At 34.9% G+C, this 57,671-nt stretch carries 47 protein-coding genes (1 of these 47 running past the window's edge); 31 read left to right on the top strand and 16 right to left on the bottom strand.

Annotated elements, in window-relative coordinates:
• Window positions 1-501, bottom strand: partial view of a histidine ammonia-lyase gene (gene hutH / locus EKM02_RS10025; RefSeq protein ID WP_126454748.1) — the 5' end (the start) only. Its footprint begins 1,014 nt before the window's first position; the window shows 501 of its 1,515 coding nt (coding positions 1-501); it begins with the start codon at window positions 499-501; its stop codon lies off the left edge, out of view.
• Between the two features lie 909 nt (window positions 502-1,410).
• On the opposite strand from hutH, the gene thrA reads away from it, so the two are divergent.
• The 4 genes from thrA (at window position 1,411) to EKM02_RS10005 (ending at window position 8,394) form a co-directional block, all read left to right on the top strand.
• Window positions 1,411-3,858 (top strand): bifunctional aspartate kinase/homoserine dehydrogenase I, encoded by a 2,448-nt coding sequence (gene thrA, locus EKM02_RS10020; RefSeq protein WP_126454746.1) that lies wholly within the window; start codon window positions 1,411-1,413, stop codon window positions 3,856-3,858.
• A 107-nt stretch (window positions 3,859-3,965) separates the two neighbouring features.
• A complete protein-coding gene (locus EKM02_RS10015; protein WP_126454744.1) occupies window positions 3,966-4,892 on the top strand; it encodes a homoserine kinase in 927 nt (308 codons plus the stop codon).
• A 126-nt stretch (window positions 4,893-5,018) separates the two neighbouring features.
• A complete protein-coding gene (thrC, locus tag EKM02_RS10010; RefSeq protein ID WP_126454742.1) occupies window positions 5,019-6,308 on the top strand; it encodes a threonine synthase in 1,290 nt (429 codons plus the stop codon).
• Between the two features lie 658 nt (window positions 6,309-6,966).
• The gene (locus tag EKM02_RS10005; protein ID WP_126454740.1) at window positions 6,967-8,394 is read left to right on the top strand and encodes a hypothetical protein; all 1,428 of its coding nucleotides are present in this window, start codon (window positions 6,967-6,969) and stop codon (window positions 8,392-8,394) included.
• Between the two features lie 84 nt (window positions 8,395-8,478).
• On the opposite strand, the gene EKM02_RS10000 is transcribed toward EKM02_RS10005, so the two are convergent.
• On the bottom strand, window positions 8,479-9,387 hold the full coding sequence (locus EKM02_RS10000) for an SH3 domain-containing protein (RefSeq protein WP_158614739.1): 909 nt from the start codon (window positions 9,385-9,387) through the stop codon (window positions 8,479-8,481).
• Between the two features lie 1,305 nt (window positions 9,388-10,692).
• Between EKM02_RS10000 and EKM02_RS09995 the strand changes: the two genes are divergently transcribed.
• From EKM02_RS09995 to EKM02_RS09975, 5 genes are all read left to right on the top strand, one after another.
• Window positions 10,693-12,093 carry an MBL fold metallo-hydrolase gene (locus EKM02_RS09995; RefSeq protein WP_126454736.1) on the top strand — a complete coding sequence of 467 codons (1,401 nt, stop codon included), beginning with the start codon at window positions 10,693-10,695 and terminating at the stop codon, window positions 12,091-12,093.
• 11 nt (window positions 12,094-12,104) lie between these two features.
• Window positions 12,105-12,422 (top strand): rhodanese-like domain-containing protein, encoded by a 318-nt coding sequence (locus EKM02_RS09990; RefSeq protein ID WP_126454734.1) that lies wholly within the window; start codon window positions 12,105-12,107, stop codon window positions 12,420-12,422.
• A 272-nt stretch (window positions 12,423-12,694) separates the two neighbouring features.
• Complete coding sequence (locus tag EKM02_RS09985; protein ID WP_126454732.1) at window positions 12,695-13,003, top strand: DUF202 domain-containing protein; 309 nt, start codon at window positions 12,695-12,697, stop codon at window positions 13,001-13,003.
• 67 nt (window positions 13,004-13,070) lie between these two features.
• Window positions 13,071-14,285, top strand: coding sequence for an MFS transporter (locus EKM02_RS09980; RefSeq protein WP_126454730.1), 1,215 nt, complete (start codon window positions 13,071-13,073; stop codon window positions 14,283-14,285).
• Between the two features lie 60 nt (window positions 14,286-14,345).
• On the top strand, window positions 14,346-14,915 hold the full coding sequence (locus EKM02_RS09975; RefSeq protein ID WP_126454728.1) for a TlpA family protein disulfide reductase: 570 nt from the start codon (window positions 14,346-14,348) through the stop codon (window positions 14,913-14,915).
• A 490-nt stretch (window positions 14,916-15,405) separates the two neighbouring features.
• Here the strand turns inward: EKM02_RS09975 and EKM02_RS09970 are convergent, their stop codons facing one another.
• Window positions 15,406-15,852: a tellurite resistance TerB family protein gene (locus tag EKM02_RS09970; RefSeq protein ID WP_158614738.1), complete on the bottom strand. Its 447-nt coding sequence runs from the start codon at window positions 15,850-15,852 to the stop codon at window positions 15,406-15,408.
• Between the two features lie 401 nt (window positions 15,853-16,253).
• Here EKM02_RS09970 and katG point away from each other — a divergent pair, with 401 nt between their 5' ends.
• Window positions 16,254-18,506, top strand: coding sequence for a catalase/peroxidase HPI (gene katG / locus EKM02_RS09965; RefSeq protein ID WP_126454723.1), 2,253 nt, complete (start codon window positions 16,254-16,256; stop codon window positions 18,504-18,506).
• A 306-nt stretch (window positions 18,507-18,812) separates the two neighbouring features.
• Here the strand turns inward: katG and chrA are convergent, their stop codons facing one another.
• The 4 genes from chrA to EKM02_RS09945 form a co-directional block, all read right to left on the bottom strand.
• Window positions 18,813-19,943 carry a chromate efflux transporter gene (gene chrA, locus EKM02_RS09960; protein WP_126454721.1) on the bottom strand — a complete coding sequence of 377 codons (1,131 nt, stop codon included), beginning with the start codon at window positions 19,941-19,943 and terminating at the stop codon, window positions 18,813-18,815.
• On the bottom strand, window positions 19,933-20,364 hold the full coding sequence (locus tag EKM02_RS09955) for a DoxX family protein (RefSeq protein WP_126454719.1): 432 nt from the start codon (window positions 20,362-20,364) through the stop codon (window positions 19,933-19,935). Before EKM02_RS09955 ends, chrA begins: the two co-directional genes overlap by 11 nt.
• 1 nt (window position 20,365) lies before the next feature.
• Complete coding sequence (locus EKM02_RS09950) at window positions 20,366-20,845, bottom strand: hypothetical protein (RefSeq protein ID WP_126454717.1); 480 nt, start codon at window positions 20,843-20,845, stop codon at window positions 20,366-20,368.
• A 295-nt stretch (window positions 20,846-21,140) separates the two neighbouring features.
• Entirely contained in the window at window positions 21,141-21,551 is a 411-nt protein-coding gene (locus tag EKM02_RS09945) for an OsmC family protein (protein ID WP_126454715.1), read from the bottom strand.
• 243 nt (window positions 21,552-21,794) lie between these two features.
• Between EKM02_RS09945 and EKM02_RS09940 the strand changes: the two genes are divergently transcribed.
• Genes EKM02_RS09940 through EKM02_RS09930 form a run of 3 tightly spaced genes read left to right on the top strand, consistent with a single transcriptional unit; the run spans window position 21,795 to window position 23,321 of the window.
• Window positions 21,795-22,415: a hypothetical protein gene (locus EKM02_RS09940; RefSeq protein ID WP_126454713.1), complete on the top strand. Its 621-nt coding sequence runs from the start codon at window positions 21,795-21,797 to the stop codon at window positions 22,413-22,415.
• Window positions 22,416-22,455: 40 nt separating this feature from the next.
• On the top strand, window positions 22,456-22,839 hold the full coding sequence (locus EKM02_RS09935) for a hypothetical protein (RefSeq protein ID WP_126454711.1): 384 nt from the start codon (window positions 22,456-22,458) through the stop codon (window positions 22,837-22,839).
• Window positions 22,840-22,853: 14 nt separating this feature from the next.
• The gene (locus EKM02_RS09930; RefSeq protein WP_126454709.1) at window positions 22,854-23,321 is read left to right on the top strand and encodes a PEGA domain-containing protein; all 468 of its coding nucleotides are present in this window, start codon (window positions 22,854-22,856) and stop codon (window positions 23,319-23,321) included.
• A 249-nt stretch (window positions 23,322-23,570) separates the two neighbouring features.
• Here EKM02_RS09930 and EKM02_RS09925 read toward each other — a convergent pair whose 3' ends face one another.
• On the bottom strand, window positions 23,571-24,629 hold the full coding sequence (locus tag EKM02_RS09925; RefSeq protein WP_126454707.1) for a sensor histidine kinase: 1,059 nt from the start codon (window positions 24,627-24,629) through the stop codon (window positions 23,571-23,573).
• A 658-nt stretch (window positions 24,630-25,287) separates the two neighbouring features.
• Here EKM02_RS09925 and panB point away from each other — a divergent pair.
• From panB to EKM02_RS09890, 7 genes are all read left to right on the top strand, one after another.
• A complete protein-coding gene (gene panB, locus EKM02_RS09920; protein WP_126454705.1) occupies window positions 25,288-26,106 on the top strand; it encodes a 3-methyl-2-oxobutanoate hydroxymethyltransferase in 819 nt (272 codons plus the stop codon).
• 31 nt (window positions 26,107-26,137) lie between these two features.
• A complete protein-coding gene (locus EKM02_RS09915; RefSeq protein ID WP_126454703.1) occupies window positions 26,138-26,827 on the top strand; it encodes an RluA family pseudouridine synthase in 690 nt (229 codons plus the stop codon).
• Between the two features lie 71 nt (window positions 26,828-26,898).
• On the top strand, window positions 26,899-28,239 hold the full coding sequence (locus EKM02_RS09910; protein ID WP_234423176.1) for a hypothetical protein: 1,341 nt from the start codon (window positions 26,899-26,901) through the stop codon (window positions 28,237-28,239).
• Window positions 28,240-28,264: 25 nt separating this feature from the next.
• The gene (locus EKM02_RS09905; RefSeq protein ID WP_126454701.1) at window positions 28,265-29,593 is read left to right on the top strand and encodes an aldehyde dehydrogenase; all 1,329 of its coding nucleotides are present in this window, start codon (window positions 28,265-28,267) and stop codon (window positions 29,591-29,593) included.
• 290 nt (window positions 29,594-29,883) lie between these two features.
• The gene (locus EKM02_RS15025; RefSeq protein ID WP_234423175.1) at window positions 29,884-30,114 is read left to right on the top strand and encodes a nitroreductase family protein; all 231 of its coding nucleotides are present in this window, start codon (window positions 29,884-29,886) and stop codon (window positions 30,112-30,114) included.
• Window positions 30,115-30,147: 33 nt separating this feature from the next.
• Complete coding sequence (locus tag EKM02_RS09895; RefSeq protein WP_126454699.1) at window positions 30,148-30,930, top strand: hypothetical protein; 783 nt, start codon at window positions 30,148-30,150, stop codon at window positions 30,928-30,930.
• Between the two features lie 409 nt (window positions 30,931-31,339).
• Entirely contained in the window at window positions 31,340-32,629 is a 1,290-nt protein-coding gene (locus EKM02_RS09890; RefSeq protein ID WP_126454697.1) for a DEAD/DEAH box helicase, read from the top strand.
• 468 nt (window positions 32,630-33,097) lie between these two features.
• Here the strand turns inward: EKM02_RS09890 and EKM02_RS09885 are convergent, their stop codons facing one another.
• Together EKM02_RS09885 and EKM02_RS09880 are read right to left on the bottom strand one after the other, a co-directional pair.
• Complete coding sequence (locus tag EKM02_RS09885) at window positions 33,098-33,883, bottom strand: pseudouridine synthase (RefSeq protein WP_126454695.1); 786 nt, start codon at window positions 33,881-33,883, stop codon at window positions 33,098-33,100.
• Window positions 33,884-34,012: 129 nt separating this feature from the next.
• Window positions 34,013-35,548, bottom strand: a complete 1,536-nt coding sequence (locus EKM02_RS09880) for a YifB family Mg chelatase-like AAA ATPase (RefSeq protein ID WP_126454693.1) — start codon at window positions 35,546-35,548, stop codon at window positions 34,013-34,015.
• A 232-nt stretch (window positions 35,549-35,780) separates the two neighbouring features.
• Here EKM02_RS09880 and EKM02_RS09875 point away from each other — a divergent pair, with 232 nt between their 5' ends.
• From EKM02_RS09875 to EKM02_RS09860, 4 genes are all read left to right on the top strand, one after another.
• Window positions 35,781-38,777, top strand: coding sequence for an amidohydrolase family protein (locus tag EKM02_RS09875; RefSeq protein WP_126454691.1), 2,997 nt, complete (start codon window positions 35,781-35,783; stop codon window positions 38,775-38,777).
• A 44-nt stretch (window positions 38,778-38,821) separates the two neighbouring features.
• The gene (locus EKM02_RS09870; RefSeq protein ID WP_126454689.1) at window positions 38,822-40,126 is read left to right on the top strand and encodes an amidohydrolase family protein; all 1,305 of its coding nucleotides are present in this window, start codon (window positions 38,822-38,824) and stop codon (window positions 40,124-40,126) included.
• Window positions 40,127-40,134: 8 nt separating this feature from the next.
• Window positions 40,135-40,512: a PH domain-containing protein gene (locus EKM02_RS09865; RefSeq protein ID WP_126454687.1), complete on the top strand. Its 378-nt coding sequence runs from the start codon at window positions 40,135-40,137 to the stop codon at window positions 40,510-40,512.
• A gap of 331 nt (window positions 40,513-40,843) precedes the next feature.
• Window positions 40,844-42,160, top strand: coding sequence for an ammonium transporter (locus EKM02_RS09860; protein ID WP_126454685.1), 1,317 nt, complete (start codon window positions 40,844-40,846; stop codon window positions 42,158-42,160).
• A gap of 252 nt (window positions 42,161-42,412) precedes the next feature.
• Here EKM02_RS09860 and EKM02_RS09855 read toward each other — a convergent pair whose 3' ends face one another.
• Window positions 42,413-44,260: a CocE/NonD family hydrolase gene (locus tag EKM02_RS09855; RefSeq protein WP_126454683.1), complete on the bottom strand. Its 1,848-nt coding sequence runs from the start codon at window positions 44,258-44,260 to the stop codon at window positions 42,413-42,415.
• Between the two features lie 494 nt (window positions 44,261-44,754).
• Here EKM02_RS09855 and EKM02_RS09850 point away from each other — a divergent pair, with 494 nt between their 5' ends.
• The 5 genes from EKM02_RS09850 to EKM02_RS09830 are packed head-to-tail and all read left to right on the top strand — an operon-like array spanning window position 44,755 to window position 50,017.
• Window positions 44,755-46,227, top strand: a complete 1,473-nt coding sequence (locus tag EKM02_RS09850; RefSeq protein WP_126454681.1) for a sodium:solute symporter — start codon at window positions 44,755-44,757, stop codon at window positions 46,225-46,227.
• Window positions 46,208-46,642, top strand: a complete 435-nt coding sequence (locus tag EKM02_RS09845; RefSeq protein ID WP_126454679.1) for a GNAT family N-acetyltransferase — start codon at window positions 46,208-46,210, stop codon at window positions 46,640-46,642. The genes EKM02_RS09850 and EKM02_RS09845 overlap by 20 nt, the downstream gene beginning before the upstream one ends.
• Window positions 46,643-46,648: 6 nt before the next feature.
• Window positions 46,649-47,803, top strand: coding sequence for an amidohydrolase (locus tag EKM02_RS09840; protein WP_126454677.1), 1,155 nt, complete (start codon window positions 46,649-46,651; stop codon window positions 47,801-47,803).
• Window positions 47,793-48,944 (top strand): alanine racemase, encoded by a 1,152-nt coding sequence (gene alr / locus EKM02_RS09835; RefSeq protein WP_126454675.1) that lies wholly within the window; start codon window positions 47,793-47,795, stop codon window positions 48,942-48,944. The genes EKM02_RS09840 and alr overlap by 11 nt, the downstream gene beginning before the upstream one ends.
• Window positions 48,944-50,017, top strand: coding sequence for an alanine/ornithine racemase family PLP-dependent enzyme (locus EKM02_RS09830; protein ID WP_126454673.1), 1,074 nt, complete (start codon window positions 48,944-48,946; stop codon window positions 50,015-50,017). Before alr ends, EKM02_RS09830 begins: the two co-directional genes overlap by 1 nt.
• 171 nt (window positions 50,018-50,188) lie before the next feature.
• On the opposite strand, the gene EKM02_RS09825 is transcribed toward EKM02_RS09830, so the two are convergent.
• Genes EKM02_RS09825 through EKM02_RS09815 form a run of 3 tightly spaced genes read right to left on the bottom strand, consistent with a single transcriptional unit; the run spans window position 50,189 to window position 54,846 of the window.
• Entirely contained in the window at window positions 50,189-52,222 is a 2,034-nt protein-coding gene (locus tag EKM02_RS09825; protein WP_126454671.1) for a protein-disulfide reductase DsbD family protein, read from the bottom strand.
• Entirely contained in the window at window positions 52,222-53,532 is a 1,311-nt protein-coding gene (tilS, locus tag EKM02_RS09820; protein WP_126454669.1) for a tRNA lysidine(34) synthetase TilS, read from the bottom strand. Before tilS ends, EKM02_RS09825 begins: the two co-directional genes overlap by 1 nt.
• A gap of 27 nt (window positions 53,533-53,559) precedes the next feature.
• The gene (locus EKM02_RS09815) at window positions 53,560-54,846 is read right to left on the bottom strand and encodes an anthranilate synthase component I family protein (protein WP_126454667.1); all 1,287 of its coding nucleotides are present in this window, start codon (window positions 54,844-54,846) and stop codon (window positions 53,560-53,562) included.
• A gap of 142 nt (window positions 54,847-54,988) precedes the next feature.
• Here EKM02_RS09815 and EKM02_RS09810 point away from each other — a divergent pair, with 142 nt between their 5' ends.
• On the top strand, window positions 54,989-55,393 hold the full coding sequence (locus EKM02_RS09810) for a VOC family protein (RefSeq protein ID WP_126454665.1): 405 nt from the start codon (window positions 54,989-54,991) through the stop codon (window positions 55,391-55,393).
• Window positions 55,394-55,429: 36 nt separating this feature from the next.
• Window positions 55,430-55,810, top strand: coding sequence for a DoxX family membrane protein (locus EKM02_RS09805; protein ID WP_126454663.1), 381 nt, complete (start codon window positions 55,430-55,432; stop codon window positions 55,808-55,810).
• A gap of 76 nt (window positions 55,811-55,886) precedes the next feature.
• Here the strand turns inward: EKM02_RS09805 and lpdA are convergent, their stop codons facing one another.
• Window positions 55,887-57,290, bottom strand: coding sequence for a dihydrolipoyl dehydrogenase (gene lpdA, locus EKM02_RS09800; RefSeq protein WP_126454661.1), 1,404 nt, complete (start codon window positions 57,288-57,290; stop codon window positions 55,887-55,889).
• 127 nt (window positions 57,291-57,417) lie between these two features.
• Window positions 57,418-57,573, bottom strand: coding sequence for a hypothetical protein (locus EKM02_RS14800; RefSeq protein WP_158614737.1), 156 nt, complete (start codon window positions 57,571-57,573; stop codon window positions 57,418-57,420).
• Between the last annotated feature and the right edge of the window lie 98 nt (window positions 57,574-57,671).

Genomic DNA, 57,671 nt, shown 5'->3' with positions numbered 1-57,671 from the left:
AAAATACACATCGCCAGCACCTAATAAAGGCAGTGATAAATGCGCCAAAGGAGCCAAATCTCCCGAAGCGCCCAGCGATCCTTGCGCATAAATTACCGGAAGAATATCATTGTTATAAAAGGCAATCAATCGTTCCACCGTTTGCAATTGAATGCCAGAATAACCATAACTCAACGATTGAATTTTTAGCAACAACATCAGTTTCACAATCTGAGTTGGCACTTCCTCTCCCGTTCCGCAGGAATGCGATTTGACTAAATTTTCCTGAAGTTTTGATAAATTTTCATTCGAAATCTTAACATTACAAAGCGATCCAAAACCTGTATTTATGCCATAAATGGGATCCGAATGTGAAGCCATTTTTTTGTCCAGATAATCGCGACATTTTTGAATATTTATTTTTGCTTCATCAGACAAAGACAATGATTTATGATGTGTGACAATTTCCTCCAGTGTTTCCAAGCTAAGCAACTCAGTACTAATGTAATGCGTATTATCCATTTTGATTGTGTTTAAAAGGTAAAATTGAATAAATCTTTATAAATACACAACATTTATTGCTAATAATTTACATTTCATAACCCGTTGGGTTCAATTAATTTTTGATGATAATTTTCGTCAGTTCGAGTGATCCCGCTTTTGGGCGGGATTATATCGAGAACTAGAAAATTAGTATTAAAAACGGTTCTCGATACATTTTTTGTTGCGTATTACTACACAAAAAACACTCGAACTAACGTTTTGAATAATTACACCCAACGGGTATTTCATAGTTAAACAAAAACCAAATAATAGCTTTCAGATATGGATAACTATATGACTTTAACAGATCAAATTTTGATTATTCCTTTCCTTTTCCTCAGAACACTAAAGCACTAATTCGTAAAAATATAAACCCATTAACCTGCTTGGAATGCAAATTAAGTAGAATTAAATCCATTAAGCACTGCAAAAAATAGAACTTCGGCTGCATACATTTTTATAAACTTTAGAGATTTATACGAATAGCTTTATCTGAGACTGAATATATCATACAATATTTCATAATCCGCAAATAGCCTCTCCTATTTTAAAATATTCGCAAAAAGACTGTCAAACGCTTTGTTTTTTATAAAAAACTGTACTTTTGGAAGATCAAAATGGAAAACAACAAAGCTACATATCATGCTTCGATAACAACTCAAATCTGGGTTAGCATTGTTGTTACGTTTACTACAACAACTACCCCTTTGGGGTAAAATTTCAACATATAATCCTATTTATCATATTTTTTTCACAAGAAAGATAGACCTTGAGTGTATAACAAACATTATATTTTTCAAAAAAAACAACACACACCATTAGATCGCCTGCTGACAATTAATCCTGAAAATGGCGATTCCCCATTACATTAAAAATAAATAACTTGCTATGAAAGTATTAAAATTTGGCGGAACTTCGGTTGCCAATGCACAAAATATAAAACTGGTTTTAGCTATCGTTAGCGATAAAGCAAAAGAAGAAAAATTAATCGTTGTGGTTTCTGCTTTCAGTAAAGTTACTGATTTGCTTCAAATTGCCTCCCAAAAAGCGGCTGCTGGAGACGAAAAATTCAAAGTTATCCTAGCCGATATAGAAAAAAAACACTTAGATGCCTTAAAAGAACTTATACCAGTAAGCGAACAAAGCAGTCTTTTGAGCCATATCAAAAGAATCATTAATCATCTGGAAACCTTATTGGATGGATGTTACCTTTTAGGCGAATTATCTCCCAGAACTTCAGATACTATTTTGAGTTTTGGTGAATTACTGTCCTCGTATATCATTGCTGAAGCATTAAAACAAAACCTAATAAACAGCTGTTATAAAGACAGCCGAGAATTAATAAAAACCAATAACCATTTTGGAAAAGCAATTGTTAATTTTGATGCTTCCAATGAATTAATTGTTGCTTTTTTTGCTTCGAATGAGAGTCAGGTAGTGGTTATGCCCGGATTTATTGCTGCCTCTTTAGACGGAATCAATACTACTTTAGGGCGCGGTGGATCTGATTATACAGGCGCTATTCTTGCAGGCGCTCTTGATGCAACTGACTTGGAAATTTGGACTGACGTCAACGGAATGTATACTGCCAATCCAAAAATTGTAAAACAAGCACAACCTATAGCTTACATTTCGTACCAAGAAGCCATGGAGTTGTCACATTTTGGTGCCAAAGTCTTATATCCGCCAACAATTCAACCGGTATTAAGAAAGAATATCCCCATTCTGATCAAAAACACTTTTGAACCTAAGGCTGAAGGAACCTATATTTCAAATCAGGTTTTTGCGCAATCAAATCCTGTAAAAGGAATCACTCATATTGATGCTATTTCCTTAATTACGCTTGAAGGCTCCGGAATGATTGGCGTTTCCGGTTCATCCAAAAGACTTTTTGAAGTATTATCCAATAAAAACATCAACGTAATTTTCATCACTCAAGCCTCCTCAGAGCACTCGATTTGTATTGGAATTCTAAATTCGGATGCCGATGTGGCGCAAGAGGCCATCAACAAAGCTTTTGAAGTGGAAATTTTACAAAATAAAATAGATCCATGCATTGTTGAAAATAACCTTTGCATCATTGCTTTGGTAGGCGAAAATATGAAAAACCACCAAGGATTGAGCGGTCGAATGTTCAGTACTTTGGGTAAAAACAACGTCAACATCCGAGCGATTGCTCAAGGTGCTTCCGAAAGAAATATTTCGGCAGTAATCAACGAAAGAGATGTGAAAAAAGCATTGAATTCATTGCACGAAAACTTTTTTGAAGAAAATACCAAACAGTTAAACCTATTTGTAATGGGCGTTGGAAATGTGGGGGAGAAATTCATCGAACAAATTCACCAACAAAAGAAATTCCTAAAAGAGAAGCTCAAGATAAACCTGCGCGTCATTGCGTTGTCAAATTCCCGAAAAATGCATTTTGATGAAGACGGAATCTCCTTAAAAGAATGGAAATTTGCTTTAGAAACTGGAGAACCTGCGGATAAAGAACAGTTTATTGCAAATGTAAAAGAGCTCAATTTACGCAATAGTATTTTTGTGGATATCACGGCAAATGAAAGTGTGTCTAAAACCTACGAACAGTATTTAAAAAGAAATATTGCCGTAGTAACCTGCAACAAAATTGCCTGCGCCTCCGAGTACGACAATTATAAAAAACTAAAAAAATTATCCAGACAGTTCAATGCGCCTTTCCTATTTGAAACCAATGTGGGAGCTGGATTACCAATCATTGATACGGTAAAAAATCTCGTTGCCTCCGGCGATAAAGTCAATAAAATCCAAGCCGTTTTATCTGGAAGTTTGAACTTTATCTTTAATAATTTTGATGAAAATAACACTTTTCATGACGTTGTTAAAGAAGCTGGTGCACAAGGATTTACAGAACCTGACCCGAAAATTGATTTGAGCGGAATTGACGTTGCCAGAAAGATATTGATTCTGATACGAGAAAGCGGTTACAAAATGGAAATCAATGAAATCACAAACGAATCGTTCCTGCCGGCAGAATGTTTGGACACCACTAATAATGAAGCTTTCTTTGAATCTTTGACAGAACATGCCGCTCATTTTGAGACGATATATAAAGAAGCGTTGCACAAAGAATCACGGTTGAAATACGTAGCGCAATTTGAAAACGGAAAAGCAAATGTTGGTTTAAGATTCATTCCCAAAGACCACCCCTTTTACAATTTGGAAGGAAAGGACAACATCGTATTATTCTTCACAGATCGTTACGTAGACCAACCTTTATTAATAAAAGGTGCTGGTGCCGGAGCTGCAGTTACCGCATCAGGAATATTTGCAGATGTAATTAGAATAGGAAACGTATAAATTAGTCGTAAGGTCAAATGTCGTAAAGTCTGAAAGTTAGCCATTTGATTTTATGTTCATTCCTAAGACTTTACCACTTTATGACTTTAGACTTCAAGACTACTATTATGAATGAAATAAAAATATTTTGCCCTGCCACAATCGCCAATCTTTCTTGCGGGTTTGATGTCCTTGGTCTGTGTTTAGAAACTGCTGGTGACGAAATGATTATTCGGAAATCAGACATAAAAGGGATTCGCATCACTAAAATTGTGGGTGCCGACTTGCCTTTGGAAACCGAAAAAAATGTGGCTGGAGTATCCGCTTTGGCTATGCTGGAAGCTGTTGAAACGGAATTTGGATTCGAAATCGAAATCTACAAACACATCAAATCCGGTAGTGGAATTGGTAGCAGTGCCGCCAGTTCAGCGGGAGCAGTTTTTGGAATCAATGAATTATTAGGGCGTCCATTTACACGCAAAGAGTTGGTTTTATTTGCCATGCAGGGCGAAAAACTAGCCAGTGGAAACGCTCATGCGGATAACGTTGCTCCTGCCCTTTTGGGTGGATTCACGCTAGTAAGAAGTTCCAATCCATTGGATATTATCAAAATAGAAAGTCCCTCTGAATTGTATGCCACCGTGGTTCATCCTCAAATTGAGTTGAAGACTTCGGATGCGCGATCGGTGTTGAAGCAAACAGTTTCCTTGAAAAGTGCGATTATGCAATGGGGAAATGTAGGCGGATTAATCGCTGGATTGTACACCAAAGATTATGACTTAATTGGTCGATCATTGCATGATGAAATCGTAGAACCATTGCGTAGCGTTTTGATTCCAGGATTTGATTTAATCAAGCAAACTGCTTTAGAAAACGGAGCTTTAGGTTCCGGAATATCAGGTTCTGGTCCTTCTATTTTTGCTTTAAGTAAAGGAAAGGAAACTGCCGATAAAATTGCCAAAGCCATGAGTGTTATTTACGACGAAATGAATTTACCATATGAAATTCACGTTTCAAAAGTGAATGACGAAGGGATTAAAATAATAGCCCCATAACCCCTAAAGAGGAATAAAAAAAAACATAGCGATTTTAAAATTACAATAAATACATTCTAAATCCAGTTTCGTCTCCCTTCCCTTTGGGGGAGGGTTGGGGTGGGGATTCTATAAATACTATACACAATGAAATATTACAGTTTAAACCATAACGCGCCCAACGTTTCTTTCAGAGAAGCTGTAGTACAAGGATTAGCCACAGATAAAGGATTGTATTTTCCGGAAACAATTACCCCATTAGCACCTGCTTTTTTTGATACCATCGAAAATTTAAGCCATGAGGAAATTGCTTTTGAGGCGATTAAACAATTTATAGGTGACGAAATTCCCACAGACACTTTAAAACAAATCATTGCCGAAACCCTGTGTTTTGACTTCCCCGTGGTCGAAGTCGAAAAAGATATTTATTCTCTTGAATTATTTCATGGACCAACAATGGCTTTCAAGGACGTAGGCGCGCGATTCATGTCGCGTTGTTTGGGGTATTTCAATAAAGATAACGCCGACAGTAAAAACACGGTTCTTGTTGCCACTTCCGGTGATACGGGAGGTGCTGTCGCCAGTGGTTTCCTTGATGTAAAAGGTGTGGAAGTGATTATCCTTTATCCATCAGGAAAAGTGAGCGATATTCAGGAACGACAATTGACTACTTTAGGACAGAATATCAAAGCGCTTGAAGTGGACGGCGTTTTTGATGATTGTCAGGATATGGTAAAGAAAGCGTTCTTGGACGAAAGTCTAAAACATAAAAACTTAACATCTGCGAATTCAATAAATATTGCGCGCTGGCTGCCACAGATGTTTTATTTTTTCTTTGCGTACAAAGCATTAAAAAAAAGAAACAAACTATTGCTTTTCTCTTGTCCAAGTGGAAATTTTGGGAATATCTGCGCGGGGATCATTGCTAAGAAAATGGGCTTGCCTGTTCAACATTTTGTAGCGGCTACGAATGTAAATGATACGGTTCCACGGTTTTTAGAAAACGGAATTTACGCCCCAAAACCATCTATAGCTACAATTTCGAATGCGATGGATGTGGGGAATCCAAGTAATTTTATCCGAATTCAGGAAATGTATCACAATGACTTAGAGCAATTCAAAAAAGATTTCTCTTCGTTTACTTTTTCTGATAACGAGACTTTAGAAGCCATGACTACCATCTATAATATATCCGGCTATATTGCTGAACCTCATGGAGCAGTGGGTTATTTAGGATTGAAAAAAGAATTACAAAATTACCCAAATGCTATTGGTATTTTCCTAGAAACCGCCCACCCTATTAAATTTTTGGATACGGTTGAACCAACATTAAACGTAAAACTGCCTATTCCTACCCAAATTGAAAGCGTTTTAGGAAAGGACAAAGTAAGCGTGAAAATTAAAACCTACAAAGAATTGAAAGCATTTTTGGAATAAAATTTTCTCAAAACAATTAAACTACTATGGCTTAAATATCCACAAATTTGGTTTGCCAGACTAAAGTCTGCAAGATTAAAATGGGAACAAAAAAATTAAACCGCAGATTCGCAAATTAAACCCACTTACGCTGAATAAATAATTTGCAAATTCATACTAAAGTTTTTAGAAATGAAATGCACTAAAATTCATCGTTTTAATTATATTCTGTACGCAACAAAAAAACGACTAAGAATTCAATTTTAGTCGTTTTTTTGTACCCAACTAAATCTGGTCATAAGGTGATTTTAAATTTTTTTTTAGAACACAAAGAAAATAATTCTACCAATTTTATACATCCTTTTTAAATATATAATTTTGAGTAATTTACAAGAAAACAAGGCGATAAATTCTGTCACAAAAAAATAAAATTCAAGATCTAAAAATATAGCTTGAATATGACTTATATTATACATACTTTTGCAAAAAAATTGAGGTGTCTTATTCAGGTCTTGTATGAATATAAAAAACAAACTCAACCCATTAAAAAAACGAAGTATTTAAGAATCTGTTTCAATACAACAACAGAAACAACAGATAAAAAATACTCCAAAAAAACTACCTGATAAAGTAGCTTCCCATATCAACATAATTTATTAAAAAAAGGAGAAAAAATTGTATGACGGATCATAGCATGAATGCTGTTAGTTTTGAGATTGAATTATTGGACAAACACAAAGACTATAGAAATCACTACAGATCAAATGATTTGTATTGGGGTGTAGGAATTGAAAATGAATGTTATTTAGAGTTTGAAAATCCTCGCTTGGTAGACAAAGATTTTTTGCTAACCAAAGGACTTCATGAAAAGTATAGTGTCAATCATTTTAAGAATTATAAAGAAAACATATACCAAAATTCATTGCAAAAAATATTATCCGATAAAGAATATTATTTACCGGTATTAATGAATTCCCATTCGTTTACAAAAACAGATATAAACAACCAGCACAAGACTTTTGATCCCATAGATAATGAACCAAATCCTGACTATTTAGGGGAAAGTATCTTTGAAATACTACAAAAAAATAATTCTTATTTTATAAACGAGCTTCAAAAAGAGTTCATTTTTGACGGTGACACAGTTGAATTTGTTACGCAAAAATTTTACAAAACAGATGTTGACTCGGTTATTGCTGAATTAGCTACAATAAAACAAGGTTTCATACACCATTTACAAAACGCTTTTGATAAAGACAAAATCTTTACGGAATACGGCCCTGTAAAAATATGTGCTGTAAACCATCCCTTTGCTATATTTATATCAAACGACACGAATTATTCTGTTTTTAATAATATGACCTATCACTTCAATTTAACTATTCCAACTGAATTAAATAGTGATGGAGAAATTAAGGATAAATTAGGTTTTATAAAAAAACACCAGAGAGCAATTCGATTATTCCAATGGCTGAGCCCCTTGTTTATGATAAAATTTGGTTCTTCTGATTATTTATCGCACAATGACAGCAGCGTCAATTTGACAAAAGCATCACAACGATGTGCTATGTCAAGGTACATTGGTGTGGGCACTTATGACACCAATGTGATGAAAACCGGGAAGATTGTCCAGATGAATTTTGACGAACATCCCATGCATGAAAATCCAATGTGGTGGGTGAGCCGTTATTCTGAAATATCAGATTACGAAAAGATTGATAAAATTGGCCTAGACATCAATTTTCACAAGCACAAAAATCATGGTATTGAGTTTCGAATATTTGATTATTTCGACGAAAAATACCTACAGGAGGTTTTGAATTTTCTTGTTTTTATTATGGATCATGCCTTATTAAACGAAATAGAAAATCCTATTTGCGATTTGGAATGGAATAACTTTGTTTATGAATCTATTATACACGGCAAAGAAACGGACGTACCAGCAAACCTTATCGTACTTTTAGAAAACATACTGTCTGTTAAGATAGAATCTACTGATCCTTTATTAATTTACGAACAAATATACAGCAGTTTACACGCTCGTTATTACGAAAATGGCTTTTGCAGTTCTTTACTAATTAAAAAGCAAGTACTTCAAATGCACTAGTATCTTTTTAGAAAAACCTGAAAGTATGTATACTTCTTAGTGACTTAACCCCACAAGAAGTATACTATTTACAAGAGGTTTTAATTAATCATGATAATAAAAAATAGCAGAAGCATACCCACTTTCAGGATCATTATTACTCCACCAATCTGCTCTAATTTCTGAAAAATAATTATAATTATCAGCTCCTGCCTGAGACTGCAGCGGATAAATTACTTTGCCCTCTTTCCTGTAGGCTTTATCGGTATCTGTTTCTGGCACCACTACTACTATATGCCCGGATTTATTCAAAATAATTCTTTTGGCACAGATGATTCCTACACCACCATTGGCATTTACTTTCTCTTGAAGTTCAGCAACATCCGCGATTCTTTCCCATCCAAATTTATTTCCTGATTGTAAAAACCAATCATAGATATAATTTGAATAAAAAGGCCTTACCGTTTCATCAAAAACAACAGCCACTTCGTTCCCTTTCTCCAGTTGTTCGATGGCCTTATCCGTCCATCTCAATCTGGGAATATAGACCTTGGCAAAAAAGCAATAATCAAAAGTATAAATATTACAATAGGTATCCGATGCGTCTTTCTGATAGCGAAAACTTTTTGAAACATCCAGTGCAGTGATGATGTTGCGAATTGACGTCAGTTTAGACTCAAGACTAGTTAAATCCCTAAAAGGAATTGAAGGATCACCAATAGGTTTGTACGTTTCCTCTTTACTGTCAAGACTTGCTCGTGCACCAAGTTCAAAATTAGGCACCTCAATATCCGTACTTTTTTCAGTGGCTTCATCTACGAGCTCGATATCTCTTGAAAATACAAAACCCTCTGTTTCAGTATTAAAAAGCTTTACTTTCCACCAATCTGATGCTGTTTTTTCAATTAATTTAACAGTATGTCTAAACGGTATTTTTATTAAAATTTTGGAATTATCATGCGTTGCCGGAAAATCTCTTAGATTTAATAACGGGGTAGCGACTCTATATTTCATACTAATCAGTTTCTTATAAATCATTCTACCGCCAAAATACTAAAAACAACTAACAAAGCACCACCAGAAGTCGTTATTTTAAGATTTTTTTTAGAAACTAATAATGCCTGATAACAATAAATAACGTTATTTAGTCAGTAAAAAAGGGAGAGTGCACATTCCGACTTAGAAGAAATTAAAAATGTTTTAGACATTGCATTTAAAGGTATACTCTAAAAACATAAACCAATTGAAAAGTGATTATTACTAGGTTTTTTATTAAAATATTTTGATTCAGTGTCAAATAGAGCGCAGTCGAGATTCTTTTATTACTCACCGCACTTACGATTATTAGTAAATATGAGCGATCTTAAATATATATATTCAAAAATAAATTTAATCCGAAAAGAAAAAGAAATAATCAATATCAACTATTCAATTCTTCTTCTACAAGAATTAAAATTGTCTCTAAAATCGCATTTCAAAACACCTACTAAAAATCAAAACGGCGAAGAAAATTTTTCCACAGTTTTAGTTGTATCACAATATATTAAACTTAAATCACTTTCCACCAGTAGACGCATAGCACATGAGCCCGCCTTTTTGCATAGTAAACACAATCAATTCATTAGACTATTTACCTCTATTATGGGATAATGCTTTTTTATTAAAATCAACGACAATTCCAATTCGATTTATCTAAAACTTTTTAAAAAACAAGAAAATTAAAACACAAAAACAATTTATCAATTACATAAAGAATACAAAACGTGGCTAAACGAACTTTTGTTTGACAAAGATGACCTTTCAATTATGGCAAACCAACTTCAGGAAATAGCAGGAAAAAACACTTTCAAAAAGGTGTTCATCCTAGATGATCATTTTCACAATTAGTTAGCCATCCTAAAAGAGCAAATTGACATTTTAAATTAGGATCTCAAAAACCATAAATCCTTCCTTGAAGCACTCGTTCGCAGAAATACTACTGATATTGAACATAAAAAATTTCAGGCTATTGCAAAATACCGAGAAAATATTGCTCTTTTTTAAAAATATTTAAAAGTTAAGAGAATAGTTGATCGGTTATTTATCAAAATGGATGTAATCCTAAAAAATTATTCCATTGAAACTAAATCCATTTTAAAAATCAAAAAAAAAGGATTCCTCAAATAGCCTCAAAATAATTGTAGAACAGTTTGTTCCAGTTTGGAATTGATAGACCTATAAATAATTCTATTATAAACGTTTATGTAACATAAGTCACCAATTTTAATAAAATCATATCCTAATTTTGTCCAATAATTTAGAAACTTAAAAATAAACGATATGTATTTTCAACACATTTACGACAAGAGTCTTGCTCAGGCAAGTTATTTTATTGGCTGTCAAAAAGCAGGAGTTGCCGCAGTTATCGATCCTAAAAGGGATGTTGACACCTACCTTGAAATTGCCAAGCAGAACAATATGAAAATTACTCATATTTTAGAAACACACATCCATGCTGATTTCCTCGCTGGTTCCAGAGAATTAGCCGCTTTGACGGGAGCAGAAATGTACCTCTCAGCGGAAGGCGGATCCGATTGGAAATATGAATTCCCTCATGTTGACCTTAGCGAGGGCGATGTTTTAAAACTTGGAAACTTAAAAATAGAGGTCGTTCACACGCCAGGACATACTCCGGAAAGCATTAGTTTTCTGCTAACCGATACTCCCGCAAGCAATGAACCCGTAATGTTATTTACCGGTGACTTTGTATTTGTTGGAGACATAGGAAGACCAGATTTGCTTGAAAAATCAGCAGGAATGACTGGAAATCAGGAGATTGGTGCCAAACAAATGTATCAATCCATTACCAAATTCGATGCATTACCTGATTATATTCAAGTATGGCCAGGTCATGGAGCAGGTTCTGCTTGTGGAAAAGCACTAGGAGCCGTTCCAAGCACCACTGTAGGATATGAAAAAATAAGAAACTGGGCTTTTCAGCATAAAAATGATGAAACTGGATTTGTAAAATATTTATTGGAAGACCAACCGGAACCGCCAAAATATTTTGCGATGATGAAAAAACTAAATAAAGTTGATCGTCCGCTTCTTACAACTATTCCAAAATTAAAACAACTGGATTATAGCGAGTTAACAGCAGCTTTAGAAAAAGGAATCAAATTGATTGATGCAAGAGATAAAACGGAATTTTCTACAGGATTTATTCCGGGAAGCATCAACATTCAAGGGAATAATTCATTTGCCACTTGGGCAGGATGGTTTCTTACGTATGAAGAACCTTTTATGTTGCTTGCCGATGAATCACAATTAGATGATTTGACTAGAAAACTAATGCGAATTGGATTAGACAACATTCACGGGTACATTCCTTCTACGAAAATATGGGAAGAAAATGGCGGTTCTTTGGAGAAAGTAAATCAAATTACAATAGAAGAATTTAAAGCCTTACAACAAGAAAAAGATGTTCAAGTTATTGACCTTCGTAGCGCTGCTGAATACAAAGCAGGTCACATAAAAGGAGCTAATAATGCATTTATAGGCACTTTAGCAAATAATTTGGACAAAATAAGTAAGGAAAAAAAAGTGTTAATCCATTGCCAAGGAGGTGACCGGGCAACAATTGCCTATTCATTATTAGCGCGAAATGGGTATAAAAATGTGCTTAACTATTCTCCTGGAATGAATGAGTGGATGAGTCAAAATAATCCTATTGAATACTAAAAACCTCAATTATGTTCGGAATTTTTAAAAATCTGTTTTCAAAAAAAGAAACCACACAAATGGAAAAATTAATAAACGAAGGTGCTTTCCTAGTAGATGTTCGCACACCGTCAGAATTCGCAGAAGGTCACGTAAAAGGTTCAATCAATATTCCTTTGGATCAAGTGGCGAGCCAATTGGAAAAATTCAAAGAAAGAGAGCATATTATTGTTTTCTGCCGTAGCGGTAATCGCAGCGGTCAAGCCAAAATGATTTTGGAACAAAATGGTTTCAAAAACGTGACCAATGGTGGTACTTGGCAAGATGTAAACGAAGCGATAAGCAAATAAACAGCTGTTGTTTTAATAATAGTGTATGCAGTTTAAAACAAGAAAAGTAGTTGTTTTAAACTGCATATTTATTTATTCAGCAATGAAAATTAGAGGACAATAAAAACACTTTGATTTTATTCTACTTATAAATACTGAAAAAATATTTGATTTTTCAAATTCATTTAAATAAAGAAGTAAATTTGATAGTGCTTTTAGAAAAAATTTTCATTTTTACTCTTCTACGAAACAAATACAACTAAACTACTTTTTGCACTTAATTATAAAATAATATGGAAACAAAAAAAGCAGCAAACAAAGACTTAATTTTAAGAGAAAAATTAGCATTGCAACGGACTGTATTGGCCAACCAATCTACTTTTCTTGCCTTTTTGAGAACGTCAATGTATTTTTTGATTGCGGGTTTAAGTTTGAGAAATCTGCTCAAAATTGAAAATAGTTTACTGATTGAAATCGCACTTTTTATCACTTCATTTATCATTTTTATTTTTGGAACACTTAACTATTTCAAGCATAAAAAATCCATCCTAGAAAATAAAAAACACATAGGTGACTACCAATTAGAATATTACAAATTATAAGAACTTACACTTTTTTATTCCTAACTTCTTTTTTAAACGGAGATTTTAAATTCATAAATTACATCAATTGAAAACAAATACAACCAAACTAGGACTGAAAGAAAATTGGAAACAATTTACTATTTTGGTAATTGTCAATGCCTTTGTCGGCGGAATGATAGGAATGGAACGAACTATTATTCCAAAATTTGCTGAGATTGAATTTGGTATTGCTTCAAAAACGGCTATTCTCTCTTTCATCATTGCCTTTGGAATTACAAAAGCCATTACCAATTATTTTACGGGCAAACTGGCGAACCGTTTCGGGAGAAAAAATTTGCTTTTATTCGGTTGGATTCTGGCCATTCCTATTCCTTTTATTTTAATTTATGCTGAATCTTGGAACTGGGTGATTTTTGCCAATATTTTATTGGGAATTAGTCAAGGACTTACCTGGAGCAGTACAGTGGTGATGAAAATTGATTTGGTTGGAGAAAAAGATCGTGGACTTGCGATGGGACTCAACGAGTTTGCCGGTTATTTTGCCGTTGGATTAGTTGCTTTTCTGTCAGGCTACATTGCACAAAAATATGGCATTACGCCCTACCCTTTTTATTTGGGAATTGGGATTTCGATAATTGGTTTTTTATTGACTTTATTTTTTGTAAAAGATACCCGAGTATTTGTTCATCAAGAAAACACAACGAATAAAACTGAAAAATTAGATACTATTTTTCTTGAAACTACTTTCAAAAACAAAACATTAAGCACCATAACACAAGCAGGATTAGTCAATAACCTGAATGACGGCATGATTTGGGGACTTTTACCTATTGTGTTGCTTTCTTTGAATTATGATTCACAGAATATTGGAATTATAACCGCCATTTATCCTACTGTTTGGGGTTTTGGACAATTGGTAACCGGAAAAATGTCTGATGTTTATTCGAAAAAAAAGATGTTGTTTTGGGGAATGTTACTTCAGGGAATAGCGATACTTTTTATTCCTTTTGCTGCAGCATTCTATCAGTTGGCCGCAATTTCAGCATTTTTGGGTTTAGGAACGGCGTTAGTCTACCCCACCTTTTTATCTGCCATCGCACAAGCTACAACTCCACATCAAAGAGCAGAAAGTATTGGTACATTCAGGCTTTGGAGGGATTTAGGATATGCGATAGGCGCGATTATTTCAGGAATAACAGCTGATTTATTCGGTGTAAATTATGCTATTGTTCTAATCGGTGTCATCACCATTGTATCATCACTAATTATTGAAATCCGAATGCCGAAAGACTCTTTATAAAAAACAACCCGCTAATTTTAATCTAAAATCATCTCTTTTTAGAGAATAATAATTAAAAAAATGGAGCCAAAAAAATTAAAAAAATCGACTGTTCAAAATATTGTTTTTATCGTATTAATAGCACTACTTCTGTTCAGTCCGTTGGGCACTTTTGTAAAAGTAGAACTGAATCGATTAATTGCTTTTTCGCCTAAAACAATTGCCGTTATGGATCAAAAAGAACTGTCAACTTATCAATTGCAATTAAAAGACGCCACCGGAAAGACGGTGTCATTGGACGCATACAAAGGTAAAATAGTATTCATTAATTTCTGGGCCACCTGGTGTCCACCTTGTATTGCCGAAATGCCAAGCATTCAAAAATTATATGTTGATTATCAAGACAAAATAGTCTTTTTGTTTGTGACAACGGATTCCTTCGAAAAAGCAAATGCTTTTATGATTAAAGAAAATCTGACGCTTCCTGTGTATCAATCGGTAACCAATCCTCCATTAGAAATGGAATCAGCGACAATTCCGGCAACCTATATTATTAATCAATCAGGAAATGTAATCGTAGCCAAAATTGGAACAGCAAATTGGAATAGTGATTCGTTCCGAGAAATGCTAGACGAGTTATTAAAAAAATAGTAGGACCATCCGTATCAAATTAGTATAAAATAATTTGTGTGATTTTTTTACACAAAAAATACTGGATTTTTTTTAATCCAAATAATAAAATTTCATAATCAGATAGTGCAGTACTAAATACAGTAAAGTTCCCACTATGGCTAATGTAGCAAGCCAACTAATCAAATTGAGTACAACATTAGGGATAAACTTCAGTCTGGGATGCGTGATTATTGGTTCCCTCCGAAGTCTTTTGTGGATACTTTCTTTTGCTATTTTGATTTTCTTTTTGATAATCAATAATTTTTTTAAAACAACAGTTCTGGATAATTCTTGTTGTTTTTGGATCCCTAATTACAGTACTATAAAGTACGTAATAAATTCAACATAAATAACGCATCAAACCAAAAAAGAATAATGCAATCCAAAATACTCTTCAAATTGTTCAGTCATACAAAATCAGTGTAGATCAAACCTCTTTTATATCACGACTCGGTTTAAAGTGTCCTAATTATATCCCTTTGATATTTCCTCTGTTTTTCAAGAATATCACTTCAATTATTTTACTGGTCATTGCCGCCTCTATTTGGAGTCGATTAGACAATACTTCAATTATGTTTTTTTCTTCCTTCTCCAATTTTCCATCCGCAAGTAGTACTTCTAACGCAAGTGCAAATATGGTTTCTTTATCTTCTTTCTGAATCCATTCACAACAGGCAGAAAGGTATTTTAATTGCCCCATTTCAATTCTTAAAGCATAGGATTTTGCATAAAGAAGCACAATATCGGTTCCTATAAATTGCTCTTTAGAATTCAATATCCGCGATAATGTTGCTGTTTCCGAATCAGTAATTTGATTGTCCGCAGAAATGCAAGAATATAAAATTCCAACCCAAGCTTCATGAGCTGATACTATCAGATTTTTATCTTTGTTTTTATTATCATCAAATAAACTCATTTTTTTTGTTAAAGTTACAGATAACAGCACCAAGGAAGACTTAGTTTGGGATTTAATTATCATTTATTTTTTAGTGCATGGTAAATTTATCCGTGTAAGGCCAAAATAGTATTATGTCACTGCTGGACGATTCCATAACCATCTTTGCTATTCCATTTCCCTTATTTAAACATAAATTCGAACTAAAAAAGAGTGCAGCCCACTACTCGTCAATTAGTATGCTTAGAAGCACCAAAATGCTAACACACAAACACAGATGACTTTTTAATTGATTTTTTTTAGTAAATTTATAAATTCAGAATGAATAACAACCGCTATAGTTTTTATCTATTAAAAATTAATTTAGAGAAAGTTATTTATATGTAGTTTTGCTATTAAGAAAATAAATAATAAATCATACTATGGAAAATAACACAAACCCAAGCTCCACGTCCTACAATGTTAACGGAGAAAACAAATGTCCATTTAATCATGGTGCGAGTGCAGGTACTCCTGCAAAGCAAGGTGCTGGTTCAGCTCCTACAAATCGCGAATGGTGGCCTAATCAGTTAAAATTGAATATCTTGCGCCAACACTCTGAACTGTCAAACCCTATGGGTGATTCATTCAATTATGCGGAAGAGTTCAAGTCTTTAGATTATGCTGCCTTAAAGCAAGATATTATGGATTTATTGAATACTTCGCAGGATTGGTGGCCGGCAGATTATGGTTTTTACGGCGGATTCTTTATTAGAATGGCATGGCATAGTGCAGGAACCTACCGTATTGCTGACGGACGTGGTGGTTCTGGAGCTGGTACACAACGATTTGCACCACTAAACAGTTGGCCTGATAATGCGAATCTAGACAAGGCTCGTTTGTTGCTATGGCCTATTAAACAAAAATATGGCAGAAAAATCTCTTGGGCTGACTTATTAATTTTAAGTGGTAACTGTGCATTTGAATCCGCAGGATTTAAAACTTTTGGTTTCGCTGGAGGTCGAGAAGATGTTTGGGAACCAAATGAAGATATTTATTGGGGTTCAGAGCGGGAATGGTTGGGAGACAATCGTTACAATGAAGAACGCGAATTAGAACAACCGCTAGCCGCAGTTCAAATGGGATTAATCTATGTAAATCCAGAGGGGCCTAATGGAAATCCAGATCCAGTATTGGCCGCTCATGATATTCGTGAAACGTTTGCTCGTATGGCAATGAATGATGAAGAAACCGTAGCGTTAAGTGCTGGTGGACACACATTGGGTAAAACACACGGTGCTGCAGATCCAGATAAATATGTAGGTCCAGAACCGGCTTCAGCCCCTATTGAGGAGCAAAGTAAAGGCTGGAAAAACAGCTTTGGAACCGGAAATGCAGGAGATACAATAACTAGCGGTCTCGAAGGAGCATGGACAACAACACCCGCAAAATGGAGTAATAACTATTTCGAAAACCTTTTTGGATACGAATGGGAATTGACCAAAAGTCCGGCTGGTGCGCATCAGTGGAGACCAAAAGATGGAGCAGGTGCTGGATTAGTTCCAGATGCACACGACCCTTCTAAAAGTCATCAACCGTTTATGTTAACCACAGATCTTTCATTACGTTTTGATCCAGCCTATGAAAAAATATCAAGACGCTTTTTAGAAAATCCGGCAGAATTTAATGATGTATTTGCCAGAGCATGGTTCAAGCTTACTCACAGAGATATGGGACCAAAAGTACGCTATCTGGGACCAGAAGTTCCTGCTGAAGAACTAATTTGGCAAGATCCAATTCCTGCGGTTACACATCCATTAATAAATGATCAAGATATAGTTAATCTTAAAACTATTATTCTTGATTCGGGATTATCTGTATCGGAATTAGTTTCAACTGCCTGGGCATCAGCTTCTACTTATCGTGGCTCTGATAAACGTGGGGGTGCTAATGGAGGTCGCCTACGTCTAGCACCTCAAAAAGACTGGAAAGTAAACAACCCAGCACAGCTAGAAAAAGTACTTAACAAACTGGAGAACATCAAAAACGAGTTCAATAATGCTCAATCTGATAGTAAACAAGTTTCAATTGCTGATTTAATTGTTTTAGGCGGTAGTGCAGCGATAGAGAAAGCGACATCAATAGCTGGTCAAACTATCTCAGTGCCATTCACACCAGGACGTACAGACGCATCACAAGAACAAACAGATGTAGAATCATTTGCTGTTCTTGAGCCTCAAGCTGACGGTTTCCGTAACTATGTTAAAACAAAATATACAATATCAGCAGAAGAAATGCTGATTGATAAAGCACAATTATTGACCTTAACAGCTCCAGAAATGACTGTTCTTGTAGGCGGTATGCGTGCATTGAATACAAACTTTGATCAGTCTCAAAATGGTGTTTTTACAAAACATCCAGAAACCCTTACAAACGATTTCTTTGTAAACCTACTTGATTTAGGTACCACATGGAAAGCAGTTTCTGAGTCAGATGATGCATTCGTAGGAAGTGATCGTACAGCAGGCGGATTGAAGTGGATAGGAACTCGTGTAGATCTTATTTTTGGTTCTAATACGGAACTAAGAGCCATTGCCGAAGTGTATGGGTACAAAGACGGTCAAGAAAAATTTATAAAGGACTTTGTAGCAGCGTGGACTAAGGTGATGAACCTGGATCGTTTTGACTTACTGTAATTTAGATTTTATAATTTGTTTAAAAATGTGGTCTGGCAACAGACCACATTTTTTATTATCTAAAAATTTCAGATTAATTTCTTCTTTTCTTTATAACTTATAAAATTTTCGTTCAAAATAATCCTTTGTATGATGATGTCTTTATAAAAATATTTATAACGGATTGCTTCTTTTGATTCATAAGGACTAAAAAGTCTATTTTAATTATCGTCAGAAAGAACACGAAAAAAGATTTTTCCTATCAACTCTTAGCCAACTAACAACTAAATGCTGCTACTCGCTTATATTGACTCATCGCTTATTTCATCAAAAAAACGTCAATAAGTACCCCAATAAAGATCCTCCCAAAACTATAAAAGCACTATTTATTTTTTTTAAACTAACTATCAAAACCAAGCTTAAAATACCAATAAAAATTGTCTTCCAATCTGTAACGACATCTTTACCCATTTCAAAACAAACCGAAATAATAATAGCTACTGAAGCCACATTTACAGCATCTAGGAATACTAAAAATAATTTTGAGTTCCGCAACTTCTTTACTAGCGGATTGAGAAAAGAAACAAAAAGAAACGAAGGCAAAAAAATCCCAATAGTAGAAACAATCGCGCCAGAAAGTCCATTGATTTGATACCCAATAAATGTTACCGAAGAAAAAACGGGTCCAGGTGTAAACTGCCCAACTGCTATTGCATCATTAAGTTCTTGCCTTGATAAAAGTCCTGTTGAGACCAATTCTGCATCAAGGAAAGCAAATAAAACATAACCACTGCCGTAAAGTAGAGCACCTATTTTTAGAAATATCCAAAATAGATTTGAGTTTGTTACCGTTAAAAAAGAGTTATTTAGTCCCTGCAATAATACTAAAGGAAAAATACTGTTGGTGTGAGTCAATTTGTTATTTCTGATTAAATTCAAAAATAAAGCAAGAAAACCTGCTCCAAACATTAAATAAATTTCATTGAAATTCAACAAGGAACTAATTAAGATTAAAAGCCCAATGAATATTAATTCAAATGATTTTAATGATTTTTTTGCTAAAGGAAAAACTGCTCCAAGAATAATAGAAATAATTACAGGATTTATACCATAAACAAAATCGTGTAATTCGGGAAGTTGACCGTAGTTTTTGTAAAGCCATGCAAAAATTCCGGTAATGAAAACTGCAGGAATAATAAAGCAAAGACCTGCGATAATTAAGCCATTCCAACCTGCTTTTTCATGTCCTATATGTAGAGCCATCTCGGTACTGTTGGGTCCAGGAATTAAATTTGTTACACCAATCAAGTCAAGAAAGTGCTGCTCATCAAGCCACTTCCTTTTTATAACAACCTCTTGATGCATCATTGCAATATGAGATGCAGGACCTCCAAAACCAATTACGCCTAGTTTAAAAAAAAGTTTTGCAAGATCTTTTAACTCAGCATTATTTTTCATTCTTCATCAAAGCTTTATCCACAGACCAAAATCCACTCCCTTTTATTAGTAAATAAAAACTACCTAAAAGCATTGCCCAATCAGTTCTGCTCCCATGAAGCAGTTCCCAAAATCCTTTTTCCAAATAAACATCTGATTTTGTTGTTGTAAATGCTACTAGCATAACTATAAGTAAAGGAATACTTGCTAAGCGCGAACACAACCCAATTAAAAGTAAGACGCCACAAATAATTTCAAATGCACCAACAAAACTTCCTAATAGATCGGGTGAAGGCAAACCTATTTTTTCAAATCTACCAGCTCCGCGAATTGCAGGAAATAAAAACTTTTGAATACCTTCCGATAAAAACACGACTCCTACTATAAGACGAATGATTATTGTAGTTTTTGAATTGTCGGTATTAATGATTTTTTCTAACATATTATTTTCTTATCGGTGATTGTCTGTCTATGGGTGTCTTGATCGTAAAAAAAGGTACGTTTTCCATGGCATGACATCGGTTACAGTTAATTGTTACGTTCTCAAATTCTTTATTAAAGATTACGGGGTCTTTACTTTGAATACTGTTTTTCATTTTGGGTAAAATAACTGTCAAAAAATGATCGGCTGATGCTGCTCTTTTAGGCCTCCGTTCAAGACCATTTTTTATGGCGGTTTCTATTTTATCTATTTGATACTCGGCATACTCCCAATTTTGGTCTTGTCCCGCCCAAAATAGTTCTTGATACCGATATCCAGTCTCTAACATTGCATAGTCAAAACCACGAAATTGTTTTTCAATGGTCCGGATTTGCTCTGCTTCTGTTCCTTTAATCCAGTCCCCTTGTTGGTTACCTTTATCCTTTTGTTGGTTACAAGCAAAAAGACCAAATGTTGCAATAAGAATAACTATCTTTTTCATTTTTTGTATTATTATTTTTTTTAAACACAATTAAGTAAGTTCAAAGTTTAAACATCATAAAGTCAAAAGGAGCAATATTCTAAAAAATAGTTTAAAATCAATCTGTTGTGTCATTTTGTTTAATTTTAAAACACTACATTATACAAATGTTGCTACTTAGACTTTCTAAAAAACAAGATAAAACTAATTGTACATTAAGTAAAAAGATCTGTAATTCTGTTTTTTTTAGTTCATCAAACACATAAAAAAAGGCTCAATTTAAAATTAAATCGAGCCTTTTTGATGCCTATATTTTTTAAACTAAGGTAGCAGTCGAAGAAATTGCAGCATTTAAGACTTTAGAAATAGGACAATTTTTTTCTGCTTTAGTTACTAATTGTTGAAAAGCATCTTCTGTTATTCCGCCAATTTTTGCTTGAAGCATCAGGTGTGAGGTAACAATTGTTCCATCAACTAAATCAATGTCGCATTTGGTTTCTATACTTTCGATTTCAAACCCTTCTTCACTAATGTAGGCCGAAAGTTGCATCGTAAAACAGCCAGCGTGTGCTGCAGCGATAAGCTCTTCAGGATTAGTCCCCACTCCTTCTTCAAAACGAGATTTGAATGAATATTGGGTATCTTTAAGTGTGGTACTTTGTGTGGTTAGTTTTCCGGCTCCTTCTTTGAGTGAACCATTCCAGACTGCGGTTGCATTTCTTTTCATAATTATAAATTTTCTATTTTACCAAATTTAGTTCTTTTTAAAAAAAATAGTATCGGATATCCGTTTTTTTTAACTAATATTTAAACTTAAATCAAAAAAAAATAAACAAAAACGTGGTTAAAATAAATACTGTTTAATTTTAATAGTATCAGTAAATTATTTATGTTTGCTTTTTGAAAAAGTATACTTTACTTACAAAAAAAACTAATTGACAACAAATAAAAAAAACTAATTAATCAGCAAATGAAATTAACTAAAATTATTTTTTTATTATCGACTATAATTGCATTAAACAGCTGTGCTTCAGCGTACAAATCAATACATCCCGCTTCACTTAATTACATTTCGAACAACATACTTCATGGAGTAACGCTGGAATACAAATATGATTTATTAAATAAGAAATACGCAAAGAAAGAGACTAAAAAAGGGCTTCGAATAGTAGCTATTAAAGTAAAAAACGACACTGAAAAAGATTTGGTTTTTGGAAAAGATATAAAATTAAATTTTGAAAGTGGAAATGAATTGTATCTATTGGAGAATGAAAAAACATTCAAATCTTTAAAACAGAGCCCAGCCTCCTATTTGTTTTATTTATTATTATCTCCAATTCAATTTTTTACTACAAAAACCAATTCAAACGGAATGACGGAGCAAACTAGCTCGACACCAATAGGATTGATTATTGGACCCGGATTAGCCTTAGGAAATATGATTGTTGCGAGTAATGCCAATAAAAAGTTCAAAACTGAGCTGAACGATTATTCCATTAATGGCAAAATAATAAAAAAAGGAGAAACTGTTTTTGGGCTTATTACTTTCCAGTCTGATAATTATGGTGCTATTAAAGTTAGAGTAGAATAAAAATTCCCCGTATAATAATAATAACCAATTCCATCTGACAATGAAAAGATTATCTCTTCTCGTTTTTGTGTTTTTAGCTTTTAGCTGTAGTCCAAAAATCACTTCTAATTTTGAATCCTCAGAAAAACCTCTTACAATTGAAGACCCCGTAGTCTTTCTTGATGTTCATCATGCAATTCCTGAAGGTGCCAAAAAAATAGGAAATGCCAGATATCAGGACAGTGGTTTCACAACCGATTGTGATTTTAACTCACACCTGACAAAAACCCGAAAATTAGCCCGAGAAAAAGGCGCTAATCTTGTAAAAGTAACCGAAAAGAGAACTCCCGATATATGGAGTCTTTGTTATCGCATCAAAGTAGATTTCTTTTACTATGACGGCGACGTAACCACGATCCCCCAATATAAATTACAACTTAATTAATTATACACACTCTAATGAAAAAAACAATTCTTATCTCTACATTATCCCTAGCGCTACTAATGAGTAGTTGTGCTACAATTGTTTCCGGATCTAAACAAAAAGTAAATTTTAGAAGCAACCCTGCGGCGGCCTCTATTTTTATTGATGAAATCGAAGTAGGAAAAACGCCTTTTGAAATCAAACTGGAACGAAAAAAAGAACATCATGTGATGATTAAATTAGAAGGATACCAAACATTTGAAACTAACTTAACTAAAAAATTCAATGCTTGGTATATTGGAAATATTTTATTTGGTGGCTTGATTGGTATCATTGTAGATCCTATTACCGGGGCAATTTACAACTTAACGCCAAAAGAAGTCAATGCTGAAATGAATAGAGGAACCGCTTTCAAAATAAATAAAAGTGAAGTGTACATCGCAGTCGCTTTAAATATAGATCCAAACTGGAAAAAAGTGGGTCAATTAAAAAAAACGAACTAATACAAAGTATTTACACCGATAGCTAAGGAATCACAATGCGGTTTAGGTGTTATAAAAAACACCTTTTTACCGTTCTCTTTTTATCCCTGCTAATCATAAACCAAAAGCTGTAACGCTATTCCAAATCAAGAATAGAATTACAGCTTTATTTTTTAGTTCACCGAATAATCTTATTTTTTGCAGTGCTTTAACTATTTTTCGTGGATTTCGTCTGCCCTAAAAAGGACAAAACACATTTGAAAACTATTTTTAGCCCTTTTTTGTATCAAAAACAATTGAAAAAGTAGCCCCTTTATTGGTCCCACTGCTTTCTGCATCAATTACACCGTTGTGCCGTTCTACTATTTTTTTGCACAAATACAATCCAATTCCTGTAGAAGGCTCATTTGAAGTGCCCGACATGCTCATTTTAGTGAATTTTTTAAATAATTCGCCACTCTGTTTTTGATCAAAACCTACTCCTGTATCCTTCACTTTTAAATACAGCTTACTATCATCAAGATAAACATGAACTTCAATTTCACTATCCGGATAGGAAAATTTTATAGCATTATCAATAACGTTTACTAAAACTCGAATCAACAAATCATCATCAATTTTCAAAAGTGCCTCCTTTACGTCAATTGATAAAACTAGTTTAATATTTTTGACCACTAACACCTGATCCAATTGTTTTGCCACCATAGAAAAAACAGGTAAAAACTGAATTAAGGAAACCTGAGAATTTCTTTTGATAATTTGATCTTGTTCCTTTAATAATGTGATAAAACGTTCAATATAATGAAATTGTTCACTACTGGATTGAGCTATTAACTCCGCTAATTCTTTTATATAATCCGAAGATTCCTCCTCTAAAATAAGCAATGCGGCCGATTTTAAATTTCCTACAAAATTTCTTAGATCATGCGAAAGCAAATAAACTAAATCTTGTTTTTCAATGATGAAATTTTCGTTATCAGCTATTGATTCTTGAATATTACTCATTAACAACCCTGCTTCATCCGAAAAATTAGTGGGCAAGGAAGGTATTGTCCTGTCTTTCCGATACGCAATTAATGACCTGGAAGCTAATTCAATAGGTTTAATTAGTTTCTTTAAAAAAAATAAAGTGACTGCTGTTGCCAATAAAGTAGTAATCAACGCAAAAATTAAAATAGAATCGGCTGAAATCGCTTTACGTCCATAAAGTACAAAAAATAACAATCCAATTAATGGAATATGAATGCCTACAAATGCAACAAACAGGAATTTGAAGGCATAACTATTTTTAAGAAAACCAATCCGAGACAATTTTTTATACAACTGCATAAATTTATTCTTTTTAACGTGTAAATGTATTAGTAAAAAATTATAGAACGCAAAAATTCCAATTAATTTTTATCTTATCGGTAACACACGATGAATATTCTAAAAAAAACTCATCAAGCTACCTTCTGCGAGTGTCAATAAGGTAAATAATTTTCCAATGGTTGTCTTTTTTGAAAAGTGCAAACGCGTTCACCCTACTATGACTTAATGCACCATTAACATAAAACTCATAAGGTGTCCAGACATGCGCTATGGCTCCATCTTTTTGAATAAAGTACCTGATAATTTTTCAGGAAATTTAAATTCAATAGAATGGAATGGAAGCAATGGATTTATAAAATGCCCCCTAATTTTTTCATGAGAAAACAAAGTGTTCTTTTCATTCTCAGCACTGGATTGAAGTATAAATGTATCGTCACAAAGCAAATACAATTGAAGTGAATCTCTGGTCTAAAAAACTTGAAAAAAAATATCAATTACGCTTTCAACTTATTGATTTTAAGAATAGTAATATTTTGATTAAAGCAATAAAGTAAGTACTAGTGTTTTTCGTATGATTAATTTATTGATTAATTTGTATCCGAAACAATATTAGTGTTACATTTTTAACCAAAAATTATACAATTGAGTACCTTTACCTTCTCAAATAAAAGGAAATATGTCTGTCGCAAAAAAAGATTATAAAAGGATTACTACAAAATCATTGATTGAAATGAAGGCTAATGGAGAAAAAATTTCGATGCTCACCGCATACGATTACACCATGGCAAAAATCGTTGATACGGCAGGAGTTGATGTAATATTAGTGGGAGACTCCGCTTCAAATGTTATGGCTGGTCATGAAACTACATTACCTATTACGCTGGATCAAATGATCTATCATGCCTCCTCTGTGGTAAGAGCCATTGAAAGAGCTTTGGTAGTCGTGGATTTACCCTTTGGAAGTTACCAATCAGATCCAAAAGAAGCCTTGCGCTCTGCCATCAGAATCATGAAAGAAAGCGGTGGTCATGCCGTAAAACTAGAAGGTGGTAAAGAAATTAAAGACTCTATCAAGAAAATATTAAACGCCGGAATTCCAGTTATGGGACATTTAGGCTTAACACCACAATCCATTTATAAATTTGGAACCTACACCGTTCGCGCCAAAGAAGAGGAAGAAGCACATAAATTAATCGAAGATGCTAAATTACTGGAAAGACTAGGCTGTTTTGCTTTAGTTTTAGAAAAAATTCCAGCTCATTTAGCCGAAAAAGTAGCTCAAAGCATATCGATTCCTGTTATTGGAATTGGTGCTGGTGGTGGTGTTGACGGACAAGTTTTAGTAATTCATGATATGTTAGGCATGAACAACGAATTCAGTCCGCGTTTCTTAAGAAGGTATATGAATTTATATGATGGTATGACAACGGCCATTGGCCAATATGTTGCAGATGTAAAATCAAGTGATTTCCCGAATGCTAATGAACAATATTAAACCCCCTAACCCCCTAAAAGGGAATTGAAAAATGAAAATAATTTCTACTAAAAACAACCTGCAAATACTTCACGAAGACAATCATCTTCTTGTAATTAACAAACGCGTAGGAGATATTGTTCAAGGGGATAAAACGGGGGATAAACCCTTATCAGATGTGGTTAAAGAATACATCAAAGATAAATACAACAAACCCGGGGAGGTTTTCCTGGGTGTTGTACACCGCTTAGATCGACCAACAACCGGAATAGTAGTATTTGCTCGAACCAGTAAAGCTCTGACTCGAATGAATGAATTATTCAGTACCCGAGAAACTCAAAAAACATATTGGGCCATCGTCAAAAACAAACCTGCCAAGGCAACAGATAAACTCGTTCATTATTTAAAAAGAAACGAAAAAAACAATAGTTCAAAAGCGCATGAAAAAGAAGTTCCTGACAGCAAATTAGCCAGTTTAGAGTATACAATTATCAAAGAACTAAACAACTACTATGCTCTTGAGATCAATCTTCATACGGGAAGACACCATCAAATAAGGGCACAACTTTCAGCGATTGAATCGCCAATTAAAGGGGATTTAAAATATGGTTTTGATCGTAGCAATCCAGATGGAGGTATTCATTTGCATGCTCGAAAATTGATGTTCGTCCATCCAGTTACAAAGGAAAATATAAAAATAATTGCCCCTACTCCAAATGATGTGATCTGGAATGCCATTTGACACTAAAAAATAGTATTTTTACTTTCAAGCTTTCAATAACTCAATAATAAATATTCAAAAAAACAAATTGTATGAAAAAACTACCTATTATTTTTTGTTTCGTTTCGTTCTTAAACATGACCGCTCAAGACCATTTTTCAGGAATCAATATGTCTACTAGAGTCGGAATAATAAATGCTGGCATGAATCCTGCGGAACTGTCTAATTTAAGTTCAAAATATGAAATAAATATTTTTTCGGCTAGTGTAATTGCTTCTAATAATAAAATAGGATTTAGTGATATTGTTAATGGCGAAAATTTAGAGAATTTGTTATTTACAGGAAACACCCCGGTAAATATGCGCGTAGACGCAGAAATATACGGTCCTGGTTTTGCTATGAAAATGAACAAATGGGCTTTTGGCTTTACTACAAAAGCTACTGCGAAATTAAATTTAATTGATATTGACCCACAACTTGGTGCGGCGATCAATACCGGAAATCTTATTGGCTCTTCATCGATAAGCAATGACTACAACCAACGTTTAAATGGTACAAGCTGGGGAGAATTAGGATTCTCCGCCGCCAGAAACGTATTCGAAAATGAACACCATAAATTTAATGCGGGTGCTACCTTGAAATTATTATTTCCAGGCTCGTACACCAACTTAGGCTTGGATCAATTTCAGGGAACCATTAATACCATAGGTGCCGAAGCGTTTTTAAATAATACTCAAGCTACAATGAACATTGCGTATTCCGGAAACTTCAACGATGGTTTTACTGATTTTAATAATTATGCTGAATCCGTTTTTGGAAAATTAAACGGAGTTGCAGCTGATTTTGGCGTAAATTACCAATGGAAAGACCAAGACGATTACAAAATCAATGCGGGTATCGCAGTGCGAAATATTGGTACGATGACCTTCAAGGATGATGCAAATTCCTCTACTAATTATGCATTAAACATACAGTCTACTTTTTCTAACCCAAATGGTTTAGCATTAAGCCAATTTCAAAACACTACTACTTTAAAGGAAGTAGAAACCATTTTAGTAAACGACGGATACTTAACTAAAACCAAATCTAGCAAAAACTTCAAAGTAACCTTACCCACTGTTTTCTCTGCCTATGCAGATATAAAAGTAATTCCTAAATTTTTTGTTGCGCTTTACACACAACAAAAATTAAAAGATGATACCAGCGATAATCAGGTGACAACACAAAATGTGGTTTCTATTACACCTCGTTTTTCTTTGAAAAATTATGAAATTTATTCCTCTTGGTCAGATAACGAAATTTCTGGAATTACCGGTGGTGTTGGATTTAGAGTCTATGGCTTTTATATGGGATCCAGTTCTATAGTGACTGCTTTGGCCAGCGACAGTAAACAAGCTGATTTTTATGTAGGCTACCGACTCGGGTTAAAATAATAAATCTGTACCTTTAAAACATAATATGAAAAATGAAAATAGTGTAGACTACCGAAAAGAATCTTTAAAAAAACTATTGTATACCATCATAAAACAGGAACAAGCAATTATTAAAGCGCTCTACGATGATTTTAAAAAACCAGCCTTTGAAGCCGTTTTAACAGAAACAAATTATGTCATAAGTGATTTAAAAGAAACCATTAAAAATATTGATTCTTGGGCTAAACCCAAAAAAGTTCTCGCTTCTTTTTTGAATTTTCCATCGTCAGATTACATATATAGTGAGCCTTACGGAAATGTATTGATCATTTCGCCTTGGAATTATCCGTTTCAATTGGCCTTATGCCCTCTGATTGCTGCTGTTGCTGCCGGAAATAAAGTAACCCTAAAACCCTCTGAACTTACCCCAAATACGTCTACTATAATAGCGAAAATTATAAATGAAACTTTCCCTGTAAAAGATGTCGTCGTCATTACCGGAAACGCGACTGTTGCACAGGAATTATTAATAAAACGTTGGGATTATATTTTTTTTACAGGAAGTGTTGCCGTTGGCAGAATTGTAGCAAAAGCTGCAGCCGAAAACCTAACTCCAGTTACGCTGGAATTAGGCGGAAAAAGTCCTTGTATTGTTGATGAAACTGCCAATTTAGAATTGAGTGCCCGCCGCATTGTCTGGGGAAAAATTATAAATGCCGGACAAACATGTGTTGCCCCTGATTACATAGTGGTGCACCATAAAATGAAAGCTACTTTCATAACTTTACTAATTCTGGAAATTGAAAAGGCACTAGGTCCAAATCCGGAAGAATCCCCTGATTACGCCAGAATTATCAATTTGAAAAACTGGCAACGCCAATTGCATCTATTGGAAAACCAAAAAATACTTTTTGGAGGTCACTACAATAAAGACACTTTATTCCTTGCTCCTACGCTATTGGACGAGCCAAAAATGGATAGTCCAGTGATGACCGAAGAAATTTTTGGTCCCATACTTCCTATACTTTCATACCATTCAGAGGCAGATATTGAAAAAATAATTTTAAGTTTCGAAAAACCATTATCGTTGTATTTATTCTCGCAAAACAAATCTTTTATTGCAGAAGTTTTGCAAAAATATTCTTTTGGTGGTGGCTGTATCAATGATACCGTAATCCATTTAGCGAATAATCGCTTGCCTTTTGGCGGTGTTGGTACTTCAGGAATGGGAGCCTATCACGGAAAACGGAGTTTTGATACTTTTTCGCATAAAAAAGCCATTGTAAAAAGAGGGACATGGCTGGATTTACCCATTCGGTATGCGCCTTACAAAGACAAATTAAAGACCTTTCAAAAAATATTAAAATGGATGTAACCCATAAAAAAACCGTCAGTGCATCCATAAAATACCGACGCTAGGTTCGGGTTTTTAAAAATGAAACTATTGATGTAAAAAAAGTAAAAAGTGTATTTACTTAGCCACGATATGGCAACAAGCCACAAGCAGAATATTTAAAAAGAGAACAATTTGCTTTATATTATTATCAAAAAATCGTTCCGTCGATTTACTTTGATATCACAGGAATTACTGCAATGATCAAATTCATTGCTTTCTAAGTTATTGGGTTATTCAGACCCATATAGAGACAGGCAAGACAAAGCGGCATGCGCATTGTAGCCCATAAAAGCGCCAGACTTGCGGGACAAAACTTCATGATCAGCATGACTGCCATAAACTATGATACGTGCCAAATGGAAGGTTTCGATTCGCTACGAATAAAAAAAATATTACATTTACAGGCATCATCCGAATTTAATATGCTATTGGGTAGCGGAAAAGGAGTGTACGGAAAACGATTCAGAGTTCCTATTGAATGCGTTTATTTTGAAAAATAACAAAATAATTAACCCACTAAAACGACCAATAAAATGTTAAAAACTACACAAGACCGAATACATGAAATAGAAAAAAATGGATATCCTTTAGATTTTGGAATCGTTTTTAACCATGCTTTTGAAAATTATAAAAAAATTGCGATTTATGCTGGTTTAATTATTTTTGTGTTTTTTATTATGCTGATTGTTTTTGTATCAGTAATACTTGTTGCCTTTTTTGATTTTGCCATGATACTGGAAAAAATGAAACCGGAAAATTTACAACCGGAAAATTTAAGTTTAAACTTTATTTTAATTGTATCCGGGATTTCTGTTTTACTATCGAGTTTATTTAGTCCTATAAGTGCCGGTTTAATTAAAATGGCGTATTGTGCTGAAAGAGATGAAGAATTTCATGTATCAACCATGTTTGAATACTATAAAATATCGTATTTCAAAGAACTCTTCATTGCTACTTTACTAATTTCAATTTTTAGTACCTTACTATCATCATTGATTGACTATGCGCAAATACCCTTCGTCGGATTTATTATCACGGTAACCATAACATTAATCACGATACTGACCATTCCACTTATTATTTTTGGAAACTTAAATGCAATTGAAGCTGTAAAATCAAGCATACTAATCGTGGCAAAACAACCGCTTATTTTGCTGGGTTTATTGGTAGTAGGTGCCATTTCTACATTAGTGGGACTCATCGGGTGTTGCGTTGGTATGGTCTTTACAGTACCCTTTATATATTCTTTATACTACGCCATTTATAGCGAAATTATTGGTTTTGAAACTACACCAGAAATGGAACAAATGTATTAATAAAACCGCTTTTTACTAAAAGTCAGAACAGAATTATACTTTAAAGCTAAACCTAGTCTTTAAATCTAACTAACAGTTTCTATGGTATTACACTGAACTTCCGCACAACGGACAGCTTGGTTTATGAAAGGATATTAAACGGGTGATATCTCTCAAGTAAATACTTTTGCAGGAATTAATGTAAGAAATATTTAATTTAGTATGAATACTGAACTTTACCTTATTTTCATTTTTTAACTTATATAATTAGTCCCCCTAAGGCTTTAGTAAAGGGTCAGACTAAAAATAGCGTACTCGCTTTACGTAAACAAAGTTTAACAATCAAACTATAACAGGGAAATTAGCAGTACCTTTGCGCCAAATTAAAGGAGTACACTAAATAATAGTGTTTGCTTCATAAACACCATTTATGTCATTTAACTCATTAGGCTTATCAGATTCTTTACTTAAAGCCATCAGCAAAAAAGGATACACAACCCCTTCTCCAATACAACAAAAAGCAATTCCACCCATTTTAGAAGGCAAAGATGTATTAGCATCCGCACAAACGGGAACAGGAAAAACGGCTGGTTTTACACTGCCTATTTTACAGTTATTATCGCAAGGGCAACAGTTGCGACAAAGGCCCATTCGTGCCTTAATATTAACGCCAACCAGAGAATTAGCCGCACAAATATTAGCCAATATAAAAGAATACAGTGCGTTTTTAGACTTAAACAGTACCGTTATTTTTGGAGGTGTAAACCAGAATCCACAAGTGACACAACTGCGTCAGGGTGTCGATATTTTAGTCGCCACACCCGGTCGGTTAATCGATTTGCAAAACCAAGGTTTAATATCGCTTGCTAAAGTTGAAATCTTAGTTTTAGATGAAGCGGATCGCATGCTAGATATGGGTTTTGTGCGAGACATTGAGCGCATTATAAAAGTATTACCTACAAAAAGGCAAAATCTGATGTTTTCGGCAACCTTTTCAACAGATATAAAGAAATTGGCCATGGGCATTTTGCATCATCCCGTTCATGTAGAAGCAACCCCAGAAAATACTACCGTGGATGCTATTACTCAAATAGTGTATCCTGTTGCTAAAGAGAAAAAAACTGAACTGATCATCAAATTGATTACAGAGGGAAACTGGAAACAAATTTTGGTTTTCACCCGTACGAAACAAGGTGCTAATAAGCTGACGGAAAGCATGATTAGCGCCGGAATCAAAGCAGCTGCTATTCACGGAAATAAAGGACAGGGAGCCCGCACGAAAGCCTTAGCGGGCTTCAAAGACGGAAGCTTGACCGCTTTAGTAGCGACGGATATTGCGGCGCGAGGTCTGGATATCCCATTATTACCGCATGTGGTCAATTTTGAATTACCCAACATCCCAGAAGATTACGTTCACCGCATAGGCCGGACAGGAAGAGCCGGAGCCAATGGAGAAGCTATTTCGTTATTCAGTCCGGACGAAACAGTCTTTCTACGTGATATAGAAAAATTAGTGGGTTTGAAATTACCGAAAGAAAACATCAAAGGTTTCGAGCCAGATCCTAACGCTTCCAAAGAACCTATCAAACAAGGACAAGGAAGACAACAACGCGATTCAACTCCGCGAAAACCAAAAACAGAGACTACAAACCGCACCAGCAATAACAGTTTTGGTCCAAGACGCCCGAGTCAAAATAACGACAGACGTTCTAATAGATAACAACTAAGAAAATACTTTTTTTTTAGGAGCAGAACGAGTTCGTTTTTTAAGAACGTATTTCCCGCTATACATTAAAATCCTTATTAGGGCTGAACACCAGCCCTAATAAGGATTTTCATTTCTATCGGGGCTATTTAGATCGTTTTTATTTTTATAATAGCATTTTGTATTCAACTCTTTGAAAAACAAAATCGAGCTCGTTTCCCGCTGCCCGCTACGAAAAGTCTCCGACTTTGAGTATGTGTTTTTCAGTCTCCGACTGATCTTAAAATTCAAAAATTCAAAAAACAAAATCGGTTAAAAACCGAAAGTCACTTCCTCAAAATCCGAGATTTTGTGGAACGTTGTGATAAACATCTGAAATTAAAAATTGTTGATCAAAAACCCCAACTCTGCTCCACTTTACACTGAAAACTGTTGTTCCCAAATACAACAATAATTTAAAGCTTTATTTTACAAATAAGTATTCTATTCATATGTAGATAATATTTGTTTTTTATAGCAATATGGTATCGCCAGATCTTCATTGGTGTTTGCGACAGCTTCTGTAATGACGATTTCATACGTATTCAAATCTAGCTTAAGAATAGTACCTACTCTGCTAAACTCTTCATTAATCTTTGCATTCAAGATTAGTTGTTCATTTGTTATTGGATGATTAAAAATTAACTGATGTGCATGAAGCATCATTCCTTTCAGTTCAAAATTCTCCAACCATAATTTATTTTGCTTGTTACAACCATGTGGCCGACTTCCTAAAATGGGATGAAAAATATGTTTAAAATGTTTTCGTAATTGATGCATACGTCCAGTTTCAGGAATCGCTTCTACCAAACAATATCGTGACGTTGGTTGATTGTTAAAATCTAACTCAATTTCGGTAGTTTGCAATCGATGAAAGTAGGTTATTGCATTTTGTATAACACCATCATCATTGGTTAAATCATAATCAATCGTTAGTTCTTCGGGTGACCAACCACGTAAAATTGCTAAATACTTTTTTTCGACTTCGCGTGTGGCAAAACGATCATTCATAATTTTTAAAACCTTTTTATCCAACGCAAATAACAAGATACCAGATGTTTTGCGATCTAACCGATGAATAGGATAAACGTGTCTCCCTCCTATTTGATTTCTCAATTCTTGAATAGCAAAAACTTTTGCATCACGCGCATAGAATGATTTGTGAACCAACAAGCCACTTGGTTTATTAATTGCTATAATATATTCGTCTTGGTAAAGAATTTCTAACATTTGGCAAAAATAAAAGAGATTTCTATCGAAATCTCTTTTTTTAACTTATTTATTTCTATTCTTTTCTTTTTCCCCCGCTAGCGCGAAGGTATTCTCATTTTTGCAGCCGTGAAACATCTGAAATCTATTTTATCCCAACCACCCATCACGATCCAAACTTCTATATTGAATCGCTTCAGCAATGTGGCTGGAAACCACTATTGGAGCCGCATCGAGATCAGCGATCGTGCGTGCAACCTTCAAAATACGATCATAGGCTCGAGCCGATAAATTTAATCGTTCCATCGCTGTTTTCAATAATTGTTTTGAAACATCGTCCAAGGCACAATATTCCCGAATGTGTTTGGTATTCATTTGGGCATTGTAATGGATATTTTCCATTTGCTCAAAGCGTTCGGTTTGAATTTCACGAGCAGCTGTCACTCTTTTGCGAATGTCTACACTACTTTCTGCTTTTTGATCATCCGATAATTTTTCGAAAGGGACTGGTGTCACTTCGATATGAATATCAATTCTATCTAATAAAGGTCCCGAGATTTTACTCAAATACCGCTGCATTTCATGTGGTGAAGAGGTTTGCGGCGAATCCGGATCGTTGAAGAAACCACTTGGACTCGGATTCATACTGGCCACCAGCATAAACGAGGACGGATAAGTAACCGTAAACTTAGCTCTGGAAATGGTCACTTCTCGATCTTCTAATGGTTGGCGCATCACTTCCAGAACATCCCGTTTAAATTCCGGCAATTCATCCAGAAACAAAACGCCATTGTGCGCCATTGAAATTTCGCCGGGTTGCGGATAACTGCCGCCGCCAACAAGCGCCACATTCGAAATAGTATGGTGCGGGCTACGAAACGGACGCTGATTCATCAAACCTACTTCCTTCAATTTTCCGGCAACACTGTGAATTTTTGTGGTTTCTAATGCTTCACGCAACGTCATGGGAGGCAAAATACTAGGCAGTCGCTTAGCTAACATGGTTTTTCCGGCACCCGGTGGACCAATCAAGATAATATTATGCCCGCCGGCGGCCGCAATTTCCATACATCTTTTTATAGACTCCTGCCCCTTGACATCACTAAAATCAAATTCAGGAAAGTCTAATGTTTTATAAAATTCGGCTCTGGTATCGATTGTTGTTGGTTCCAAAGTCCCTTTTCCTTCTAGAAAGTCAATTACTTCCTGTATGTTTTCTATTCCATACACATTTAATCCTGCAACAATTGCTGCTTCTTTCACATTTTGCTTTGGAAGAAAAAAACCTTTAAAACCCTCTTCCTTTGCTTTGATAGCAATCGGCAAAGCGCCACGAATGGGTTGCAAACCTCCGTCAAGCGAAAGCTCTCCCATGATTACATACTGGTCAATTTCATCGGCTTTAATCTGCCCAGAGGCTACCAGAATACCAATTGTCAAAGTCAGATCATACGCAGAGCCCTCTTTCCGTAAATCTGCAGGAGCCATATTGATGGTTATTTTTTTGCCAGGCATTGAGTAACCATTATTTTTGAGCGCTGCCGCAATGCGGTAACTGCTTTCTTTAATAGCATTATCTGGTAATCCAACTAAATGGTATCCAATCCCTTTATCAATATTTACCTCAACGATAATTGTTGTGGCTTCAACGCCAAAAACTGCACTTCCAAAAACTTTAACTAGCATCTGTTTTTATTTTATTTTAAAATTAATGAAACTTTTCTTATTATTATTATAAATCTTACATAAATTCCAATAAAATAGTGAAAAGCAAAAATTTAATCAAAAAAAATAAAAATACTTTGATATACGGCCCAATACAGTACATTTTTCATAATTACGAAATGTTAAAATTAAAAAAAGTGAAGGTATACCATTAACATTTTTCTACTTTTAGAAAATAATTAGAAACCACACTATGAAAAAAATCCTACTCCTACTCTGTTTGAGCTTTTTGGTACCAAAAACCTATGCTCAGGAATACTTTCCCAATAATGAAGGTGTTCAAAACAAAAACACAAATTTCACTGCTTTTACCAACGCCAAAATTTATGTTACCCCAACACAAATTATTGATAAAGGAACTTTATTAATTCAAAACGGAAAAGTAATTGGTGCAGGTGCTACCATTACTATTCCTAACAATTGCGTTACTATAAATCTGGAAGGAAAATCAATATACCCCTCCTTTATTGACATTTATACCAGTTTTGGAATTGAAAAACCAAAAGGAATAACAAATACGGAAAGAAATCCTTTGTACGATACTAAAAGAGTGGGATATTATTGGAATGAAAGTATTCGCTCAGAAGTAAATGGATATGAAAGTTTTAAATACGACCCAACTAAAGCAGAGGAATTGTTAAAAGCAGGATTTGGTGTTGTAGGTACTCACGTTCCGGATGGAATTGCCCAAGGATCCGGAATGTTAATCGCTTTGAACAACGCTGATAAAAGCACACAATTATTATCTGACAAAATCACTAATCACTTTGCATTTACAAAAAGTGCCACTACAAATCAATCCTATCCTAGCTCATTAATGGGAATGATGGCCTTATTACGCCAAATGTACTTTGATTTAGATTGGTACAAAAAAGGGAATGCTGCAACCAAAGATTTATCATTAGAAGCCTTATCAAATAATGAAAAATTAGTTCAAATTTTTGCTTCGGAGGATAAATTAAATAGTGTTAGAGCTTCTAAAATAGCAAAAGAATTTGGATTGAACTATGTATTGAAAGGCATAGGAAATGAATTTGAAAGAATTGAAGAAATAAAAAAAACAAATTCTAAATTTATTATTCCAATCAATTTTCCTGAAGCTTATGATGTGTCTGATCCGTACCAAGCCAATCAAATGGAATTGAAAGATTTGCGTTTCTGGAATCAAGCCCCTACTAATTTAAAGGTTTTGTCTGATAACGGTATTGTTTTCGCCTTGACGACAGACAAATTAAAGAAGGTGGAAGATTTCAGAACCAATCTTCTAAGAGCCATTAAATATGGTTTTGATACAACCAAAGCATTAGAAGCACTGACAACAATTCCAGCATCAATTTTAGGAAAAAGCAACGAAATTGGAAGTTTAAAAACCGGAAGTCTAGCTAATTTTGTGATCACCTCCGGAGAAATATTCGAAGAAAAAACAATCGTTTACGAAAACTGGGTTCAAGGAAGTAAGTATGTCATCAATGATATTATGGTTAAAGACATTCGTGGCAAGTATGACTTAACGGTCAATAACACCAAATACAAATGGACTCTTGACGGCGACATAGCTGCACCAAAATCAGAAATCACAAGTGTTGATGCTAAAAAAATAAAGTCTAAACTTACTATTGCTAATAACTGGATTTCAATAATAATCAAACCCAATGATTCTACAAAAACCAGCTTTACAAGAGCAACAGGATACATAGACGATATTGAGAAAATTTCTGGAAAAGCAATTTTATTCAATGGAAATGAAGTGAAATGGAGCGCTGTAAAAACGGCTCCTTTTGTAAAAGCGGTTGATTCTTCAAAAATTGAAAAAAACAATATGATCCTCCCTACAACATTTCCAAATGTTGCCTTCGGGACGGTAAAAAAAGCAACACAACAGACACTTTTATTCAAAAATGCCACGGTTTGGACCAATGAAAAAGAAGGTGTATTAGAAGAAACAGATGTTTTAATCAAAAATGGAAAAATTGCTGCTATCGGCAAAAACCTTTCTGATGCTTCCGCCACAGTTTTAGATGCAAAAGGCAAACATTTGACCAGCGGAATAATCGATGAACATTCCCACATAGCCATTTCAAGAGGTGTCAATGAAGGGGGACACAACTCCAGTGCTGAAGTAACAATTGAGGATGTAGTCAATTCCGAAGACGTTAATATCTATAGAGATTTAGCTGGTGGTGTAACAACTTCGCAATTATTGCATGGTTCTGCTAATCCTATCGGAGGACGCTCTGCCATTGTAAAATGGAAATGGGGCGCTTCTGCAGAAGAAATGCTTTACAAAGACCAGCCAAAATTCATTAAATTTGCTTTAGGTGAAAATGTGAAACAAGCCAACTGGGGAATTACCAACCCTACTCGTTTTCCTCAAACAAGAATGGGTGTGGAACAGGTTTTTACAGATTATTTTCAACGTGCAAAAGAATATGACTTGGCTTGGAAAACTTATAATTCAAGTGGTAAAAAAGGAAAAGGGAAAGCGCCAAGGGTAGACTTAGAACTACAGACTCTAGCTGAAATCCTTAATAAGGAACGTTTCATTTCCTGCCACTCTTATGTACAATCTGAAATTTTGATGTTGATGAATGTTGCCGAAAAATTTAACTTTAGAGTAAATACCTTTACACATATCCTTGAAGGATACAAAGTAGCCGATGAAATGAAAAAACACGGAGTAGGAGCCTCGACGTTCTCGGATTGGTGGGCGTATAAATTTGAAGTGAATGATGCCATTCCCTTCAACGGTCCAATCATGCACAATGCGGGACTTGTAGTAGCCTATAACTCTGATGACGCTGAAATGTCCAGAAGATTAAATCAAGAAGCTGCAAAAGCAGTGAAATATGGAAACATTTCAGAAGAAGAAGCATGGAAATTCGTGACTTTGAATCCTGCAAAATTATTGCACATTGATGATAAAGTGGGAAGTATAAAAATAGGAAAAGATGCTGATGTAGTACTTTGGAACAACAATCCTTTATCTATTTATGCTAAAGCTGAAAAAACAATAATTGAAGGTGTCGTTTATTATGATGTGCAAAAAGATGAAGCACAAAGAGTAGCAGTTGCCAAAGAAAGAAATGAGTTAATAGGCCAACTATTGCAAGAAAAAAACAAAGGAATGATCACTCAAGAGCCTAAAAAGAAGGAAAAAATAGAATATCATTGTGATTCTTTGGAACATTAAGCTCAAGAAATCTACGTTTCTTAAATCTAAAACAACAAAATAGGATGAATAAAAATATATATATTTTACTATTGGTATTTAGCATATCAATACTTACAAAGGCACAGCAAGCTCCTGCTTCAAAACAATCAAAATCTATTTTAATTCTAAATGCAACAGCACATTTAGGAAATGGCGAAATAATCGAAAACAGTGCTATAGGATTTGTAGAAGGCAAAATTACATTAGTGGCAGATGCCCGATTAATAAAACTAGCTCAAGGAGCGTATGATATTACCATTGACGCCAGCGGAAAACACGTATATCCTGGATTTATAGCGCCCAATTCTACCTTGGGCTTAGTCGAAATAGATGCCATAAAATCTTCTGATGATGAAAGCGAAATAGGAAATATGAATCCTCACGTAAGAAGTATTATTGCCTATAATGCTGATTCAAAAGTAATTGAAACCATTAAACCAAACGGAATTTTGATGGCGCAAATTACCCCACGTGGCGGAAGAATTTCAGGCACTTCATCCATCGTTCAGCTTGATGCCTGGAACTGGAAGGATGCACTGATAAAAGAAAATGATGGGATTCATCTTAATTTCCCTTCTAGTTTTAAAAAAAGTGGTTCCTGGTTTGAACCCGGAACAATTGAAGCAAATAAAGACTATAGCAAACAACACTCAGAGATAACTACTTTTTTGACTAGCGCAAAAGCATACTTAGCAGATAGCCCCAAAGAAAGAAATTTGATTTTTGAGGCTACAAAAGGATTGTTTGACGGAAATCAAACCTTATTCATACACGCAAATGAAGAGAAACAAATTATTGATGCTATACAAATGGCAAAAGAAAATGGGGTTAAAAAAATAGTAATTGTTGGTGGTTATGAAGCGTATAAAACGGCTGACTTACTTCAAAAAAATAACATTGGAGTATTATTAAAAAGAGTGCATGATATGCCTGAAAATGAAGATCATGACATTGATTTACCGTACAAAAACGCTAAATTATTGACAGATAAAGGCGTTATTGTAGGCTTGGAAAACAGCGGATCCATGGAGCGTATGAATACGAGAAACTTACCTTTCCTGGCCGGAACATGTGCTGCTTATGGACTTGACAAAGAAAAAGCGCTACAACTAATAACATTCAATACCGCCAAATTATTAGGGATCGATAAACAATGTGGTACTTTAGAACAAGGAAAGGATGCTACCTTATTTATTTCTGAGGGTGATGCTTTAGACATGAGAACGAACAAACTAACTAATGCTTTTATTCAAGGCAGAATGATCAGTCTTGAAACACACCAAACAAAAATGAACGATATTTATAAAACAAAATACAATCAAAAATAACAAATACAATGGGACTATTTAACGCCATCCTGGGCAATGCCTCTGAAGTAAACATTAAAGATGTTACTACTGAATTTGAGCCAATATTAATTGATGGAGAAACAATCGAAAAAGCATATAAATTAATTCGGGATATGTTTGTTTTCACCAATAAAAGATTGATTCTGGTCGAAAAACAATTGGTTGGAACCAAGGTTGATTATATGTCAATTCCGTATTTGAGTATCAAAAAATTCTCTAAAGAAAGTGCTGGAATATTAGATATGGATGCCGAGTTGAAAATTTGGTTAAACAATGACGCAACCCCAATTGTAAAACAATTTGGTAAAGGTGGTAATAACATTAATGAAGTTTACAAACTTTTAAGCAAACATCTTTTAAAATAAGAATATCCTTTAGTTTTTGAAAAATGCATCACTTGTAGCTATACAATTGGTGCATTTTTTATATATCAAATTTTGTCTTAATGCTAAGTGCATTAAAATTCCCAGATTGGAAGTCTAATTTTTTACCACAAGACCCCAAGTATTCACTAAATTGGTAATTTTATTTAACTAGATTTTAATAAAAAACAAATTTTATCTTTAAAATATAAAATACCCATAAAAAAATAGGGGCTAGATTGCAAAAATCATAAAAATAAAACATTAATTCGCTTTACAATAGGGGTATGTTGAACAATTTTATATTTTTATCAAAATTTAAAACTGAAAAACGATGCGAAAAATTATTCTAAGTGTGATATTGATTACGATTTTGGTATTAACCCTTTGTTCAAATTATTTCTTAGCCGAAAGTCCAGCTCCTACAGAAGCAGTAAAATTTGATACCGGCGATACCGCTTGGATGATCGTTGCAACTGCACTTGTATTAATCATGACACCCGGTTTAGGTTTCTTTTACGGTGGAATGGTAGGTAAAAAAAATGTCATTAGTACCATGCTTCAAAGCTTTATGGCAATGATAATTGTTACCGTGTTGTGGGTTGTCATCGCTTTCGGATTATCTTTTGGTCCAACTATTGGAGGAATAATAGGGAATCCAATTCCGCATTTATTTTTTCAAGGCGTAAGCACAAACACTTCTTGGGGTCTAGCTCCAACAATTCCATTTATGCTTTTTGCTTTATTTCAAGCAAAATTTGCCATCATTACACCCGCTTTAATTACCGGTGCTTTTGCAGAACGAATTCGTTTTTGGGCGTACTTGTTATTTATGGTTTTATTCATACTGCTCGTTTATACCCCGCTAGCTCACATGACATGGCATCCAGATGGTATTCTCTTTAAAATGGGCGTGTTGGATTTTGCTGGTGGAACTGTAGTTCATATGAGTGCCGGTTGGGCAGCTCTAGCTGGTGCCATTTTCTTAGGCAAAAGAAAAGCAGAAAAAGGAAATCCCGCACGTATAACATACGTAATGTTAGGTACCGGATTGTTGTGGTTTGGATGGTTCGGGTTCAACGCTGGTTCCGCTTTAGGAGCTAATGGGCTTGCCGTACAAGCACTGGGGACAACTACTATTGCTGCTGCTGCTGCTGGAATGGCTTGGGTATTTCTTGATAAAATTCTTGGTCATAAATTGTCGGCAATGGGAGCTTGTATTGGCGTAGTGGTCGGATTAGTTGCCATTACTCCTGCAGCTGGTTTTGTTAGCATTCCTCATGCTTTGTTCATAGGAATTTTTGCAAGTATTGTGAGCAATCTGGTGGTTAGAAGTTTCCACAAATGTAAAATTGATGATGCTTTAGATGTATTTGCCTGTCACGGTGTAGGTGGCATCATTGGAATGCTTTTGACAGGTGTATTTGCTTCAAAATCAATAAACGCGGCCGTTGGTGATAACCAAGGACTTATTTTTGGAGAAACAACATTATTTTTAAATCAATTATTTGCTATGGTTGTCGTTTCCATATTTGCATTCTCAATGTCTTACTTTCTTTTCTTTATTGTGAATAAAATTACGCCATTAAGGGTAAGTGAAGAAAAAGAAGAATTAGGGTTAGATATTTCGCAACACGGCGAATTTCTATAAATCTCACTATAAAGTTAAAAACGCTCTGAAATTTCAGAGCGTTTTTTTGCTCTTATCCGTTCTAAATACCCATAATCTGCAAAGCAATTCTTATTCTTTAAACAATAAACTAAAAACTTTAAAAATAGCGTAGTACATATTAATTTTAGCCTGCATCCTTTAAAACTAAAATCCCAATTTTAAAAAAAAAGATTGGGATTTTAGTTTTAAATATAGTCGAATGCTTTTATGGCGCACAACCCGATTGCCGTTTTATTTTAAAACAGTACACTCAATTTTAGAGTCGTTATAAATCTTATGCGTTTGTTTCTTAAAATCTTCAGGTTTTGCATAAAAAATATTGTCAACAAATGTCTGTGGATTCAAATCTATAAATGGAAACCACGTACTTTGAACCTGAATCTGGATTTTGTGTCCTTTTTTGAACGTATGAAATACATCTTGCAACTTAATATTAACTGCTGTTTTCTCATTGACTAAAAAAGGTTCTGGTTTTGAAAAACTATTTCTAAAACGGCCTCGCATAACTTCACTTCGTACCATCATGTGGTAATTACTCATCTTTAGATACGGAGCTACTTCTTTTGTTTCCGGTTCCTCATTTGGGAAAACATCAATCACTTTTACAATCCAATCCGCATCAGTTCCTGTAGTAGAAACTTGTAATTTAGCCAAGATTTCTCCAGCTAATGTGGTATCATCATTCAATACTTCTGTTTCAAAAACAATCACATCCGGACGTCGTGCAGCAAAACGCTGGTCATCGGTCATGTATTTCCTTGGCGTAAGTCCGTTTTGTTTAATATCCTCCGAATAGGGTACCGGTTTCTTAGGATCACTAATAAATTCTTCAAAAGAAATATTTTGCTTAGCCAATTTTGTCAATTTACTCCCTTGCAAAAAGAAATCTTGTTTTTCAGTATTTACGGGAGGCCAGGCATCATAGGTTTTCCACTCTTTTCTTCCGGTGTCAAAAACATAAGCTTCAGGCAATTTATTAGCTCCTTTTCCATTATTTTTCAAAAAATGACGGAAGAAATTAGATTCAATATTTTTTTGATAAAAACCAGAAATACTATCTCCAAAATTAATATTACCAATCACTTGCTTTGCTGAATTCCTAGCCCAATCACCATGACTCCAGGGTCCCATAACAATTGTGTTGTAGTTTTTACTGCTCTTTTCTATCGTACTGTAGGTATTCAAAGGACCGTATAAATCTTCGGCATCAAACCAACCTCCAACTGTCATTACCGCTGGTTTAATATTATTCAAATGCTGTAAAATTCCACGCTTTTGCCAAAAATCATCGTAACTGGAATGGTCTTTCAGCTGTTGCCAAAACTCATTCTCTTTTCCATAATATTTGTCTAAATTAGAGAGTGGTCCAGCATCCAGGAAAAACTGATAATCATCGTTTGTACCCGCATTCGTAAATTTGTACCAAGGTTCCGTAGTACGTTTTGTTTTTTGAGGGCCAAATAACGGAGTGACTTTCCAATAACTCAACAAATACGCTCCATTGTGATGAAAATCATCAAAAAAGAAATCAGCGATACATGCCTGAAGCGAAACGGCTTTCAAAGCTGGATGATTACTCAATAAAGAATATGTAGCGTAAAAACCTGGATATGAGATTCCCCAAGTTCCAACATTCCCATTATTGTTAGCCACATTTTTCACCAGCCACTCTATCGTATCATACGTATCCGAAGCTTCATCCGTATCTTTCTTGCCTTTTTTATTTGGAATAAAACCACGCATGTTGTCATACAAACCATCACTCATAAATCGTCCTCGAACATCTTGATAGACTACAATATATCCTTCTTTCATCATCGTTTCACTGGGAGAAATGCTTTTCTTGAACTGATTTTCTCCATAAGGCCCCGAGTTATATGGTGTTCTTTGCATTATAATTGGATATTTTGTAGAAACATCTTTGGGAGTATAAATGGCAGTAAACAACTCTACTCCATCACGCATTTTAATATGCACTTCCTTTTTAGTATAATTTTCAGACACATAATTGGCTTTATTGTCTTGGGCAAACAGAACTGCACCAATAAAAAAAAGCGAAATACCTAATAGTTTTTTCATGAATTCTTTTGAGTTAAAATAATTTTTAAAGATAAAAAATCTCTTCGAATATTGCATCCATATTCCTTCTTTTTTGAAATTTAGGAATTTTCGTTTGTCAAAAAAAAACAAATATGTTAAAAAAAACGATCTTTTTTAGGATCTTTTCAAAGAAAACTACACGGTTAGATTGGCATTTTTTATCAAAAATTTCATTCGCTTTTACCTCTATAAAACCAATACTATTACTGCAAAAAGAGGCCGTTATTTGTTGTGTAAAAGACAATATCTAGCTTTTTAAAGGTTTTTTCACATAATTTGCCTTACATTTGTAAAATACCAAATTATTATTTGTGGTTAATTAAGTCTTTTTTTATGCACTTTTAACCCAAAACTAAGATCCCTTATTTTTAGATAATATTCTAAAAAAATCATCTTTTTTTGCAGTTTACTGCACCTTTTGCCTTTTGGAAAAATTCCATTAATAGGCTATTAAATAATCAAAAATTAATAATATGCACACAATAGATTATGCAATTTTTGTTGTTTACATGCTGGTTATGCTAGGCGTTGGCGTTTATTTTTTTAACAAAAACAAAACTGCTGAAGATTTTTACGTTAGCGGAAGAAATATGAATAGCTGGCACATTGGTTTATCCGTTGTAGCCACAGATGTAGGTGGTGGATTCTCAATAGGATTGGGCGGTCTGGGTTTTACGATGGGAATATCCGGTTCTTGGATGCTGTTCACCGGACTGCTGGGCGCTTGGCTGAGTGCTGTTTTTCTAATTCCAAAAGTAAGTGCATTAGGACATAAATATAAGTTTTTCACTTTTCCCCAAATATTTGATCATTTTTATAATGCTAAAGTAGCGCTACTGGCCGGAATTATTTCGGCTATTGGATATCTTGGATTTACAAGTTCTCAGGTTTTGGCTGGAGCCAAATTAGCGTCGGCAACCATAGAAGGACTTAATTTACAAACAGCGCTAATTGTAATGGGACTTATCGCGGTAATTTATACAGCTATCGGAGGATTAAAAGCCGTTATTTATACCGATACAATACAGTGGTTGGTATTGATTGGCGGCTTGGTTTTCATAGGAATTCCCATTGCTTACAATGCTGTAGGGGGCTATGAGGCGATCAAGACTACCCTGGCACCTGAATATTTATCACTGACCAATGTAAAATGGTATCAGATTTTAAACTGGTCCATAACCATTATACCCATTTGGTTTGTAGGAATGACTTTATACCAGCGGATTTATGCTAGCAAAGGAGAGAAAGAAGCTAAAAAAGCATGGTTGATTGCGGGTGTTTTTGAATGGCCTATAATGGCATTTATGGGAGTGATTCTGGGAATGCTGGCGAAAGTAGCTGCTACCAAAGGAATGTTTGACGGCATTACTGATGCAGCCAATATGGACAGCGAAATGGGATTGCCTATTTTACTGGCCACCATACTCCCCGTTGGATTAATGGGGCTGATGCTTTCTTCCTATTTTTCAGCTATACTTTCTACCGCGGACAGCTGCTTAATGGCAGCTTCCGGAAATATTGTCACTGATATTATTGCTAAATTTTCAAAAAAAGAATTGAGTCATAAAAAAGAGCTGCGTCTCTCACAATTGGTCACATTAATAGTTGGTTTTCTTGCTATTTTAATTGCTTCCCAAATGCAAAATGTCCTCGAACTGATGCTCTACTCCTATGCTTTTATGGTGTCGGGATTATTTGTTCCGGTCATAGGCGCTTTGTTTTGGAAGAAAAGCCATCCAACAGCTGCTTTTTGGAGCATGCTCTTTGGAGGTGCAACCACCATCGTACTAATTATTACGGAGAATAAACTACCTTTAGGAGTAAAATTACCCGAACATTTAGACGCAAACCTTTATGGAATAAGTATTTCTCTTATTTTATTCATTACAATATCACTTTATCACCATAACAAAAAAGAAAGACAAAATGGAATTCAAACAAATTAATGACACAACCGGAGAAGATACAATTTATACCAATCAAATTATAGCATTATTCCTTTATACCCATTTAGAACAATATGGCGATACGATTGAAGACATTCGAAAATGTATTGATTACGTTATGAATCCTACAAAAGGAGGCAACATTGTAGTGGGAATCGAAGATCAAAAAATCGTAGGAGTTGTCATCTTGAACAACACGGGAATGAAAGATTTTATTCCTGAAAATATTTTGGTATACATTGCCGTGGACAACAGCCAACGGGGAAAAGGGTTTGGAAAACAATTGATGCAAAAAGCAATATCAATTGCCCAAGGAAATATTGCCCTACATGTAGAACCTGATAATCCTGCCAAAAAACTATATGAAAGGGTAGGTTTTACCAATAAATATTTGGAAATGCGCCTCATTAAATAATCCAAAATGGAAAACTCAAACCCGTCCATCGAGACACTTGTACGGTTACGAAAGGAGCTTCACAAACACCCAGAGGTTTCAGGTAAAGAAAAGCAAACAGCAAAACGCGTCCTGTCTTTTCTCGAAAATTACCCTCCGGATGAATTGATTACCGGAGTAGGAACAACTGGTGTGGTTGCAATTTATAAAGGTAAAAAAAATGGAAAAACAGTATTATTCCGATGTGAATTAGATGCTTTGCCAATTGAAGAAACGAATCGTTTTGAACATCGTTCACTAATTGATGGTGTCTCACACAAATGCGGACATGATGGACACATGGCTATTCTTTGTGGTTTGGCAGCTAAATTGCATCAAAACAAACCGGACTCTGGAACCGTCATTTTGCTGTTTCAACCGGCTGAAGAAGATGGTAGTGGTGCTCAAAAGGTGTTTTCAGATACTAAATTCACTTTGATTCAACCTGATTACGTCTTTGCACTGCACAATTTACCAGGGTTTCCAATGCATCAAATTGTAGTAAAAAACGAAACTTTTACCTGCGCCGTAAATAGCATTATCATAAAATTAAAAGGAAAAACAGCCCATGCCGGTGAACCTGAAAGAGGAATTAATCCTACTCTGGCAATAGCCGCCATTATCAATCAATTTAATGCTACTATTCAGACCGATATTACCAAAGAAAACTATTGCCAGATAACTCCCATTTATACCAAAATAGGTAAAAAAGCATATGGTGTAGCAGCTGGTGCGGGAGAAATTCATTTTACAGTACGAAGTGATAGCAATTTACAGATGAGAAAGATCGAAATAGCTTTAGAAAATGCAGCCCGATCAATCGCAAAAGAATATCAACTGAAGTGTAAAACGCAATGGACACAAAGTTTCCAAGCCAATGAGAATGACAAAACTGCTGTAGCATTCATCAAAAAGGCAGCAGAAATTAATGGTTTTGAACTATTCGAAAAAGAGAAACCATTCACTTGGGGCGAAGATTTTGGTTTGTTCACACAGCACTATCCCGGCGCCATGTTCGGACTGGGAGCTGGGGTAAACACTGCCGCACTACACAATCCTGATTATGATTTTCCTGACGAAATTATAGCAACTGGAGTGGCTGTTTTTCATCACATCAGCAAACAAATTACAAATGCACACTAACTCAATAATAGAGCTTAATCGCTCCGCGTATCAGAAGAACATCGATTTTCTAAAAAAGACCTTTGGAAAAAAAGTACTGATTTCCTCTGTCGTAAAAGGAAATGCGTATGGTCATGGAGTACAGCCGTTTGTGGCTATGGCTTTTCAATGTGGTGTAACTCATTTTTCTGTTTTTGATGTTCAGGAAGCCAAAGTCGTAAAAACAACACTACAGGACAAAGCAACTATTATGGTTATGGGACTCGTTCAGGATGAAGATATGGAATGGGTAATCAAAAATGATATTGAATTTTTTGTCTTTGATAAAACTCGACTGACGAAAGCTATGAAAACAGCTAAAAAACTCGAAAAAAAAGCAATTCTGCACATTGAAGTAGAAACCGGAATGAACCGAACTGGTTTTGACAAAAACGAACTGAATACTGTTATTACTTTTTTAAAGAGAGAAGAACAACATCTATCTTTCAAAGGGCTTTGTACTCATTATGCCGGGGCCGAAAGTATCGCTAATTATTACAGAGTGGATCAGCAAATCAAGAAGTTTGAAGAAATTTATACCTTTTTTTGTAAAAATGATCTGAAGCCACAAATGAGACATTCTGCTTGCTCTGCAGCATCAATAATGTTTCCACAAACCAGAATGGATATGGTGCGCATTGGAATAATGCAATACGGATTGTGGTCCAGTCCGGAAGTATTTGTTACCTATCTCAATTCTAAAAAAAATAAAATAGATCCGCTGCAACGCGTTATCACATGGAAAAGTGCTATAATGAGCATAAAGAAAGTAAATATTGGTGATTTTATTGGATATGGAACCAGTTTTATGGCCAAAAGAAAAATGAAAATTGCTGTTATCCCTATTGGTTACTGCCACGGATACAGCCGCTCGTTGAGCAACCAAGGTCGTGTACTTATTCATGGACAACGCTGTATTGTAGTGGGTTCCGTAAACATGAACATGATGACTGTCGATGTTACTGATATCGACATGGCAAAAAAAGAAGATGAAGTGGTCTTGATAGGCACACAAAAAGAGCTATCCGTTTCTGTAGCTTCCTTTAGTGATTTCAGCAACCAACTCAATTACGAATTATTAACTCGGATTTCCAAATCAATTCCACGTAAAATCATAGAATAATGGCTTTTATAAAACTATATCGCAAAAAACTTGAAGAAAATTATGCCTTTCTGGATACTATTTTTAAATCCAGAAATATACAATGGGGCGTGGTTTCCAAACTATTGTGTGGAAATAAAATTTATCTCAAAGAAATCATCGCTTTAGGAGTACGTGAAATTCATGATTCCAGAGTAAGTAATTTGAAAAAAATTAAAGCCTTGGATCCGGAAATTCAAACCGTGTATATTAAACCACCTGCTAAACGAAGTATTGAAAGTATTGTGCGGTATGCTGACATCAGTTTTAATACTGAAATCTATACCATACAATTACTTTCAGAGGAAGCCGTAAAACAAAACAAGACCCATAAAATCATCATTATGATTGAAATGGGAGACCTTCGTGAAGGTGTAATGGGTGAAGAATTGATCGATTTTTATGGCACAATTCTAAAAATGCCTAATATTGAAATCTCTGGAATTGGCACCAATTTCAATTGCCTTAGCGGTGTAATGCCCACGCAGGACAAATTGATTCAATTGAGCTTATACAAACAGCTAATTGAAGCTAAATTCAATATCAGTATTCCATTTGTCTCCGGAGGAACTTCTGTTACTGTACCGCTACTCCTAAAAAATGCCCGACCAATGGCCGTGAATCATTTTCGAATAGGGGAAGCCCTATTTTTCGGGAAAGATTTGTTTACAGGAAATACCATAGAAGGAATGCACAGTGATGTTTTCAAATTATACGCTGAAATCATCGAAATTACAGAAAAACCAAATACACCAACAGGGGAGTTAGGCGAGAATGTAGCCGGAAATTCCTTTTCGATGGATGCTGTCACTGATTTAGGCGATACTTCCCTTAGAGCTATTCTAGACATTGGTTTGTTAGACATGCAACCACAATACATCGAATCTGATGATACGGATATCACTATAGTAGACGCCAGTTCTGACATGCTGGTTATAGACATTTCAAATTCTAAAAAAAATTATAAAATTGGGGATTTAGTGGCATTCAAAATACGATATATGGGCGCATTATACCTTTTAAATTCTGCTTATATCGAGAAAATAATCGAATAAAAGGCAATTTTATACTTTACCTTGTATACGCATCTCACGCATCAATACTGAGTAAATTAAGTCTATAGTATTAAATATAAACACAAATTACACGAATTTCCACGAATTGAATCGTAGAAATTAGTGCAATTCGTGTTTAATATTCGGTTCAGTGATTTTTAGATGTACCTCTTATTCGACCTTTTTAAATCTATCAATCCCTTCTCTCAACCATCCTTTGTAGGCATTGATATCTGAGTTATAACTTTCTGGTTTATCAGACAGCATATTCTCTTCTACATCTAAAACAATGTAATACGGTTGCGCATTGGCTTTGTACCTTGTAATTTGGAAATCGCTCCATTTATTACCCACGCTTACAATTTCTTTACCCGTTTCTTTAGATACGTATTGCTCACTTTTTGGCAATTCTCTTTTATCATCAACATATAAAGATATTAAAACCACTTCTTCTTGTAATATTTTTAAAATCGCAGGATCTGACCACACATAATCTTCCATTTTTCTACAATTCACACAGGCATAACCCGTAAAGTCAAGTAAAATAGGTTTGTTTACTGATTTGGCATAAGCCAATCCTTTTTCATAATTATCAAAAGCAATAAGATCATGTGGCCCTAAATGTGCGCCTTCCGGCAAAATTTGGGCAGATGCATTTGAGCCACCTTGGGAGTTTCCTACTCCGTAAGGACTTTCGCTATAGGTCATTGGCGGCGGGAAACCAGAAATTAATTTTAATGGCGCTCCCCAAATCCCAGGAATCAAATAGATGGTAAAGGCCAAAACTACTAATCCAAAGGACAGTCGTCCTACTGAAATATGTGTCATCGGGCTATCGTGCGGCAACGTAATTTTCCCGAATAAATAAAAGGCCAATGTTCCAAAAATAGCGATCCATATTGCCAAGAACACTTCTCTTTCCAAAAAATGCAATTGCAAAACCAAATCAGCATTCGACAAAAATTTAAATGCCAAAGCCAATTCTAAAAATCCTAAAACAACTTTAACAGTATTCAACCAACCACCGGATTTTGGCAATGAATTCAACCAACCCGGGAACATCGCAAACAACATAAAGGGTAAGGCTAGAGCCAATGAAAACCCAAACATACCCACAATTGGAGCTATTCCGCCTTTAGAAGCCGCTTCGACTAACAGGGTTCCTACAATCGGTCCAGTACACGAAAAGGAGACAATCGCTAACGCCAAAGCCATGAATAAAATTCCAACTATCCCACCTCTATCCGCTTGGTTATCCACTTTATTTGCCCAAGAATTAGGCAGCATAATCTCAAAACCACCCAAAAATGAAGCTGCAAAAATGACTAACAAAACAAAGAAAATAATATTGAACCAAACATTCGTGGACAACGCATTCAGCGCATCGGCACCAAAAATCCACGTCACTAAGAATCCTAAAACTACATAAATGAATATGATAGCTACTCCATAAATAATGGCATTACTAATCCCTTTTGCTTTTGTTTTGCTTTGTTTAGTAAAAAAACTGACTGTCATAGGAATCATTGGGAAGACACAAGGCGTAAGCAATGCGGCAAATCCAGATAAAAAAGCAATGAAGAAAATAGACCATAATCCTCTTTTTGTACCTGGTTCAGAGTCTAGAGAAACGACTTTTTCAGGAGTAACTGTTTCTTCGTTATTTACATCCGGACTTACAGCTGCTGTATCAACTTTAGCCGTATCTATCACCGGTAAAACGGGGACTACAGCAGCTATTTCTGCTATTTTTGATGCCGAAGGAATTTTAAACGTAAAATTCTTCTCCATGTTAATACAAACATCTTTGCACACCTGGTAATTGAAATCGACTTTAATTTCAGTCAGCTTAGGATTTGTTAGTGTAATTTCCTGCTGGATTTGACCTTTCTTTTCGAAGAATGTTTCGTTAACTTCAAATATATCATTGTAAGCGGTTCTCGTTTTACTTTCTTTGGCTTTGCCCACTAAAGTGAAGTTTCCTTTTTGATTTTTGAAAATGATTTCCAGTGGCAACGGCCCTCCGTCTGGAGTAAATTGAGAATACAAATGCCAATCCTTTTCTATAACAACATTAAAAGTAAGGATATAATTAGTGTCCGATTTTTTTTCTATTTTGGTTGTCCATTTGGCGGGATCCAGAATCTGGGCATTTCCATTGGCAAAAGCAAAAAAAGCAATAAGTATAAATAGTAGTTTCTTCATTATTCTGATTGTATTTTAAGTATATTTTTAGTTGTGTTGTCTATTCTAAAGCGTTCATCCTGACGTAGACCAATTACCCAGACTATTTCATCATTTGAACATAAAAGCCAAGAATTTTCTTTTTCTAGCAAGGATAATTTTTCATCTTTAAAAAGCTTGCTTACTTTTTTTGACTTACCGTTCATCCCAAAAGGCTGAAAACTATCGCCTTCCTTCCAATGGCGTAAAATTAATGGATACTGCACTTTATCACCATCTACAAAGATAGTTTTATTTGAAACGATCCCAATGTCGGCTACTTTGCAAAACGTAAGATTTAAAGGAATATTAACTTCTTTTTGATTTTCATCTATAAAATATTTGTCCTTTACATCTACGAAATTTATCGGACTTAGGATTAAGTAATCCCTATCTTTTAATACTCTATATTCTGGAGAAAAAACATGTTTTCCAGATTGACTATCAACCAAATCATAAATATCATCCCAAGCTTTGAATCCAAATTCTTTCATCCATTGGTACAAATAAGATTTATAATTGGGTAATTTTTTTAGTTTTTTTAAATCAAAATAAAGAGTCTCATTCTCTTGCTTTACCACTTGCTGATAAATCATAATCGAAGCATCTTCAGCCATAACTTGCGCGTCTTGCAAATACAGTTGTGTTTTGTGAAACGAGGAAAGAAAATTAGAATTCAATTCTTTTAACATCGGAACTAGATGATGCCGAATTTTATTCCGAAGGTATTTATCGGATGCATTACTGCTGTCCTCGCGCCATTTAATGTTATTTAATTTGGCATAATCTTCCATTTCTTTTTGGTTAAAGGCCAAAAGTGGGCGAATTACTTTATCGTTCTGCTCCGGAATTCCTGTCAAACCTTCTAATCCTGTTCCACGACTCAGATTGATTAGGAACGTTTCCAAATTATCATCGGCATGATGTGCTGTGAGAATATAATCGAATTTCTCAGTCTCTAATAACTCATAAAACCAGTTATATCGCAACTCGCGCGCGGCAACTTGGGTCGAAATTTTATAATCTTCTGAGAAAGCTTTAGTATCAAATTGTGTAATAAATACCGGTATAGCATTTGCGGCAGCATAGTCCTGAACAAAATTCTGATCTCCAAAACTTTCCATTCCACGCAATTGAAAATTACAATGTGCAATTCCAATTTTATAATTCAATTGCTGAAACAAATGCACCAATACCATACTGTCTTTCCCGCCACTTGTAGCAAGAAGTATTTTTTTTCCGTTCAAGAACTGGAAATTATGAAGAAGATGGTTTTGGAATTTCTGTAGCATATTCAAATTTAATTCATTCATTCTGATTTAACTTAAAACTTCTCGCATCGCTTTTGCTTTAAGCAAACATTCTTCATACTCCTTTTCAGGAATTGATGGCGAAGTGATAGCGCTTCCAACTGAAAAAGAAACATATTTTTTTTCTTGATTGTACAAAATGCTTCGGATAACTACATTGAAATCGAAATCACCATTTGGTGTAAAATACCCCACAGCACCGCTATATAAACCGCGTTTTGTTTCTTCGAGTTTTTCAATTATTTTCATCACCGAAATCTTTGGTGCTCCTGTCATACTTCCCATTGGGAAAGTTGTTTTTAAAGCATCTACTATAGAATAGTGCCCCTCTAACTTTGACGTAACCGTTGATATCATCTGATGCACTTGCAAAAAAGAATAAATTTTGCACAACTCTTGTACTTCAACGGATCCTTTTTGTGCTGTTCGAGACAAATCATTGCGCACTAAATCCGTAATCATAATATTTTCGGCCCGTTCTTTTGGGTCTAAAGCCAATTGCATTTTCGATTTTTCATCTTCAATTGGGTCTGAAAATCGTTTTGCAGTTCCTTTAATCGGTTGCGAAATAATTAGTTCTCCTTCTTTCCTTAAATAACGTTCCGGTGTCGCCGAAAGTAAAAAGTGATTGTTGTTTTTAAAAAAAACGGCAAATGGCGGCTGAGAAATTTCGTTGAGTTTTATAAATTTTTCTATGGGATCAATCGTTGCATTTTCAGCAAAAAATTCCATGCAGAAATTGGCTTCATAAATATCGCCCTGATGAATGTGTTCCAATATTTTTGAAACTTTTTGAAGATAATTCTCTTTCGGAATCCGTTGTTGGATCGTTATTTGTGAATTTCGAACGCTCAACGCTGAACACTGAACACTAATTTCTTTCAAGTCTGCCTCCACTTCCTCCACACACATATTGAGATATTGAATTTCGAGTTGATTTCCTTTCAATAAAAACAGTTTCTTAGGTTGGAAAAAATACAAATCCGGAAAATCCAGCCCGTCAAAATTAGCAGATTGCAACTGCTCAATATCATTTTTTAAATCATACGATAAATAACCAAAAAGCCAGTCTTTCGTGTTTTGCTGGTACTGTTTCAAATCCTCAAAGGCATTGTAAACATCTGTTTTGATGGAGGTAAAAGCATCTACGGCAAGAATACAATCGCAACTGGAGTACTGTTGCGGATACTCATTACTATCCATAAAAACAACTTCACGAAATTGTTGTGACCAGAGTAAAAGTTGTTGTTTGAACAATTTTGAATCAGAAATAGACTTATAAATTGAAGTTCTCAAAAAGTTTTAATGTTTAAAAATTCAAAATTACAACAAAAAAAATTCTTCAATAACTGGTTATGCTAAAATTAGCTTATTTTTTTGTAAATTTGATAGTGCGTGATCAATTTTGGATTTTTTTAATCGTTTAATCATTCTCGTTATGGCTTCAAAAATTTTCCTTAATTTAGCAGTTAAAGACCTTAAAAAATCCATTGCTTTTTTTACACAACTTGGATTTTCTTTCAATCCTCAATTTACTGATGAACAAGCCACTTGCATGATTACAGGAAAAAACATTTTTGTGATGCTGCTTACTGAACAACGATTTAGAGACTTTACCAAAAAAGAAATTTGCAATGCCCATAAAAATACCGAAGTATTAATCGCAATAGATGTTGAAAGCAAAAAAAAAGTGGACGAAATAGTACAAAAAGCGATATTTGCGGGTGGTACAACGTATATGGAGCCACAAGATCACGGATTGATGTATGCCCATAGTTTTGCGGATTTGGACGGACACCAATGGGAAATTATGTGTATTGATGAACCTCAAATTCCCCAATAATTATTTTCAAATATGTAACCAATAAAACCATATACTATGAAAATTGTAATTATTATTATCCGAACTTTAATTGGACTTTTACTTCTTTATGCATCAATTAGTTTTTTTCTAAAACTAGCTCCAGAGCCGGAAGTTACCGGAAATTTCAAGGCTTTTAATGTAGGCTTAGTTGCCTCTACTTACATTATGCCATTAGCCAAGTCTATTGAGTTGTTATGTGGCCTAGCCTTTTTGACAGGGCGTTATGTTACTCTTGCCAGTATTTTGATTTTACCAATAACCATCAACATTTTATTCATAAATTTTTTCTTGTCTCCAGAGGGAATTCCTACTGCCCTTTTCTTATTCTTGGGAAATATGTTTCTAATTTTTAACCATTGGAACAATTATAAAAGTTTATTTATTGCTAAAGACTAAATAAGTGCACCTCATAACAAAAAAACCCGCTCAATGTAGCGGGTTTTTTATTCTATAGCAAAAATTTATTCTTTAATTACACATGCAACGCTCTATTGTCAGTGGCGGCTAGTGCAGCTTCTTTGATTGCTTCTGCAAATGTTGGGTGAGCATGAGACATTCTGGAAATATCTTCAGCAGAGGCTTTGAATTCCATTGCAACTACTGCTTCAGCAATTAAATCCGCACAACGAGCCCCAATCATGTGAACGCCTAGTACTTCATCTGTTTTTGCATCAGCAAGAATTTTTACAAATCCGTCTAGATCGCCACCAGCTCTTGCGCGTCCTAAAGCTTTGAAAGGAAAACTTCCTGCTTTATACTCAACTCCGGAAGCTTTCAATTGCTCCTCTGTTTGTCCTACAGCAGCCACTTCTGGCCAAGTGTAGACAACTCCGGGAATCAAATTATAATCGATATGTGGTTTTTGACCTGCTAATATTTCAGCCACCATGGCTCCTTCTTCTTCTGCTTTGTGTGCTAACATTGCGCCACGCACCACATCGCCAATTGCATAAATAGTAGGAACTGAAGTTTGCAAATGATCATTTACTTCTACCATTCCTCTATCTGAAATTTTTACACCTGCTTTATCAGCATTTAATCCGTCAGTATACGGACGACGACCTACAGAAACTAGGGAATAATCTCCTTCCAGCGTAATTGTTTCTCCTTTTGTATTTTCAGCTTGAACGACAACGCCTTCACCATTTCGTTCTACGGATTTCACTTTGTGTGAAACATAGAATTTCATGCCTTGTTTTTTTAATACTTTAGTCAATTCTTTAGACAATGAAGCATCCATTCCTGGAATAATTCGGTCTAAATATTCTACAACAGAAACTTGTGATCCCAATCGCAAATACACTTGACCTAATTCGATCCCGATAACTCCACCACCAATAATTACTAAATGTTTTGGTACTTCTTTAAGTTTCAATGCTTCGGTTGAAGTAATGATTCTTTCTTTATCTATTTTGATAAAAGGCAAAGAAGATGGTTTTGAACCTGTAGCGATGATGATGTTTTTGGCTTCGACAGTTTCCGAAGTTCCGTCTGCTTTTGCCACCGCAACATGTGTAGCATCAACAAATGAACCTAAACCTTCCAAAACTGTAATTTTATTTTTGTCCATTAAAAATTTAACACCACCAGAAGTCTGATCTACAACCGCTTGTTTGCGCGCAATCATTTTTTCAAGGTTTACTTTTACTTCCCCGGAAACTTCAATTCCGTGATCTGCAAAATGTGCAATTTCACTGTAATGATGAGAAGAAGCTAGTAGTGCTTTTGAAGGAATACAACCAACATTGAGGCAAGTCCCTCCAAGAGTGGAATATTTTTCGATAATTGCTGTTTTAAAACCCAGTTGAGCACAACGAATTGCTGATACATATCCGCCTGGCCCAGAACCTATAATGACTACGTCAAATGAACTCATAGTATTTTTTTTTATTGTGTTTTTATAAAATGTTCCACAAAATTAAGGAATTAAGTTTTGTTTGAAGTTTAATTCAGAAGGTTTTTTGTTATGAAAATGACATAACTAATATTCATCAAGAAATTATTTATGGCTTTTTAGAAGGATCTCTATAAGTATGAAAATCAGAGTAAATAATAATTCCGTCATTAAATACTTCATAAATAATTACAAAAGGGAATGTTTTAAAGGATAATTCTCTGAAAAACGGTTCTTTTTTTAGTGGGAATAGTTCAGAATTCATTTTTAATGTTTTTAAATATCTTTTATGCTTGTCCGTTTAGTTACCTATAATTCATTCCATTGATGATTAACTCCAGCAATGATTAGTCTTTCCATTGT

The sequence above is a fragment of the Flavobacterium sp. RSP49 genome, from assembly GCF_003968735.1.
GTDB lineage: Bacteria > Bacteroidota > Bacteroidia > Flavobacteriales > Flavobacteriaceae > Flavobacterium.
Note: the sequence above shows the minus strand (reverse complement) of the source record. Positions and strands in the feature narration are given on the sequence as shown.

Coding starts and splice junctions, on each gene's coding strand:
- thrA (WP_126454746.1), top strand. CDS start 1,411: ATGAAAGTATTAAAATTTGGCGGAACTTCGGTTGCCAATGCACAAAAT.
- EKM02_RS10015 (WP_126454744.1), top strand. CDS start 3,966: ATGAATGAAATAAAAATATTTTGCCCTGCCACAATCGCCAATCTTTCT.
- thrC (WP_126454742.1), top strand. CDS start 5,019: ATGAAATATTACAGTTTAAACCATAACGCGCCCAACGTTTCTTTCAGA.
- EKM02_RS10005 (WP_126454740.1), top strand. CDS start 6,967: ATGACGGATCATAGCATGAATGCTGTTAGTTTTGAGATTGAATTATTG.
- EKM02_RS10000 (WP_158614739.1), bottom strand. CDS start 9,387: ATGAAATATAGAGTCGCTACCCCGTTATTAAATCTAAGAGATTTTCCG.
- EKM02_RS09995 (WP_126454736.1), top strand. CDS start 10,693: ATGTATTTTCAACACATTTACGACAAGAGTCTTGCTCAGGCAAGTTAT.
- EKM02_RS09990 (WP_126454734.1), top strand. CDS start 12,105: ATGTTCGGAATTTTTAAAAATCTGTTTTCAAAAAAAGAAACCACACAA.
- EKM02_RS09985 (WP_126454732.1), top strand. CDS start 12,695: ATGGAAACAAAAAAAGCAGCAAACAAAGACTTAATTTTAAGAGAAAAA.
- EKM02_RS09975 (WP_126454728.1), top strand. CDS start 14,346: ATGGAGCCAAAAAAATTAAAAAAATCGACTGTTCAAAATATTGTTTTT.
- EKM02_RS09970 (WP_158614738.1), bottom strand. CDS start 15,852: ATGAGTTTATTTGATGATAATAAAAACAAAGATAAAAATCTGATAGTA.
- katG (WP_126454723.1), top strand. CDS start 16,254: ATGGAAAATAACACAAACCCAAGCTCCACGTCCTACAATGTTAACGGA.
- chrA (WP_126454721.1), bottom strand. CDS start 19,943: ATGAAAAATAATGCTGAGTTAAAAGATCTTGCAAAACTTTTTTTTAAA.
- EKM02_RS09955 (WP_126454719.1), bottom strand. CDS start 20,364: ATGTTAGAAAAAATCATTAATACCGACAATTCAAAAACTACAATAATC.
- EKM02_RS09950 (WP_126454717.1), bottom strand. CDS start 20,845: ATGAAAAAGATAGTTATTCTTATTGCAACATTTGGTCTTTTTGCTTGT.
- EKM02_RS09945 (WP_126454715.1), bottom strand. CDS start 21,551: ATGAAAAGAAATGCAACCGCAGTCTGGAATGGTTCACTCAAAGAAGGA.
- EKM02_RS09940 (WP_126454713.1), top strand. CDS start 21,795: ATGAAATTAACTAAAATTATTTTTTTATTATCGACTATAATTGCATTA.
- EKM02_RS09935 (WP_126454711.1), top strand. CDS start 22,456: ATGAAAAGATTATCTCTTCTCGTTTTTGTGTTTTTAGCTTTTAGCTGT.
- EKM02_RS09930 (WP_126454709.1), top strand. CDS start 22,854: ATGAAAAAAACAATTCTTATCTCTACATTATCCCTAGCGCTACTAATG.
- EKM02_RS09925 (WP_126454707.1), bottom strand. CDS start 24,629: ATGCAGTTGTATAAAAAATTGTCTCGGATTGGTTTTCTTAAAAATAGT.
- panB (WP_126454705.1), top strand. CDS start 25,288: ATGTCTGTCGCAAAAAAAGATTATAAAAGGATTACTACAAAATCATTG.
- EKM02_RS09915 (WP_126454703.1), top strand. CDS start 26,138: ATGAAAATAATTTCTACTAAAAACAACCTGCAAATACTTCACGAAGAC.
- EKM02_RS09910 (WP_234423176.1), top strand. CDS start 26,899: ATGAAAAAACTACCTATTATTTTTTGTTTCGTTTCGTTCTTAAACATG.
- EKM02_RS09905 (WP_126454701.1), top strand. CDS start 28,265: ATGAAAAATGAAAATAGTGTAGACTACCGAAAAGAATCTTTAAAAAAA.
- EKM02_RS15025 (WP_234423175.1), top strand. CDS start 29,884: ATGCGCATTGTAGCCCATAAAAGCGCCAGACTTGCGGGACAAAACTTC.
- EKM02_RS09895 (WP_126454699.1), top strand. CDS start 30,148: ATGTTAAAAACTACACAAGACCGAATACATGAAATAGAAAAAAATGGA.
- EKM02_RS09890 (WP_126454697.1), top strand. CDS start 31,340: ATGTCATTTAACTCATTAGGCTTATCAGATTCTTTACTTAAAGCCATC.
- EKM02_RS09885 (WP_126454695.1), bottom strand. CDS start 33,883: ATGTTAGAAATTCTTTACCAAGACGAATATATTATAGCAATTAATAAA.
- EKM02_RS09880 (WP_126454693.1), bottom strand. CDS start 35,548: ATGCTAGTTAAAGTTTTTGGAAGTGCAGTTTTTGGCGTTGAAGCCACA.
- EKM02_RS09875 (WP_126454691.1), top strand. CDS start 35,781: ATGAAAAAAATCCTACTCCTACTCTGTTTGAGCTTTTTGGTACCAAAA.
- EKM02_RS09870 (WP_126454689.1), top strand. CDS start 38,822: ATGAATAAAAATATATATATTTTACTATTGGTATTTAGCATATCAATA.
- EKM02_RS09865 (WP_126454687.1), top strand. CDS start 40,135: ATGGGACTATTTAACGCCATCCTGGGCAATGCCTCTGAAGTAAACATT.
- EKM02_RS09860 (WP_126454685.1), top strand. CDS start 40,844: ATGCGAAAAATTATTCTAAGTGTGATATTGATTACGATTTTGGTATTA.
- EKM02_RS09855 (WP_126454683.1), bottom strand. CDS start 44,260: ATGAAAAAACTATTAGGTATTTCGCTTTTTTTTATTGGTGCAGTTCTG.
- EKM02_RS09850 (WP_126454681.1), top strand. CDS start 44,755: ATGCACACAATAGATTATGCAATTTTTGTTGTTTACATGCTGGTTATG.
- EKM02_RS09845 (WP_126454679.1), top strand. CDS start 46,208: ATGGAATTCAAACAAATTAATGACACAACCGGAGAAGATACAATTTAT.
- EKM02_RS09840 (WP_126454677.1), top strand. CDS start 46,649: ATGGAAAACTCAAACCCGTCCATCGAGACACTTGTACGGTTACGAAAG.
- alr (WP_126454675.1), top strand. CDS start 47,793: ATGCACACTAACTCAATAATAGAGCTTAATCGCTCCGCGTATCAGAAG.
- EKM02_RS09830 (WP_126454673.1), top strand. CDS start 48,944: ATGGCTTTTATAAAACTATATCGCAAAAAACTTGAAGAAAATTATGCC.
- EKM02_RS09825 (WP_126454671.1), bottom strand. CDS start 52,222: ATGAAGAAACTACTATTTATACTTATTGCTTTTTTTGCTTTTGCCAAT.
- tilS (WP_126454669.1), bottom strand. CDS start 53,532: ATGCTACAGAAATTCCAAAACCATCTTCTTCATAATTTCCAGTTCTTG.
- EKM02_RS09810 (WP_126454665.1), top strand. CDS start 54,989: ATGGCTTCAAAAATTTTCCTTAATTTAGCAGTTAAAGACCTTAAAAAA.
- EKM02_RS09805 (WP_126454663.1), top strand. CDS start 55,430: ATGAAAATTGTAATTATTATTATCCGAACTTTAATTGGACTTTTACTT.
- lpdA (WP_126454661.1), bottom strand. CDS start 57,290: ATGAGTTCATTTGACGTAGTCATTATAGGTTCTGGGCCAGGCGGATAT.
- EKM02_RS14800 (WP_158614737.1), bottom strand. CDS start 57,573: ATGAATTCTGAACTATTCCCACTAAAAAAAGAACCGTTTTTCAGAGAA.